The sequence below is a fragment of the Paenibacillus sp. cl6col genome (genome assembly GCF_900102125.1).
GTDB classification, from domain to species: Bacteria; Bacillota; Bacilli; order Paenibacillales; family Paenibacillaceae; genus Paenibacillus_B; species Paenibacillus_B suaedae.
Genome location: NZ_FNAZ01000002.1, coordinates 357,865 through 406,482, shown reverse-complemented (window position 1 = coordinate 406,482; position 48,618 = coordinate 357,865). Strand labels below are relative to the sequence as shown.

The following is a 48,618-nucleotide window of genomic DNA, read 5'->3' as shown; positions in this document are numbered from 1 at the left end:
TTCCTTCGACACCTGATTCACAGTTTGAATCGGTTGAACGATTTCCTTCGACACCTGATTCATAGTTTGAATCGGTTGAACAACTTCCTTCACTTCATTCGTTATCTGTTCCGGCTTTGCTTGTTTATAAGCTTGATTGAAAGCTTGATTGAAAGATTTATAGTAGTCTTCCAGATACCGTAAGTGCTCTTGTAGCTGCTCGACAAGTAAGCGATTCGTTAGCATCCATCTACCGAGCAGAAATTGTGTGCGATGCACGGAGTCGAGCACTTCCTTGATCCGATCCTCTTCCAATTGTTCAGAATGTGTATCGATTACCGTCTGCTTATATACCTGCACCCTTCGAAACGTACACAGGTGAAGCTCACGCAGCGTATCTACCATTGACAAGATTTGTATAACATGCAATTCTTTACTTTTCTGATCCCATCTCATATCCAATGCGTGGATGAGATGGAACACCGATAGCAGCATTTGAGACAAAGGTTGAAAGGTCTTAATCATCATCCACCTCGATCCATCTATTAATAATCGAATTCGTTTGAATCAGAATCCAGCTCTTCGCCTATATCATTCTGCTTTGTGATCAGGGCGCTGGTCTTGACAGCAGGATCTCTTGTTTGTGCTTGGAATTCCATATGTACGACCATATTCAGCTTCTTCAGCAGCAGCCACTCCGCCATTAGCATTGAATCCAGAATTTGTACAACAGAGGAGTTGTAATCCACAATTTCCTTAGGTGTCGGATGAGTTGGGAAGTTCTTATCCTTGCCAACGAACGCCTTTGCTTTCTCTGCCTCGGTAAGGAGCAGCTGTCCAAGGGCACCTTCTTCCAGAGAGAGCGATTGCAGTAGATGCGCAACTGCCTCATCAATTGATGGAATTTGATCATCATATTTTTGAATGCTCATGTTCTCCCTCCTCTCTCTCCGGATAATGGCGGAATGCTATTCTTCACAATCCTCAAAACAGTCATGCTGCTTCTCAAGTCGAATCACATCTTCCAGCTTAAAGTGCAACAGAATCTGATTTTTCACAACGTTTCTCAGCATGCGATCAACACTTTCATTAATTTGAAGCGCTTCGGACAAGCATACATCCCGATCTCTAAGTATGGCCTGAATTTTTTCGCCTTCCGCATTGATAATATGAGACAGTCCAATTTCCTCAAGGGCGATTGAGGTTAGCAGCAGGTTCACAACTTCTTTTCGTTTCAAAATAATTTCCGGTTTTATATCCGGAACATTTGGCATGGACATGATACATATCCTCCTTATTGAGGTGCTACTCACAGACATTTACAGTTCGATTCCTCATATTTTTATGCCATAGACAAATACATCATGCTGAGTTTCGAACTTTGTTTGTCCCTTGAACATGATCCTTTTGCAAAAAGAAAGTACATTCTCCTGTAGATCGTTCCACTCCACAGGAGAAATGTAAGCGCAACGAGATGCTTGACTGTTTAGATGACTATACCTGCAGGTAGTTTACAATCCAGGGAAGCTGCTAAGTATATTGTCTAACTTAAATTGAAGAAGCATTTCTTTCTTAATTACATCTTGCAATGTTTTTCTTACACTGTCGTCAATCGCCAGCAATTCCGCAACCGTTGCCGCTGGGGTAATGCCAGGTGCAAGTGTACCAACAACGAGTTGAATTTTCTCTGCCTCTGCATTCACGATGTGAGCAAGAGCCAGTTCTTCCAGAGCGATAGAAGCCAAAAGCAACGTTACGGTTTGGCCAAGGGTAATCGTAATAGTGGGAGTAATATTTGGAATATTAGCCTGTGACAAAACTGTTCACCTCTCTCTTTTCCTTTGCAAGCACCTCATTGCAACTTACGTTACTCATCCTATGTCTGAGGGTTTATCTCATATGCTAAATTCTGAATAACGTTTTTATTCCCCTTGTACCCGAATATCAATTTCAGGCATCGCATACAGTTACTTATCTTATACGAAGCCGAAGAGGAGTGAATGGATTGCAATCACCTACGTTATCCATCTGCATGATTGCACGGAATGAAGAGGATGTCATCGCTCGCTGCCTGCAGAGCATCAGGCCTATCGCAGATGAAATTATTGTTGTGGATACAGGATCAACGGATCGTACAATCGAAATATGCCAGGAGTTCGGCGCAACCGTGCTTAGACATGAATGGCAGGATCATTTTTCAATGGCACGCAATTATGGATTAGAGCAGGCAACAGGTGACTGGATTATGTGGATGGATGCTGATGAGGAAATGGATGTGGATGATCGTCAAACAATGAAGAAGCTGCTTCCTTCCTTAGACAAGGATATCTACTCGATTCATTTAATTAATTTCATTGGAGCAACTGTTCAAGCGAATGAATCATTTCATATTGCGCATGCTCGCCTCTTTCGTAATCACAAGGGATTTAAGTTCCAGTTCAGTATCCACGAGACATTAAATGTTCATGAAGTGCTGCCAGATCAAGATGAATCGCAAATCGCTACATTGCCAGTCAAAGTGTACCATTACGGTTATTTGAATGATGTAACTTATGCCAAGAACAAAAGCGAGCGCAATATAACGTTATTGCTCAAAGCAATCGAAGACAAAGAGCCAAATCCATGGCTGGAGTATCACCTAGCGAGTGAATATTCGCGTATGAAGAAATATGATTTTGCTTTTAAATACGTGAATTGGTCAATTGTTAGATTCCTATCCGAAGGACTCACGCCGCCATCGCTTGTGTATAAGCTGAAATATTCGATTCTACTGGAGACAGGAAGTATAGAGGGAGCTTGGCCAGCCATTGACAAGGTATTAGTGCTTTACCCCGATTATGTAGATCTTCATTTATACAAGGGTGTCATCCTGCATCAACTGGGCAAACACGAACAGGCACTCGAAACGTTCGACCATTGTATTGCATTAGGCGACAAACAGCTGAACCATTTAACCCTTCACGGCAGCGCTACCTTCCACGCCTATTATTATAAGGGACAATGTTATGAGCAATTAAATCAGCCACAAGATGCATGGTCAGCATATCGTTCAGCCCTGAACTTCTATCCTGAATATGAGCCTGCCAATCTTGCACTTCAACAGTTGCTCGTCTCTCATCCTGATTTGCACGAACAACCATCACCAATTTCTTAATTTATATAAAAAAAGCCTGAACCCTCCGTCAGTGTATCACTGGCAGTGAAGGTTCAGGCTTTTGACATTCAAGCTTTCAGACGAAGCTAGCAACTCGGATCTCACTCTTGATATGCTGCGTTGTATCGCCTTGTTTCGCATCATAATCCGTTAAACTGATCCCTTTCAGATTCGGCACCTGGACATTGCGGCGAATCAATCTTAATCGTTCTGCCCCAGTCTCATGCAGGCCATCCCGCTTAGCCTCTCCTACCATCCACACCGCATTCACTTCAGGATTTAGGGAGCGTTTGAGTGCCCGAAGCTGCCTGCGTTCAGGTGCAGGAAGATATTCTGACGCATCGATCAGAAAAATATAATCCTGTGTGGCCTGTTCTGATCCTTGTTGTATGATGTATGCTTCACCTGCATCCATATCTTCCGTTGCATCGATCCACCGAATGGGAACAGATGTCTCCAATTCAACGTCTTCCCGCTGTTCTCCGGTACAATTACATATGATAATTTCATTTGCCACTTCATGAATCGAAGCGATGCAAGCTTGCAACGGCTCAGTTCGTTCCCTCCAGCGAATGCAGAAGGTAATGGTTGACTCTGCTTTGTACAACAGGTCGAATATATCAGCCCCCCACTTCCGGCGTGCTTGCTCCCGATTCGTATGCAGCAGCATCATCAAGCTTGACTGCTCGAGCTGATTCGTCGTCACATGGCCCACATGATGAATGAAGGAATCATTCGCAATGAGCATACGATAACCCGCATTCGCTGTTCGCAAACATAGATCATCGTCCTCATAATTTCCTAATCCGTAGCGTTCATCGAACCCCCCTACCTCTTCGACAACACTGCGTTTCATCAGCATGCAAAATCCAACAAGTCGACGTACTTCTGTCACCGTTCCGGCAAATTTATGCTCATGCTCCTTTGCGAAATTGTTCAAGTCCCATAAATCGGTATACGTTACTGGAATTTGTTGATGAGCACTCGAATAATTCGTAAACGGCCCGACCATGCCTACATCTTCACTGGAGTGAAGCACGCGCAGCATATTGGTTAACCAATTTGGCGTGACGATGGTGTCATTATTCAAATAAAGAATATGATCCCCTGTCGCAAGAGCTGCTCCTTGATTGCATCCTTTTGAGAATCCTGCATTCACCGCATTTTCAATCAAGATTACATCCGACTGCAGTCTTAGATAGGGAAGCGTTAAGTCCGTCGAACCATTGTCAACGACAATTAACTCGTAAGGCTCTGGCGTATACTTACGAATGCTTTCCAGACATCGAATCGTATGAGCAAATTGATTCAACGTGAGTATCACAATACTGACCTTCAACACAATCCCCTCACTTCGCAATCACATACTTGGGAAATATGACTGTAACTAATGAAATGCCTCTACAATTTGATTCTCAACTGTTCGTATCGTTCCTCGCCAAGCTTCTCACGGAAATACTTCTGATTATGAAGCATACTTGGATGAGAGGGAAGGTAGCTGAGTGCAAACTCGTTATGATAGCAAGCCCTCTCGATGTCACCAAGACGATCATGACATACACATAGCTGCAAATGCGGTACCCACGTCCATGAGGATGGCTCTACCATAGACATTTGCGCTTCATCTGCTGGAAGCAGTGTAGCTTGCTCGAACCAGTACTTCGCTTGTAGAAAATGCCCCGAGTCCACCCACATGGCCCCAATCGCACAGCATATTTCCGCTCGCGGCTTATCATAGATGAAACTGCGGAACAGCGCCATAAACTGTTCGGTACGTTGACCCAACTTGCCATAACACTCCGCCATTTTTCTGCACGCCTGAATATTATCCTCTACCCACCCTTGCTCTGTATCGAGGAACTTCATATATCCGTGTGCTGCTTCTTCGAATCGGGAATGATCTCGCAATTCATTCGCAAAATAGTATAGATCGCGAGGCGTAAATTGCTCTCCCTCGGCAAGTCTCTTCTCGTAAATTCGCAAATTGCGATCGGTATATGCTTTATCCTTCTTATGTGTGACACACACATCACTATGAATAATATGTCCGCCTACTTCCAAATATTCGTGCACTGGCCCATACCATTTGAACCCACGATCACGCCTAACTAAGCGATTTCGCCGCAGACTAGACGTAACATTCCCCTTATCATCAACCATTAATACATAGTGCATGGTCACACTATCAACATCACGAGTGAGTGTCTTCTTCAGCTCTACTAGTAGGCGTTGATCCTTACTCTCTATCACATCGTCCGCATCGAGCCATAGAATATATTCTTGAGTAGCTTGACTGAAGGCATAATTCCGTGCAGCAGCAAAATCGTCAATCCATTCAAAATCAAATATACGGGCTTGATACTGTCCTGCAATCTCCTTCGTCCGATCTGTCGATCCCGTATCAACAATAATGATCTCATCAACAATGTTATGGACTGATGCAAGACATTGCGCTAGTGCAATCTCCTCATTACGTACAATCATACATAGACTAATCGTGATTGATGCAGACTGATCCATCGTCATTTCTGCCTCCTCAATATGTGAATCTAGCTGTACCTGATTAGACTGAGCTAGCAGCAGGTCAAGCGCTTCTCTGGCTTCTTTATGGCTGCGATCTACCTCTAGACAATTCTCATAGGCCTGTATCGCTTCTTCCCGATGATTAAGAAGTTCATGGCACTTCCCGACATAATACCAAGCGTGGAAGCTTCCAACTCCTCGCAGCGTAAGATGATAGATATTTTGTTCCCCCAGCTCAACACAGTACTGAAATACAGGCAATGCATGTTCAACCTTTTGTTTTAAATACAAGATGATCCCCTTGTAGAAATGGAGATCAACGTAATCTGGATATAACGCGATCGCCTTATCGATCGAAGGCCATGCCCCTTCATAACTGCCCATGATCAACATAAGCTCATATTTTAATTTATATAGAAGCGACGGTGGCAGCTTCCCCTGTTCTACAAACCGCATAACGGATGTATTTACAGACTCATAAGCTTCAGCATACTTTTTCAGCCGATACTGCTCACTTGCAATATGATAATCGACCCACGGGTTGTAGTCCGGCTTGTCTTTCTCCATCTGTAATAATCGCAAGTTCCGCTCCGACTTGTTCCGCAAATGAGTTACTGCTTCTAGGTAGCCATAGTGATGAAGTTGTACGGGCAAGATTTTAACATCGAATTGCTCGCCCAGAACCTCATGTACATTTACCTGTTCATGGATCGCTCCGACGAACTGAAAACCCATATGATTGCGAAGCAGCCGATGCTGACCAATTAAGTATGTTTTCTCACTGCTAGGTGTGTCTTCCCCAATGTAGTTCAACAGCTGAATTACACCGATGTGAGCTTGCTCTTCTTGCAATATATCTCGAATCAACATGGCTTGATCTGAATCCAGCCTCTCATCCGCATCCATCCATAATATCCAGTCGCCAGTTGCTTGCTTCAGGGCATAATTGCGAGCTTCGGCAAAGTTGTCATTCCACGGCATTTCATATATGTTCGCTCCATATGATTGGCATATTGGAATCGTCTGATCGGATGATCCCGTGTCGACAATAATGATTTCATCTACAACATTCTTGACGCTGTCCAGACAAATGCCGATAAATGTCTCCTCATCCTTAACGATCATGCATAATGATAGTCGCTTCTCCAACTTCCCATCCCCTTTTCACATCGCTACAAACGATATATGCCGCAAATAGCCCAGTCGTGCATGTCGGAAATGGGTTCCTTTGACTTCAACGCTATCATGTCGTCCAAATTCTACGATATTCATAGATTTTTTTGTTACATTTCGTAAATGTAACAACATTGTCTTCAGTTTTTAATGTTCATTTAATGTTCCTTTCGTATTATTTGTATTAACGGAAATAGATCAATAGAAGGAGGTCCGTTGCCAGATGAAAACAGTTTATATTGAATTCCAACAACGAAAAATACCCGTGTTTTGCACAAATATGTCCCACAAAAATACATTCTCACTACTTATGGATGCACTTAACCGCAAGATGAATACAGGCAAGCGAGCGATCAAGACCTGTCTTGAAACCTTGATCAGTATTGAAATTATCGGCTCAGAGGCAATCTTGCATTCAAGACGTGAAATGGACACTGTAGCATTGTCCTTATATTAATCATTCGTGCATTTGAATTCCGACAGAATTGTTTTGATAGATCATTGCAAAAGGCGTAATTCCTTTTTGGAATTACGCCTTTTGCAATCTTTACACGTTATTCTTTTGTAAAATCAAACTTGACACGATACACTTTGTATCATACATTACAAGTATGTGTAACGTAACTTATGAATCTGCGATCCTACTCTAGCATATTTATGACAAAGGAGTCCTGCTATGACCTTTGGAGAGCGCTTACGCAATTTACGAACGGCCCGCAACATGTCGCAAGAGCAAGTAGCTCGACATATTGGATTAACTCGTTCGGCATATAGCCATTACGAAATTAACAATCGGCAGCCCGTCTATACAACCCTTCTTAAGCTAGCTGTCTTATTTGATGTATCCGTGGATTACCTAATCAATGATAACTCCTTTCTGGAATCACACGAGACGAATCAGCTGCTGCAGCTATGGCATGGGCTTGATGCCGACTCAAGACAGCAGACACTCCAGCTCATGAGGCAATCACTCTACTCCAAGCGATAGGGTTTACGACCATCCCTATTTTACTTGAGCAGGCAATATAATGTAGAATGTCGTTCCATGTCCTTGCACACTCTCAACGCCGATTCTTCCTAAGTGCAATTCGACAATTTCTTTGGCAATTGCCAGCCCTATACCGCTGCCGCCTGTCATTGAATTTCGCGACTTATCATTTTTGTAGAAACGGTCGAATAGATAAGGCAAGTCTTCTTCTCCCACACCAATTCCGGTATCCGTAATTTGAATATGAACCGCTTGCTCCTGTTTCAGATAGTCCACTTCAATGGTAATCGAGCCGCCAATTGGCGTAAATTTGACCGCGTTATAAATAATGTTGTCAAATACCTGCATCATACGATCAATGTCCACTTCCAGCATAAGACTTACAGGCGGAGCATTGCGGTACGTCAAGTTGTAACATGCGAACATTAACCCTCTGCTTCGCAGTTCCAACTCGTAATGCTCTTCCAGATGTGAAATAAAATGTTCAAGAAGTACAGATTCTATCGATACAGGCACCCTTCTTGCTTCTAATTTGGACAACTCAAACAAATCGTCAATCAGATGATTCAAGCCATTAATTTTATTTAGCATGAGGCGGATATATTTCTTCTGCTGCTCTCTATCCTGAATTACCTCATCTTGGAGCGCCTCCAAGTAACCACGAATTAAGGTCATTGGTGTTCGCAAATCATGGGAAATATTCGTAAATAGATGCCTGCGGGAGGTCTCCATCCGCTCTAACTCATAATTTTTCATTTCTAAATTTGCGTTCATTTGAGTTAAGGCAGCTGTGCGCTCTTGGATCCGCGCTTCTAAGTTAGCATTCAACTCTCGTAACTCGATCGTTACAGATTCTACGTCGTACATCGCCTTGGAATATCTCATTGAGATCATAAGCGACTGCATGAAAACGCAAAATACAAGTCCACTTGGAGCCAAGTCTCGAATGGGAGCAAGCGAATGATAATATAAAATATCATTAAGAACCAATATATTGAAAACAGTAAAGCCGAATAATGCAATATGCGCTCCCATCCGATGATTATAGACAGCCTTCATATTCATTATGATTACATAGCAAGCCGCTGCTATCACATATAATTGATAAAGCAGAAGGTAAGAGGTGAACGTACGCACAGGCAGGAATACAATGGAGCCAATTAGCAATGCTCCTGCTACATTCATTATCGTATACGTCCTATAGCACGCGTCCTCATAAAATAAATATCTCACATATCCGCATCCTGCCATCGTCGCCACGATCATTAGCACATATTCCAGGCGAATAACGAAATACCACGATAAACCAGGAAACCAAGTAAGCAGAATGGCATCTCCCGATGTTAGGATTCGGATTGCCATTGCAATACAAAGAATCGCAAATAGAAACGTATACCAATCCTTGCGCCTCTCTATGAACAGACCAATATGATAGAGCCCCACCATTAATAAGCAGCCGAACAGCATACTATCCCTAACCAATTCCAATCTGCCCTTGCTTATAATTTTCTCCGATGAACCCAGGTATAGTGACTGCCATATTCCTCCACGATGATGCGAGAAATTCGTAACCTCGATAACGATATCTGCGGTGTTTCCAGGAGTACTCACCATAACCATGCGTTGCTTCATAGAAGGAACAGCATAGTCCTCAAACTCGGAGACTTGTCCTTCATGAATAATCGGCTTACCATTCACCCACATGCGATATGAACTATATATGCTGGGGAGCCATACACCCAACAGATTATCCTTCGCATTCTTCTTTATCGTAAGATAATACGTCGCGACTCCCGTACCCTTCTTGGAGAACCCCGGATTCGTTAACTGATTCCAAGAAGATGGCACCTTCACATCCGCCATCATTGAAGGGGAATCCGTTATTTTCTCCGTAGGAAGCAAGCTCCCCCATTTCATCTTCCACATTCCGTTCAATGGCACAATTCCATCTTTTTCAAAATTCCAGTTCCGCAAATCAAGTATTCCATTTTCCGCGCTCGGAGCACGCTTCGAATCAATAATCGCCCCTGCAACATGTAGAATAATTATAGTTACAATAATCATGGCCATCATAATATGAAAAGTTATTCGACGCATCGATGACGCCCTCCTCAACCCTTCCATTTTATAACATACTTTCTTATTTGACGATAGAAGAATCCAAGGAATTAAGGTTTCATGTCGCAATTAGGAATAGATTGCCATATCCTGACGATTTTCGCTATAATGAAAGAAGTGGCGGAGGTGATAACCTGCAGTGAACGAGAGCAAAATATTAATCGTAGATGATGAAATAGAGATTACCGAACTCATATCCTTATATTTGCGCAGGGAAGGCTACCGTGTATACGTTGCAGACAACGGATATACCGCCTTACAGATGATGAAGGAAATTGAACCAGACTTAATTATCTTGGACATCCTCCTCAAGTCGCTAGATGGTATTGAGGTATGCAAGGAAGTGCGCAAGACATCGAATGTTCCAATCCTCTTTATAAGCTGCAAGAGTGACGATGTAGACATTATATTAGGTCTTACAGTCGGTGGAGATGATTACATTACGAAGCCATTCAGCCCTAGTCAACTCGTTGCTAGGGTCAAGGCCCATTTGCGCCGCAACTCTCTGTCTGCTCAAGCACTGCAACGCTCGGCTCAACACAGACTGTCCTACGAAGAATTGGAGATGGATTTGCAGAGCCACACCGTGACCGTACAAGGCAGAGCTGTTGCACTATCTGCCAAAGAATTCGACTTACTCGCGTATTTGGCGCAATCGCCGAACAAAGTATTCAAGTTGGAACAATTGTATCAGCATATCTGGAATACCGAGAGCTTCGGTGATACACGAACACTCATGGTACATATTAGCAATCTACGCAAGAAGATTGAACCGGATCCTACACGCCCACGCTACATCGTAACCGTACGAGGCGTAGGGTACAAATTTCAAACCGAATAACCAGCTCTACACCAATACCCGCATGAATTCATCTCATGCGGGTATTGCTTTCGTAAACTTTCTGGAAGCTTGGGCTTGTTTATAGTACAATAACGCTTAGTGTTAAGGAAGTTTGAACAGAAGAAAGGAAGTCACATTACATGTACATGTCTACTGACTGGAAAGACTATGAATTAATTGATACAGGCGGCGGAGAGAAGCTTGAACGCTGGGGAGATGTTGTGCTTCGTCGTCCCGATCCACAAATCATATGGCCTCTTGAAAAGGAGACAGATATTTGGCGCAATGTACACGGCCATTATCATCGCAGTTCCTCCGGCGGCGGTCAATGGGATATGAAGAAGCCTATTCCAGAGCGTTGGACGATTGAATACAAGCATCTCAAGTTCTATATTAAGCCAACGAACTTTAAACACACAGGTCTGTTCCCTGAACAAGCAGTAAACTGGGACTGGATGATGAACAAAATTAAGAGTGCGAATCGTCCAATTAAAGTTCTTAACCTGTTCGCTTATACTGGCGGTGCAACAGTGGCCTGTGCATCTGCCGGCGCCGAAGTCTGCCATGTTGATGCTGCTAAGGGGATGGTGCAGTGGGCGAAGGAAAATGCCGCGTTGTCCGGTTTGGAATCTCACCCTATCCGTTTCATCACGGACGATGTATTCAAGTTCGTACAAAGAGAGCAGCGCAGAGGCAACAAATATGACGCCATCATTATGGATCCCCCTTCCTATGGTAGAGGACCTGGCGGTGAAACGTGGAAGCTGGAGCAAAGCTTGTATCCGTTTCTTGAGTTCTGTACGACAATTATGTCGGACAATCCACTTTTCCTGCAAATCAATTCATATACGACTGGGATCTCGCCTACCGTACTAAGCAATATGCTGAGTATGACAATGAAAAAGCGCTACGGCGGCAAGCTGTCCTCAGGTGAAATAGGCATCCCGATTACGAAGTCCGGTATGGTACTCCCTTGCGGTATATTGGGAAGATGGGAGGCATAACGATAGATGTTAGGCCAACCTGCAACTCCGCATATTGGCATCTTATACGAGGATAATCACGTAATCGTTGTCGAGAAGCCAGTTAATATCTTGTCACAAGCGGACGATACGCAGGATGCAGATATGGTGACCTTACTGAAGCAAGACTTGAAGGAGCGTTATGCGAAGCCTGGCAATGTCTATGTAGGTCTAGTCCACCGATTGGATCGTCCTGTCGGTGGAGCCATGGTGTTCGCGAAGACGAGCAAGGCTGCCTCACGCTTATCTGATGTCGTTCGCACACACAAGCTGGGCAAGACTTACATGGCTGTCGTTCACGGCCGTCCAGCTAAGACCAACGGGACACTAACTCACCATTTGCTGAAGGATGTCCGCACGAACACAGTCCGCGCTGTTGCTCCTGGAACTCCAGGAGCCAAGGAGGCACGCCTGTCTTATGAGGTAGCTGGCATAAGCGGCGACATGACGCTTGTGCGTATAGAGCTCCATACCGGACGACCGCACCAAATTCGCGTACAAATGAAAACGATTGGTTGTCCATTATATGGTGATCAGAAGTACGGCGCTGATCGCAATAAGCCTGGTCAGCAGATTGCTCTATGGTCTGTGCAGCTATCGTTCCCCCATCCGACTACGAAGGAAGTTATGGAGTTTAGATCTCAGCCGCCCATGGAATACCCATGGAATCTCTGGGATCCGGCAATCTATTCTTCCTGTTGATGTGTTCTCCATGTACATCAACAATCAAGCTGGGGCAATCTTACCGATTCGGTAAATAATCATTGCACGCAACACCGTGACTGTACGATCGCATTGCTGAGAAGCAGCCTTCTCTCGATGCGATTGTACACGATGAGTTCATTTGCAGACACAGTCATCATTCATTCATGCTCATTTAACGCATGGTGTTATTCGTGTATGAAAGGAGGAAAATAGGAAAATGAGTAACGGACGGTATGTACGAACAGGTTTGCTGGTCATTACAATTGTTCTCTTGATTTTATCCACTGCTTGCGCAATTGCCGCGCCATCACAGCTTGTCGATCAAGATGCATCTAGTTCGCAATCAACAACGGGCAGCGAACAGCAGACAAAGCCCCAACCGGCACATAAAGCAGCACTAGCTCAGCATAAGGACAGTTCACCTTCATCGACCGATGCCGATCATCTCAACTCTTCTACGAACATCCCGGCTAGTACGGCCACTACGCCACCTAACAACACGAAGGCAAAGCCATATACTCTTTCCGGCAAGCTTCTTGCGGTAGGAGATATTATGATGCACTCCCCTCAATTTCCTGCCTATTTCAATAAGAAGACAGGCACATACAATTTCAAGACCTATTTTACTAAGGTGAAGCCTATTCTCGAGACAGCAGATTGGTGCTGGGCGAATCTGGAGACTCCATTGCTAGGCGGCGAGAAGGTCTATACCGGATACCCCATGTTCAACGCACCACCAGAGCTTGCAGATGCCTTGAAGTTCGCAGGCTTCAATATTGTAACGGCGGCGAACAATCATTCATTAGATCGATATGAAGCCGGAGCCCTGCGCACATTAGAAGTGTTGAAGAAAAAAGGGCTGGTAACGAAGGGACTCTCCGCCTCATTATGGGAATCCAAGCAGCCAACATTAGTTGAGAAAAACGGAATACAACTAGGCATTCTCGCGTATACGTACGGAACAAATGGCATCCCGCTCCCGAAGCAGAAGCCTTATCTTGTTTCTCTCATTGATGAGAAGCGCATGATACAGGATATTCAGAATACGAAGAAGGCTGGAGCTGACGTTGTCGCAATTGCCATTCATTTCGGCACTGAATATGAGCACACGCCGAATCAAGAGCAAATTCGACTGGCGCGTTCGCTGATCCAAGCTGGAGCAGATATTATATTGGGCTCTCATCCACATGTCATTCAACCCTATGAGCGTATTACGGTAAGAGAGCCCGACGGCTCTAAGCGCGATGGGCTTATTATTTATTCAATGGGGAACTTTATATCCAATCAGACAGGCAATGGTACTGATATTGGAGTAATCTTCGGTGTAGAAATTAATAAGCATATGCCTGAAGGCACAATCGAACTAAAAAATGTGACAACGATTCCAACATGGGTGCATATTGAAGGTGCCCGTGACAAGCGCAAGTACCGTGTACTCCCACTGGAACAAACGATCAAATCACATTCTGACAATCGATTAAGCACACAGCAATATCAGGCAATGAAAAAGATGCTAACCAGCGCGACAAGCCATCTTGCCTCAAGATCGGCTGTACCGGTTATACTCAATGTTTCGCCTTCACCATAGATTATTGGCCTGCACGAACAGGCTCTGACGCTGCAGCCGTCTCTTTCTCAACAGTAGACGGTTGTGGCGGCTGAGTTAGCTTGCCAAGCAAAAGGATAAGCAGCTGCTGGTTATGCGTTGAGATCCGATGTAAAATTTCATTCCAGTAGTTCTCTCGAATAGCGACTCCACGGCGCATTTCCTGTTCTCCGAATTCGGTTGCCTGGATCCACACAATTCGACGATCATCCTGGTCTCGCTCTCGAATAATTAGAGCATTCTTCTCCATCCGATCCATCAATGTTGTAATCGCAGCAGGAGTCGTAGCTAAGTGAGGCAACAGATCAGAAGGCTTAACCTTCCCATATTCCGCAATTCGTTCTAATACGGTTAACTGGCTCTCTGTCAAGCTTGGCGCCAGGGACTCGTCCATCATTGACTTATAATCCTTGGATAACTTCGACCACAGCTTGGCAAATTCGGTTGCATGCATGCAAACGACTCCCCCTTTATTCCATGTCGATCTACAAACACCTAAATTATACCACAGCAAAGTGGATAGGACATCCCTAATCTTAGCATAATGCCATTTAATTACAAATTTATTGCCAAAGAAAGTTCAGGAACCAAGCAATCAACTAGCACATATACTGTTGTATAGGCATCTGTCACACCAACTTCTCACTAATTTGATGCTTTAACTGCGAGGAGGGGACACAATGGATCAGGACAAATCCAGTATTTTCCGTAAAGCAATGGAGATCGGGATCATAAAAGACCCACAATGGATAGAACGACTCGATGAGCCCGTACCATTGTGGGTCCTATTAGAGATTATCAATACCCTGCACGATGTGTTGAATCCACCGCATAAGCCATTCGATTAGACGGATGGTGGGGTAATAATCATCGTATTTACAATACTATCTTCCTTATCGATTGCAACCAAGCTTCGGCCTTGCGCTCTCTTATCCATGAGAGGGGCATGTTCAGTAATAAGCTGATGCAAGCGTCCCTGTTCCGTAATGATCGTAATCGGATACGACTCTTTACTGAAGTAAGCGCCAATTAACTTCTTCCCATTCGGCTTCACTCGCTTCCCTTCTTTGAACTCGAATGTAGCCATTCCTTTACCGCCGCGTCCCTGTGTTGGGTAATCCAGCAGCAACGAACGCTTGCCCCATCCAATATCCGTTAGAACAGTAATCTCGCCCTCTTCACCAGTGACCCGAAGAGCTGCTGTGATTGCATCGTCATCCTTAAGCTGCATTCCACGAACACCACCAGCTGCGCGTCCCATCGGATTCACTTCCGCTTCTGTAAATCGGATAGACATTCCTTGCTCGGTCACGAGAAGAAGATCTGCTGCCCCATCACTGAGCATGACAGCCAACAACGCATCTTGGTCTGCTACTTTACAAGCAGCGACTGCCCCTGTACGGTTGGTTTCGTATTCCTTGAGCATCGTACGCTTTACTTGGCCACGACGCGTAACGAACAAGAGCGAACTCAACTCGTCTGCGAATGACTTGACTGGAATAACAGCTACGATAGAGTCTTCCTTCGCAATCGGAATCACATTGACGATGGCTGTACCATTGTCCTTCCACTTGAATTCTGGAATCATATGGACAGGCAAGGAGAAATATTGTCCCCGCTGCGTAAAGATAAGCAGGCGATCCAAGGTGTTCACTTCATAAATTTGGCGGATGTAGTCGCCTTCCTTAACGCCAGATGCATCCCATTCTCCGCCAGATCGTGTGAAGGATAGCTGACTCGTCCGCTTGATGTATCCATCATTGGACAAGGTGACGAGAACATCCTCGGCATTTACGATGACCTCAAGGTTCACCTTGATTTCCTCGACTTCCCCCTGCACGACTGAACGGCGATCAATTCCATATCGATCACGAATATCCGTCAGTTCCTTCTTAATTACCTTCATCAGCTTCTTGCTGCTCTCCAGAATCGAACGAAGGTCGGCAACCTTCTTGCGAATATCCTCTAATTCCTTCATCAATGAAGTCAATTCCAGATTCGTCAAGCGGTACAGTTGCAATGTCAAGATCGCATCAGCTTGACGTTCGGAGAAGCCAAATTGTTCAATCAAGTTATGCTGTGCATCCTGACGATTTTTCGAAGCTTTGATAGTCGCGATAACCGCATCTAATATATCAAGCGCCTTGACCAAGCCCTCCAACACATGTGCGCGGTCTTCTGCCTTCGACAAGTCATATTGGGTACGATTCGTGACAACTTCCTTCTGGTGTTCAATGTAGGCTTGGAGCATAGGCAAAATACCCATTTGCATCGGAGCCTTGTTCACGATCGCTACCATGTTGAAGTTATAGGTCACTTGCAAGTCGGTCTTCTTGAACAAATAGTTCAAAATGCCGTTCGCATCCGCGTCCTTCTTCAGCTCAACGACGATACGCATCCCTTCGCGTCCACTTTCATCACGAACCTCTGCAATACCGTCTACTTTCTTCTCTAATCGGATGTTCTCCATTGCGGTCACGAGACGCGACTTCACGACCTGATACGGGATTTCGGTAACGACGATCTGCTGACGACCTCCGCGCATCTCCTCAATATCCGTCTTCGCGCGAATGTAAATGCGGCCCTTACCCGAACGATATGCATCGCGAATGCCTTCCGCACCCATGATGATTCCGCCTGTAGGGAAATCCGGACCTTGCACAATGCTAATAATCTCATCCAGATCAATCTCGGGCTTGTCGATCATGGCGATGCATGCCTCAATTACTTCCCGCAAATTATGTGTGGGAATTTCCGTTGCAAAGCCGGACGAAATCCCGCTAACACCATTTACGAGCAAGTTCGGGAAGCGCGAAGGCAATACAACAGGCTCTTCTTCCGTATTATCAAAATTTGGACGGAACGGAACGGTGTCTTTCTCAATATCCCGAAGCAGCTCCATTGCAATGGAGGACAATCTGGCTTCTGTATAACGCATTGCAGCTGCTGGATCATCATCGATTGACCCCCAGTTGCCGTGACCGTCAATCAGGACATGCCCCATCTTCCATGGCTGCGCCATGCGCACCATGCCGTCATATATTGAAGAATCCCCGTGCGGGTGGTAATTACCCATGACGTCCCCGACCGTTTTGGCCGACTTACGGTATGGCTTTTCCGGTGTGTTGCCGGATTCATACATTGCATACAAGATGCGTCGCTGTACCGGCTTGAGACCGTCCCTGACATCGGGTATCGCACGATCTTGAATGATATATTTGGAATAGCGCCCGAACCGGTCGCCAACCACGTCTTCCAAGAACGCGGGTTTGAATTGTTCCGATACGCTCATGTGTCTCTCACCTTTCTATTCCTCGAACTCCGCAAAGTCAACGTTCTCTACGATCCAGCGCTTACGCGGCTCCACCTTGTCGCCCATTAATGTCGTCACACGGCGCTCTGCCTTGGCAGCGTCATCGATCTGCACCTGCAGCAGTGTTCTCGTCTCCGGATCCATCGTCGTTTCCCACAGTTGATCGGGATTCATTTCGCCAAGACCCTTATAGCGTTGAATTTCAGCGCTTTGTCCGAACTGCTTCACGTAGCTGGCAAGCTGCTCATCCGTCCAAGCATAGCGAACCGTCGAGTGCTTGCCCTTCTTATGCGATATCTTATAGAGCGGAGGCTGTGCAATATATACCTTGCCCTTATCAATAAGCTGACGCATATAACGATAGAAGAACGTGAGCAGCAGCACCTGAATATGCGCACCGTCAGTATCGGCATCTGTCATAATAATGATCTTCGCGTAGTTGCTCTCATCCGCATCGAAGTCGGAGCCTACCCCTGCTCCGATTGCATGGATAATTGTCCGATATTCATCATTCTTCAAGATGTCGGCCAGCTTGGCCTTCTCCGGGTTCATCGGCTTCCCCTTCAGCGGCAGGATTGCCTGCGTCTTGGAATCGCGCCCTTGCTTCGCAGAACCGCCCGCCGAGTCCCCTTCGACGATAAAGAGCTCATTGCGTGTATAATCCTTAGACTGCGCTGGTGTCAGCTTGCCGTTAAGGTTTGAGCTCTCGCTGCGCTTCTTGCCTGAGCGCACATCCTCTCTCGCCTTACGTGCCGCTTCACGCGCCCTTGACGCCTGAATGGCCTTCTTGACTAACATCTGCGCAATTTGTGGGTTCTCCTCCAGGAAAATGCTCATATGCTCTGCTACGATTGTATCTACAGCGCCCCTAGCCATGGCACTACCGAGCTGATCCTTCGTCTGACCGACAAATTCCACATCGGACATCTTCACATTAATGACCGACATCATGCCTTCCCGTAGGTCGTTGCCGTCTAGGTTTTTATCCTTTTCCTTCAACAAGCTGTTCTTGCGCGCATATTCATTCATCACACGCGTGTAGGCTGTCTTGAAGCCTGTCTCATGCGTACCGCCGCCACGAGTTGGGATCGAGTTTACAAACGATACGATTGTCTCCGTATACCCATCGTTATATTGAAGTGCAATCTCAACCTCAACATCATCCTTCTCAGCAGTGAAATGAATCACTTCATGCAGCACGTTTTTATCTTCATTTAAAAAGCGTACAAACTCGCTTGCTCCGCCTTCATAAAGGAAAGTTTCTTCCTTCCCTGTCCGCTCATCTTTCAATGTGACCCGTAAGCCAGAGTTCAAAAATGCAATCTCCTGCAATCGTTCAGCAAGATTGTCATAATTCAAATGAATATTGCCATGGAATACCTTCACATCCGGCTTGAATGTTACCTTCGTGCCTGTGCGATTCGTATTACCGACAATCTCCAGCCCCGTTACCGGTTCGCCGACATGCTCTTTGCCTTTCTTATCCGTCCATGTCTCAAAGCGCATGCGATGAATCTTGCCGTCTCGACAAATCTCCACCTCAAGCCATTCCGATAACGCATTCGTGACTGAAGCGCCAACGCCGTGCAGACCGCCAGATTTCTTATAGCCTGCACCACCGAACTTACCACCCGCATGCAAGATCGTATAGACGACCTGCGGGGTCGGTACCCCTGTCTTATGCATACCTGTCGGAATTCCTCGTCCATTGTCTCGAACGGTGACCGACTGGTCCTTGTGAATTGTCACATCAATCTGAGAGCAAAATTTGGCGAGATGCTCGTCGACAGCGTTGTCTACGATTTCCCATACCAGATGATGCAGCCCCGAGGAGCTTGTACTGCCAATATACATCCCTGGCCGTTTGCGTACCGCGACAAGCCCTTCGAGCACTTGAATGTCGTCAGCCCCATACTCAGAATTGCGGTTGCCAGATGCCCCCCCATTCTCAGGCGACTGTCCGAACATATCGACTTGCTCGACCATTCATGCTCCTCCTTCAAAAATACATGTAGTGCATAATCAATAATCATGCGCGTTCCATACCATAATACGTGCTTCATACCAAATGCGTACTTCATAAATAAAATGCTACCTTATTAGCGTTCCAACCTTCGTTGGCAAAAGAAAATCTGCCGCTGCCGGACGAGAGGAACAACAAAATGCCCCATTACTTATATCGTCCGGATGCAAACAGATGTTTCGCATTCTTGTATATTTTAATTCAAGATGTCCTGTTTCGTAAAGACACGGAATGCAATGAATAGGGAAATAATGCCCCATACACTTAATACAGCAAGCGAGAACGGCAAGCTCATCCCTTCTACAGGGGCCGGAGTACCCGCCATATAGTCCGTCAATTTCAAGTTAATCATGAACAGATATTTGGCAGTCGGCCAAGAAGAGGCCATATTATACAAGATGGTACCTGCAATCAGGGTAGCCATTAAGGTTACAATACTTGCCGCTGTGCTCCGGACGAGCACGGATATCATAAACCCAAGTGCTGCGACTACGATGCTGGAGAACCAGATAAGGCCACATTGCATAAGCAAGTACAGCCATGAGGGAAGCGTATGTACGGCATTGAAATCCACGTTCGTGCCCGCTACCGAGAATCCGGTAAATATCGGAAAAGACCAACCTCCATACCCGAAGACCGCCCCTGAAATCAAATAAGCAAGCAGTGCTGTCATCACGACAATGATTCCGGTAAACATCATCAGGACAATCCATTTGCTCATTAACACCTTCCACCTGCGAACCGGTCTAGTCAGCAGCATCTTGATCGTGCCGGTAGACCGCTCCGATGAAACGATGTCCGAAGCAATCGCCATAACAAGCAGCGGAATGAACAGAGTTACTGCATTGTCCATAAAAGTACGGGTAAATGTCACCCCATTCGGCTCACTCGGATTGACATCATGGTCCAAATAATATTGCAGCTGCTGCAGCATAATGAGCCGATACTTCTTCCACTCCTCGGGTATTCGGTCGCTTCCGAGCGAATTTTGAATATCGGTGATGCGCTGCTGCAACTCCAGTCGCCAGTCCTCTTTGAACTTCTCCCTACTATTTTCTGCCATCTTCATTTGCGCATATGTGAAGACAGGAATTAACACGATCAATATGAGCATGATGACATAAAATCGTTTTTTCTTCAACACTTTTAATGTCTCATTGTGGATAAGCGGCAGCAAGCTACTCAATGCGTTCACCCTCCGTTAATTCTAGAAATAGCTGTTCTAGGGTAGGCATAATATGCTGGATTCCTTCGATTTGGATGCCGGCATGCATCATCTTGCGATTCAGTTCTGGAATGATATCCGGTGCAGTTTCCGTTACGATTGCGTAGTCAGGTATCCCGATCAAGGTAGACTCGTCAATCGGCGCTGTCTCTCGGCTATAAATTGTAACCCCGTCGTTTTCTGCTAACATCTCCATAGCCCGCTCCGCAGGCTGTGCCTGCCATACTACGAACTGATTGCGTCCCGTAAGCAGCTGTTCGACATCATCTACAGCAAGCACTTCACCATGGCTGATAATCGCAACGCGATCACACATTAGTTGAATTTCACTTAACAAGTGACTCGAGACGAACACAGCCATACCACTGTCAGCCAGCGTACGGATAAATGATCGCAGCTCCTTAATGCCGAGTGGATCCAATCCATTCGTGGGTTCATCCAGAATGAGCAGCTTCGGTTCAGCAAGCAATGCTTGCGCGATCCCAAGCCGTTGTCTCATCCCTAACGAATAGGTCTTCACTTTATCATGAATTCGATTCGACAACCCAACGATCTCGACAACTTCTTGAATGCGTTCTTGACCAATGCCGCTTACCATCCGCGCGAAATGTTCTAAATTTTCCCATCCTGTCAGAAAGTTATACATTTCCGGGTTCTCTACGATACAGCCAACATGCCGCAGGGCCCGCTCCGGATCTCGATTCACATCCAGACCACATACTTGAATCCGGCCTGAAGTGGGAGTAATCAAGTCCACCAGCATTCGAATAGTCGTTGTCTTGCCAGACCCATTCGGCCCGAGGAAGCCAAAAATTTCGCCTGCTCGAACCTCGAAAGTTACATCCTTGATAATCAGCTTAGAGCCTATTTTCTTCTTCACATGTTCTACAGATAATATAACTTCCTTCGCATGCTCCATCACTAAGCCACCTCCTGGCCGTCCTCTAGTGTCCTTCTATTATTGAATGCTCTGCACAATCCGCTTCGCAATGGCATCATATCCGTCTCCATTAGGATGAAAATGATCAGAAGATAAATATTTGCTGCTGTTCCGCTGGAACAAATCGTAGGTTGGAACCATCATCATATTCTTGTCCTTATTGATAAACGCATAAGCTGAATCGTTCCATTTCTGAACGACGGCATTTCCTATTTCACGCATCGCCTGCAGATCCGAGAATGGATTATACAGTCCTACATAGATGATAAGCGCATCCGGGTTCCATTTACGCAGTTGAGTCAGCACCTGTTTCAAGTGGACAATGCCAGCATCCACCTTGGCTACGAGTGTATCGAGCTGCATTTCCTTGGCGCTCATCTGTTCCGATTGAGCACCTTGGAATAAGTCATTGCCGCCAATCGTTAGTAGGATGACATTCGCTTGCTTCAATACATAACCCGCACTATCCTTCTCTATTCGTTCCACAAGCTGATCTGCACGAAGCCCGTTCACTGCCAGATTGTTCAGAAGCGTAACCGGCTTCTCCTTGCTCTTCTCAAGCGTACTCAACACACGTCGTACATATCCTTGTCCCGTCCCGTCGCCAGTACCTCTTGTCAAAGAATCCCCAAGAGCAGCAATCCGTATCTCTTGCTCCGAGTGAGTGGCGGTATCTGTTGTCGGTGAAGTCTTCACCCCAGGCGCATCCGCAAACGGAACAGAAGCAGGATAGATAATATCCGCAATTCCAAGTCCGAAGCCAACGAGCAAGAGCAGCGTACATCCCACGCCGCATGAAGCAATCCATAACCATTGCCGCGATGCCGTTTTACGACTCATCCTAGTCCTCCTGTCTCAATCCCTGAACTCTGTTCTCCCTTTACATTACCTGTTCAGGTTCCTATTTGCAAACTGAGTCAGCTGTTACCACGTTCCCTGGTAACAAGGGAGGCGACCGATCAATTCGGCCGCCTCTTTCATCAATCTCCTATACGATTGTACAAAACACAGAAGCAATTACAAGCAGCAGAATCGCTCTATCGCTACACGCGGTGCGACTACATGTACTTATACTGAGCCGCTACTAGATTGTAATAAGTGCCACGCAGATTCATCAATTGATCATGCGTGCCTTGTTCCTGAATAACCCCATGGTCAAGCACAACGATATTGTCACAATTGCGAATCGTAGACAACCTGTGCGCAATAATGAAGGAGGTTCTACCCTGCAGCAACGTCTTCAATGCTTCTTGAATCTTTAATTCGGTCTCGGTATCAATACTTGCAGTCGCTTCATCAAGAATTAATATTCTAGGGTTTGCAAGCAAGGCACGTGCGAACGAGATAAGCTGACGCTGACCCATGGACAGCACATTCCCGCGTTCCTCGACCTCAGTGTCATAGCCATCTTTCATACTTGCAATGAAGTCATGCGCATACACGGCCCGTGCTGCCGCTTCTACCTCCGCATCTGTTGCGTCGAGACGGCCGAAGCGAATATTATCTCGTATCGTACCTGAGAAGATGAAGGTATCTTGCAATACAATACCAACCTGCGACCTCAGACTTTCAATTGTAACTTGCTTAATATCATGACCGTCAATGGTGACACGACCTTCTGTCGTATCGTAGAAACGGCACAACAAATTGATAATCGTACTCTTACCGGAACCTGTGTGTCCGACTAACGCGATGGACTCGCCTGCCTTGGCTGATAATGAAATGCCTTTCAACGCGGGACGTCCCTTCTCGTATTCGAACATTATGTTCTCGAATTCCACATCGCCATGGATTGGTGGAAGCACTTTTGATTTCGCTGTATCCTCAATAGATGGCTGTTCATCCATAAATTCAAAGATGCGTTCCGAAGAAGCCATGGCAATTAGCATTTGCGAATACATTTGCCCCAAGCGATTAATAGGTTCCCAGAAGTTCCCGATGTATTGGGCAAATGCGAATAGTACCCCAACCGTAATCACATGGCTCTGGATCAAATAGGAGCCGTACATGAATAGAATAAATGCACCTACAGCACTTGTTATCTCGATAACAGGGCCGAACGATTGGTTCATGGCAGAAGCGCGATCCCAAGACTTCTTATTCACATTGTTCATATGATCGAAGAATTCCATGTTCTGCTTTTCTTGTGTATACGCTTGAGTGACACGAACGCCTTGGATCGCCTCGTTCAAGTGAGAATTAATCCGCGATTGCTTCATACGGACGTCCTGCCAAGCGAAGCGGATCTTCTTCCGCAGCTTCGTCGACACTAAGAACATGATTGGAACCGTAATCATAACTGCCAGTGCAAGCTGAACATTCAAGAACAAGAGGATAATGATAATACCTGCCAGCTGCATGCAATCAATTAGAGTGTTGACAGCACCGTTCGTGAACAGTTCCTGCAAGGAGTTGACGTCGTTCGTCACGCGCACTAGCACGGAACCAGCTGGACGTTTGTCATAGAAATGGAATGACAGCTTCTGAATGTGCTTGAACAGATCCCCTCGCAAATCATGAATAATGCGCTGGCCGATCACATTCATAAATTTGATGCGGAACGCATTGGCGCCCCACTGCACAATATAAAGTCCAAACACCGTTCCCGCGATCATATACAGCATACGCAGCGATGGATTTCCGTCAGCGGGCTGTATCGCATGGTCAATGGCATAGCTGATGAGAAATGGGATTGCCAGTTTCGTAAGCGTACCCAGAACCATCATTACCAACAATACCGGCAGCAGTTGGCGTTTATACGGCTTCATGTACACCAGCAGGCGGCGCATCTGAGCCCAGTTGAACGGCTTTTCTATTGCTTCATCATCTTGATAGACGAATCGGGAACGCTTACGTTCTGCGTTCTCCGCAGCTGTGTTCTCGTCTTCATGCGCCGGGCTCGCCGCCGTGGATGCTGCTGTGAATCGTGCTCCACTCATACTCTCACCTGCTCTCTGTTCGACGTTCCATCGGTTGTAGAATCCATGTGATCTTCTGACTCAAACTTATCAGCATACTGAATACGATATACATCTTGATAGGTACCCGGCACCTCAATCAATTGCTCATGAGTACCTCTCTGTGCGATGCTCCCTTGATCCAATACCAGAATCTCATCTGCATGCCGCAGCGACGAGATACGGTGTGCGATTATAAATACCGTACGTCCACGCATAACCTCTTGGAAGCCAGCCTGAATCGCGTGTTCAGTATCCATGTCAACGGCACTTGTTGCGTCATCCAAAATCAAAATCTTCGGATCTTTCAGCAGCGCGCGGGCAATCGCAATCCGCTGCTTCTGACCGCCTGAGAGTCCCATACCGCGTTCGCCCACAATCGTATCATAGCCAAGCGGCAGCTCCATAATGAAGTCGTGTGCTTGCGCAAGCTTGGCTGCTCGCACCACTTCTTCTTCGGTCACATCATCTCGTCCGTAAGCAATGTTGTTATAGATCGAAGATGAGAACAGGAACGTCTCTTGGAATACGGTAGCCATCTGACTGCGGAGACTCTTCACATCCAAGTCTCGAATATCATGACCATCCAGCATAATGCTACCTGACTTCACATCATACGCGCGCATGAGCAGTTGAATAATCGTTGACTTGCCCGCTCCTGTACCGCCAAGCAATCCAATCACCTTCCCAGGTGTTGCGTCTAGCGTAATGTGGCTAAGAGCGTTTACATCACCTTCATAGCGGAAGGTAACATCTTTGAATTGAACATGTCCCTTAACTTCTTCATCATTCAATACAACCGCACGATCATTGTTCGCGATGTCAATTGGGGTATCCAGCAGTTCCAGCACACGCTCTCCAGATGCCTTCGATTGCGTATAGTTATTGATATGGAAGCCAATTCCCCACATCGGGCCAATAATGTACCAGATCATACTGAAGAAGGCAACTAATTCACCAAGCGACAGCTCCTTGTTAATGACCTTCGTACCGCCAAGCGCAAGCAGCATGACCACACAGCAGCAAGCAAGAAGTTCCATCACAGGGAAGTATCGTCCCCATAGTGTCGCAGCATGAATTTGATTTTCCTTATACGCTTCAGACCGTACAGAGAATTTATCAACTTCATGGCTTTCACGCGCGAAAGATTTGACCGTACGAACGCCCGTAATATTCTCCTGTACTGCCGTTGTCAGGCGGCTGAAGGCGACGCGCATTTCGCGGAAGGCCGGATGTATCTTAGATTCAAACCGAAGCGCGACTAGAATTAACAGCGGTATCGGGATAAGCGTTGTTAGCGTTAACTTCCAATCAATTGAGAACATCATTCCCGCGCCAAATAGAACCATCAGCACCATATTCAAAATTTGTGCGAAGCCGAACCCAACAAAGTTGCGTATCCCTTCAAGATCTGCAGTCAAGCGGGACATCAAATCCCCTGTTCTTGCCTTGTCATAGTAGCGGAATGAAAGGAATTGCAGCTTGCGATAGCAGGCATTTCTCATTTCGTAGGCAACATAGTTGCCTAGACGACCGCCAAAATAGCCGTGTAAAAATGTGAGGGTGCCTTTGATGCTGACAACGACGACCACCGTCAATGACAGCCAAGGCACCCAATCGAATCGTTCTTTTGCTATGACGTCGTCAATCAAGATGCGCAGCATATTGGGATACACCAATCCGAGCGCTGTTGCCGCCATCAAGCAAAGTATAGATACGAATAGGTAGCCTTTTTTCGGCCAGTAAAAAGTGCTTAGCCGCTTGAAGACGTTCATGATTTCTCCTCCCCTTTTCTACGTTCTCGTGAGATGTAATGCAGTTTATCATCATGAAAACACAACAGCAAAACGCCAATTTCATCATAATGCCGTTTGTGCCCGATTTTTCCGAGCTTTGCAGTAACATATCCATTCATTTCTTTTAAATCGTCTGATTTACTGACTTGTCGTTCATTATTCAACAAAGAACGCTTACCAAGCATATGCCCAGTAAGCGTTTGAACGGAATTTATACGGTTTTGATATCGATTCCGCGTGAATTCATCTCTTCACTTGGATGCTTTTATGAATCTGTCGAAATAACCTCTTCCAAAGCACTTATCACAGCTTGAAGCAACTCTTCATCCACATTTGCATACAGCGCATTGTTCAATCTTTCCATATACAGATCCAATGCGTCTGACAGCTCCTTGTAGGACTTTTGAATGACCTTATTATAGTGAGTGAGGATATGTTCGATAAATTGTTCCCGATGAGCTTCTGTTACCCGCTTAACCGCCTGCATCGCCTGCAGCTCCAGCGCCTGTCTAAGTTCGCTGCGACCGCTGCCTTCGAAAAAGGCCTTACTATTGCGGAAATAACCACGAATCCACCGCGTTGTTACATTCGGCAAGTCCAGCTCACCTGATACCTCTGGCGTTGGCCAAGCCCCCATATCCACATCAGCCGGTGAGTATCCGGGCAGCTGCTCCGTTATGGCTTGCTGCAGGCGATTGTGATAGCTCATCACCATCTTCTTGGCCCCTTGCTCCATCCGCAATGAGGTCGCATACAGTTCATTCGCAAGCTCTTTGCTAAATAGGCGAATCCATTCTACATAACAACGCTGCAGCGAACTATCTATATCCCGATCATCTCTGCGCAGGGAAGCCGGATTGAAGGCGTGAGAGAACATATCACCGAAGCGAAATTGCAATCGTTGACCCACATGGTAAAGCAATTCATCTGCTTCCTGCTGGAATAGGCTTGATTCATCACGCTCCAGCCACTCCGTACAGCTGCGACGCGCTTGTTCGGCCAATGCTTGATAACGAATGACTTCCCGTTCACGCTCTGCTGCATCGGCATGTGAGGCATCCCACATCGCCTTCAGCTGTCTTGCTGCCCTATCCAGACTTTTGTGAGCCGAATGAATACTGAGCTGAGTCAGCTCATTGCCTGCGAACTCTAGGAATGACTGCTCAAACTCACCTATACCCGACGTTCTAATCTTGTCCTTCTGCGCTTGCTGCTTACCCTCCAATGCCTGCAAGCTCGAAATCGGAAATAGCCGCGGACTGCGCACACCGAATTCGCGTAGACGATCCTCCACATAATCCAGTACACTTGACAGCTCTTCAGGTGAGGCAGCAAGGTCAGATGCATTGACCACAAAGAACATTTTATCAAGCTCAAAGGCATCCTTCACCCGACCCAGCTGCGTAAGGAATTGTCGATCAGCTTGGGAGAAGGCATGGTTATAATACGTCACGAACAATATAATATCCGCCTGCTTCATGTATTCAAATGCAACGCCCGTGTGCCTTGCGTTAATGGAATCCGCACCCGGAGTATCTACGAATACGAAGCCTTGTCTCGTAAGCTCACTGTCTATGAACAAATCAATGCGCTCTACGAACGCTGATCTTGATTCATCACTTACAAATAAGCGATACTGTGCCTCATCAACCATTAGCTCCTGACCTAATAGGCCTCGAGCCTCATCTATCCCACGATCCACAGCCTGAATGAATCGATAATATGGCCGCCCAGACGGATGAATTGTCTCTGGACGAATTCGCGCAAGCGAATGGAGCACTTCATCCATATCCATGGTAGATGCATTAGGCTCGCCCAAGGTCTCTAGTGCATAGCGAAGGTCATCAAGCAGCTTCGCTTGGCGCTTCATTGTTACGCGAGCCGTGCCATGCGGATGCTTATCTGTCGCTGCCTCGATTGTATTAATTGCGGCTGTTGTCGGGTTGGGTGATACTGGCAGTGCATCTTGCCCGATAAGGGCGTTCGCGAACGATGATTTGCCTGCACTGAACGCACCGAACAAGGCAACCGTAAAGCGATTCTCGTCGAGCCGCTTCGCCTTCTCCCGCATCTCTGCTGCAAGCATCTTCATCGATTCCAGCCGTTCAAGCACGTCTGCTGCTTGCTCCAGCTTCTGAGCTGTATGGACCAGCTTGCCCCGAACTTGGCTAGGAGCAGCAGCCTCTGACCGCTGTTCTGTTCCACTAGGAGTTGACCCATGAGCAATAAGATTGCGCTCAGAGTCTTTTACAAAAGATTGATCTTGGGCATGTCTATCCAGATCGCCGCTTGTCCCGAGCCCATCAGCCTCTGTAGACAACTCCAACCATGATTCAACGATTGCCTGCTTATCTGAACGTCTCTGCTGTACGTGATCAATTATGCCATTACCGGCCGGAGCATTGTGAACGCGTTCCTGGTTCCTGGCCTCTGCAGCATGCTGCTGGTCTACTACCTTCTCCTTGCTGTTTGCTTCCTGCTTCAAGCTGTGAATATCGGGAAGAAGACCGATCCAGCCACATTCCAGCTTATCAGCAGGCAGCCATAATTGTATGGCTCGAACCAATTCCGATTCGATCCCTGTAGTAGCTTGTAGGCGATTCTCCACTTCCGAGAACTCGAGGGAGAGCTCGCTCATGGAAGCAAGCTTAGATTTTGCCCGCGTAAGCTCTTCACGATATTGACGGAGCTTGATCTCTAGTAATGGCTCTGCCACTGTCAAAGCGGCTCTACGCAGCATCGCGCGTGCTTCATCAGCTATTGATCTGCAATAATTCAAGGTATACTCAGCTGAACCGCTCGCTCCCTCTGACACCGAATCAGCAAGCCAGGAATCACCTAGATCAGGCATGGCTTGCTCCATCGCAGCCGATGCCTCCTGCTCGTTTGCTCCTACCTCTTCAGCCAGCGAGCGAATCATTTGGATGAGATGAACCTCAACATTTGCCCGCAACCCTTCCTTCCAGATGGATGTGAAGGACTGCAGTCGTTGCGTGCGTTCATTGTCTGTCTTCGCACTGGAGAATAAGAAACCGACCTTGAAGCCAGGCTTGCGGGATTCTAAATATGACTGCGCCTGTTCACGCATTACTGCAGGCGTAACATTCGCATTACTAAGCAGATGTTGCACTTGCTTCTGGAACGATGCATTTACTTCCTGCTCCTGAGCTGTAAGCTCTGCAATGCGCTGCTCCGTAAGATGCAGCTGTTCCTTCCAAGCAGCCAAGGAGGCTTCGTCGCCTATACGTTCCACTAGCTGTTCACGTTTACTTACAAACGGCTCCTTTAAAACCTTTGCATGGGCAGACACGAGCTCACGTGCCGCACGTAAGATACCATATCGAACGAGCGGCAGCCGTTCTCTCGCCGTCTGACGAACAAAGGCTTCTAATGCATTCCATTCATTCAATGGATGTTCTGGCTGCCTTACAGAGATGTAGAATACGCCTTCGGGCTTCAACTGCCATGCATCAAGTGCACTTCGGACATCGCTCTGATACGATTCGAAGGTAAGCTCCTGCTCCCTGTGCTTGTCGATTTGATTCACAATCCAGATAAGCGGCTTACCTGCATCTGCAACCTCCTTCGCGAATGCGAAGTTCGTCTCCGACTGGACGTGATTATAGTCCGTCACATAGAACACAATGTCAGCCAGATGCATGGCTTCCTCCGTAGCTGCTCGATGTGCCGCATCTGTAGAATCTACTCCGGGTGTATCCAGCAGAGCAACGCCTTGCTTCAACCAATCAATTTCATCAAAGAGAACGACACGTTCTATACCAGCACCATCACGGCACACATCATCCAGCTGCTCGAATTGCACAGGCTCTTCAAGAACCGTTCCATCTTGTTCAGATCTGCGTAGAACCCGCGCCTGACGCTCTCCGTAGCGGAGCGTAACCACGTTCGCACTCGTTGGAATCGGACTCGACGGAAGCAGCTGCTTGCCGCATAATGCATTAATTACACTTGATTTGCCTGCCGAAAAGTGTCCACAAAACGTGACCATCACAATCGCTTCTTGCCACTTCTTCGCAAGCTCAATCATCTTCTCGGCGTGCTGCACATCTCCCCTATGCCGCATCTGATCCGCTGTATGCTTCAGCCATTTTCCGAGTTCATCGCTATCTCTTTCCACAATGGCCGAATTGGTGTGCAACCTCGCATTCATCTTCTCCATTCACGTCTCCCTCACCGCTTTTATCCTAACGGAACACGAATTGTCGTTTTTGCGCATAGAAAAAACCGAGTAATCGGCTTCCTCTTTTTGCCTTATACTCGGTTTCTAGTGTACCATATTTTGCTGTTCGGGGAGAATGATTTCGAATTGTTCTCCGCGCTGTAAAATAGTAATGCCTGAATCTTTCACGCGCATTACGACAACATCACGTTTTTGACGCATACGTTCTACATACTGATCAGGAACTTGTCCAGCTGCATATACCGTAACACCGTCAATCTCACGTTCTTCATCCTCTTGCATAGGTGTTTGCATAATCTTTTCATAAATATTAGAGAATTGTTCAAAATCATTCGTGTATACCGAAATACATTTCATCACGACCGACTCCCATCCACGTTCTTATAGTTTCCAGTCTTTCTAGGTTTGGTCGCTTTCATACGTATTTTACCCTCTCGACAGCTATCTAACATCGGACAAATGTCACATTTGGGGGATTGCGCTTTGCAATGATAACGTCCAAAAAAGATTAACCGGTGATGCGTATCTGTCCATTCCTCACGGGGAATTTTACGCATCAGCTTTTTCTCCACTTCCAACACACTATCGTCTTCGTTGGCAAGTCGCAAGCGCTTGGAGACGCGCTCGACATGTGTGTCCACTGCCATTGCAGGAACACCGAAGGCGTTGGATACGACCACATTGGCCGTCTTTCTGCCGACACCTGGAAGCTCTGTTAGCTGAGCATGCTCCCTTGGCACTTCACCCTCATATTTATCTATGAGCATGCGGCATAGTTTTTGAATATTTTTGGCCTTGTTGCGGAATAAGCCAATGCGCCGAATATCTGACTCCAGCTCTTCAAGCGGAACTGCTAGATAGTCTTCCGGTGTTTTATATTTCTGGAACAGCGTAGCTGTTACTTTGTTCACCGTCTCGTCCGTGCACTGCGCTGACAACAGGACTGCAATTGTCAATTCGAACGGATTGGCGTGAGTCAACTCGCAATGCGCGTCAGGGTACATCTGACCAATCGTATCGAGAATATGTCGGACGCGGGCACTTGTTGCCATCTGGAAGTCACCTCACCTTTCTATCCATTCTGCTTGACTATTCACATCTAAAAACCGTCTCACCCGCTAAGGTGAGACGGTTCGAAGTGAACCTAATCGTAGTTTAAGACACTTTCTCGATTTCAACAACCTGATCCTTAATGATATACAACATAATATCGGTATCTTCTTTGATGGAAGACAGGCTGATTTTCTCGCCCTTCGAATGAATAGATGCATTCGGATGAACTTTGAATATATAATTGTTTTCAGCCATCGTGCGCTTTACATACAATTCATTTGTATTTGAATTATAGCGCCAGAAGCTGCGCTTCATTCCGCTGACCAGCTTCACAGCTGAAAGATCGCTTGTGTCCTTGCGCACCTCTACGCGGTCTCCTTCTTTCAATGCGCTCAAATTCGAAGTAGAAGAAGAATTATCAACCTGAATTTGCGCGTTCTTGCCTACTTGGTGCACAGATAAGGAGCCAGCATTGTCGCGTACTCGAATTGTTCCGTTGTTTGTATCCACAGACTCTACTCGGCCATAAGTAACTTGAACTTGACGCACTTCCACGATAGAACGTCCGTCCATTACAACGTTGACATAGTCATTATCCTTCAAGTCTGCAATCTTGATCTCTTTATTATTCAGATCATAGATCTTGGCATTTCCCACATAAAAGTCCTCAACCTTCGAGTCGCTCGAGCGCAGACGAAGGCGATACCCCGACGCATCCCGATACGCGATATCGAATTGTAGCGTTTGCCGAACAGCGAGAGACGATAGTGTGGATTGATCATCCGTGAAGTAGGCAACTATTGTATCACCATTATTCACATCATTCAAGGTCACATTGTTTTTCCCATACTTTTCTACGCTTAGCTCAGTCCCCTTATAAGGCAGTGTTACCGTTTGTCCGTTCGCAAGCTTCATCGTCACTGTCTTCGCGGTAGAGCTTGCATAGACAAATGTTCCTTCGAATTTGTTGACGAGCTGCACCAGAAGCGCGTTTTTGGCCGTATGTTGCACATTCACCTTGCGTTTGCCATCCTTAAGCTGATTTGCGATATCCTCAAGTCCAACCTTGGAGCCGTTATTCTCATAGCGAGTCTCATATGTGAGCTTAAAGACGTGAGGTTCTTTGCGCTCGTCAGTTACCATTAATAGTTTGTTCGTTTTATCAAAATCTACAACTGTAGCTCCAATTATCATTTCCGCCTTGCGGTTCATTACTTTGATGTTGGCAACCTGATCCTCATTGTTCATGGCCAGTTCGACGCGATCTCCGTATTCTCCTGCGACAATATCGTCGAACGTAGGATTGTTCATTCCATCAATTTCAATCTTTACATCACGAGCAAGCAGCTTCGCTACGAGTTCATTGTTTTCTTTTCGGATCGTGATGCTCGTTTTCGTCGCACCTTTTTCGTACAGCGTACCAGAAATCGTAACTTGTTGGGCATTTGTCAATTCGATTTCCGTTACGGCGCTATTCTTCACCGTATAATTGACGGTGTCATTTTCCTTGATACTGCTAAGGCCTGACAACAATTGATCCTTATACCGAACGTAAGCTCCCTCCACAACCGTGTAGGTTTCGCTCTCACCTTGTTCGTTCTTGATCGTCACGGAACGGCTTCTCACATCAATAGAAGTAATAGTACCTTTGGCCGATTTGTTGACAGGCCCAGACTTTACTTGAACCTCAATAATTTTGCGTTCATTCGTAAACGTCTCACGCTTGATGACAAGCTCACTGTCCGCCATCAGCTTAGAAGGATCGATCGTGTTGCCGCTGGCATCCTTGAATACAGTCGCGCTGTTGTCGTACACAATATCAGACAATGCATCAGAGCCATCCTTCGTGAAATACAGCTTCTTCTCTGATGGCGCAACATATCTCAGCTTAACCGTTGAAGTTTCCACCTTCGGTTCAGCGTCTAATAATTCAACATATGCCGCGCTTCCCGATTGTCCAGCGACACGGATTTTCATGTATAGGCCAATATCGGAGGCATTGATCGCCTGCTCGCTGTCATTTTTGTAGTACATCGTGTTTTTATCGCGGCGGAAGGTTGCTGTCTTGCCCTCTTCCGTATACAAGCGAATCTCTTGATCCGTTAGGCTCATCACATAACCGAATGATTCGAATGCGTGCTTTACCTTAGATACTTTTTCTCCGCGACTGAAGAATGTTGCAAGCTGCGCGCGCGTTACTTTGCCTTGCGGCTCGAATTTGTTGCCGCTCATTCCCGTAGTCAATTCCAGATCAACAGCAGTGTTGACATATCCTAATGCAGACGCGCTAATCTTGCTATTATCGGCAAATGTCGTCTTCTTGTTCTTTGCACGCTCTGCATCTGCTTGTTTTCCTACAGCACGAACCAAAATTTTCGTCACCCATTCACGGGTTGCCTTTTGATCGCCCCATGCTTGCTTCGGATCCGGCTTCGCCATCTCTTCTTCTTTTTCCAACAGCCCTTTTTGGAATGCCAGAACAATATACGGCTTGAAGAAATTTCCGACCTTAAAATCAGCAGGTAGTGCTACGGAATCTGCAGCATTCAATTCACCCTCTAGTCCCATATAGCGAATTGCCATTGTGATGGCTTCCTGCTGCGTTACATCGTCACCAGGACGGAACTTGCCGTTATTCCCCTTTAAAATATCCAATGCTGCAAGCTTATGTATATGTTTCTCTGCCCAATAACCAAGCTTAACATCGCTGAATATCGGACTTGTACTCGAAGTTGATGTAACTTGATTTGTCTTTGTAGCGGTATTTGATTCAGCTGCCATCGCAAATTGCATAGATGTCAGCATCATGGATACGGCCAAGATCGCACTTGTCAATGCACGCGCTTTGCGTGCACGCGGTTTAGAATTTATTTGCATGATGCATCCCCTTCCACATATATTTCTTCGTAAGATGTTCTTTTTCGACAAGAACAGGGGCAATTCCTGCCCCTGTTCTTGAATAATTGTTGGTATTATTTTGTTCAATTACATGATTCGTGCAGATCTCTATGGACGCTTGATTGGATGTTTCAACGTAACATGGCCCATCAAGCTTTCATCTGACTTTCCATCTACCAGAATATCAATTGCCTTTACTTCATCGAATTGGAACAGCGTTTTAGTAAGAGCATCTAATGCAAAAGCCTCTCCGCCCGCTCCAAGATGACCCTCTTCCGGAATATGAATGTCAATGACTAGCGTTCCCTTATCCATTTTCACAGATTTGAAGTCGATCTTTTCCCACAACGGAATATCTTTATCATTGTCAGATGTCTTCAACGCTGAAAGTGCAGCTTCATATTTCTCGTCATCATTAGAGAACTGGATCGTCTTCTTATACGACTTCAATTCCATCAGCTGATCATCAGAGACAAATACGTCAAGCGACTTTTCTTGCTTGTCAGACTTCGTTTCTTGACCTTTGTCAGTTGTTGGCTGCTCAGGCTTCGTTGTCTCGTCTGACGGCTTTTCCTCGTTCGGCTGCTCTGTTGTCGGCTGCTCCGTCGTAGGTTGTTCAGCTGTTGGCTGCTCAGGTTGAGCAGCTCCATTTGTTGTCGGCTTAGCACCGCATGCACTTATAATTGTAATGGATAGAACTGCGGCAGCAAGTGCCCACCATTTTCGTGTCTTCATAAAGCACGACCTCCTTTACATCGTTCATAACGCAACAGATCGTCAAAGGTTGCATTTTTTATGGAATCAGGATACGCCCAAATATTCTTTAATCCCTTTGACAATGTTCTCCGCAACGCGCCATTGGAACTGGTCGTCATACATTTTTGGTTCGTCATTCGTGCTCGTCAAGAAGCCTATTTCGAGCAGAGCCGACGGCATCTTTGTTTCTCGAACAACATGGAGATCTCCAAATTTGATACCCCGATCCTTCAGTTGCGTTCCATTCAATAAATTTTTGTGCAACGTCTTGGCAAATGCTTCGCTGCTCTTGTGATAATAGAACGTCTCCGTACCTGTTACGGAAGGGCTATTTTTCGCGCTGTTTCCATGTATCGATACGAATATATCCGCACCAATTTTGTTCGCAAGCGATGAACGATCCGATAATTCAGGGAATGAGTCGTCTTCGCGCGTCATAACAAGATTGATCTTATCTTCTTTACGAAGCAGTTCTCCGACTTTCAAGGAAAGTGACAAAGTAAAGTCCTTTTCCGTCTTCTTCGTCAAACTAAGCGCACCGGAGTCCTTGCCTCCATGGCCTGCATCAATCACAACGGTATAAGTACCATTTGGTTTGTTTGGCGTTACAGGTGGTTTCGTTGTTCCGCCATTGCCGTTTCCATCGTCATTTCCACTCTTTTGATTCAGCGAAATGGTCGTCAAACCTTGATCATTCAGTGTGACTTCACCATTCAACGGGTAGTTCAAATCAAGAACGAAGCGCGCTGTATTCGGCTTATCGCTGAACATTGCAAAGCGAATGCGCTGAACATCTGGGTAATCTGATACTACATATTCCCCTTGCCCATCTTTATTGAAACTATATTTTTCATAGAACTCGTCCGAGAACACTGCATTCGGCAAATCAATAACTACCCGGTTAGGGCTGTCCATCGTCATAATGCTCGGTCTTACATTATGATCTAAAGCAATATGTAATTGATTATTGTCAAAAGAAAAGTTCGTAACGACTGAAGTATTGTTATCTGGCTTTGTTTGGTCTCCACCATTACTGCCATTATCTCCATTGCCGTTGTCCGGCTTTGTCGGCTTGTCCTCATTGCCTTTATCAGGTGTTGGGGGCGTTACTTCGTCAGAAGTGAACATGTACACGGATTTGGTTGAGTTGTCCCAATCCACTTTCAACCCCATATTCTCCCCGATAAAACGAAGTGGGACTAGTGTAGTCTCGCCTTTAATAACCGGTGGTGCAACAAGTGTAACACTCTTGTTGTCAACTGTCGCCGTCTTCTGATTGACGGTGAGATTCATGCTTCTGCTATTATCATTTATAGCTACCGTCTTCGCCTTCTGATTCCAATCAACCTTATAACCCAACTCTTCAGAAACGACGCGAATCGGGACCATGACCGAATTGTTCAGCATCAAAATGTTCTCTGGCATCGCCAAAGAATTTCCATTCAAGTACAAGCTCGTATTAGGTGCAGCTTGTCCCAGCGTAGGAAACACTAAACACAACAGCATTAATAGCAATCCAACCGCAAATTTTTGTTTTTTCTGCATCTTCACCTCTACATCCTTTCGTCATGTTCCGCACTATTCTATTTGTCTATTAAGAACGGACGTATTATTAGACGTATAAAAAGTACAAAAGTTGCGTAGTTTCTACATTTTTTGGCTAAAATAAACCTGCTAAAATATCCCTTGTTTTCACTGTAAATCACCTACTCCCACATGGCAAGACAAAAATTGCACATTTGAACATAAATATTGACAGGATACGTAACAACAACAAAAAGACCGTTCTCTATTTCGCACCTGATCATACAAAAAGTGCAAATAGAAAATGGTCTACCCTCGCTAAAAATATCAACTTCTAGTAGCAGAAATAATCAAGAACATGGGTCTGCGCAGTTCATCAGTCATCCCGGGTATTTCTCGCAGCATTTTCTCAGATGGAGTCGGCTCATTCACTGCACGTATCGTAAATCCCGCATCAATCAAGTTACTCATATACGTAGCAAACGTTCGATGATACTTAACGACATCCTCCGTTAAGAAGGCCGTTTCACGCTTCCCTTCATCCTGATAGCCATCCACTGCCCAATAGAGGATATTCCCTTGCTCATCGTACACCCAATCTTGTTCATTGCGCGAAGTGAAGATCGGATGCTCCACCGAGAACAGAAACACGCCCCCTGGTTTTAAGCTGTGATAGACTTTGTCACAAATCGTATCGAACGACTCAATATAATGAAAGGCTAACGAACTAATCACCACATCAAATTGCTCATCTGCAAACTGAATGTCTTCAATTGGCATTTGCAAATAGGAGATTGACGAATCATTTGTCAATTCACGTGCTTTCTCCAGCATTTTCTCTGAAATATCAACCCCTATTACAGAGTCGGCATGCTGTTCTCGGGCATATCTACAATGCCAGCCGAAGCCGCAGCCCAGATCTAGCACACTCTTGTAGCGCAAATCTGGAATTAGTGACTGTAAAACATGCCATTCTCCCGCTCCTTCTAGCCCATGGATAGAACGGGACATATTCTCATATGCGGCAAAGAAATTCGCATCATCGTATTTGTTTTGCTTCAGTTATTATTCATCTCCCATATCCATGCGTTGTCATGGACGAAATCCGGAATCCATTTTCTTTTTAATTTTAAATATGTATTTTTTCTCAAATAGGAAAAAGTCCGTTATGTGCCGCATGCTACTTACTAATCTTAATCAGCTACTCGACGCTTATACAACAAAATCCCTGGAACGCCGAAGCGAATCCAGGGATTGTAATACCTTCTATTGTCAACGGTGCTTATACGACTGGGTAAGCGACACGCCCCGCATTCGCAGCTTCGTATGCAGTAATTGCATCTTCATGCTTCAGCGTCAATCCGATATCATCGAGACCTTGCAGCAAAAATTGGCGACGGTGCTCATCCAGATCGAAAGTGTAGTTCAATCCGTACTCATCCGTAATTGTCTTCTCTTCCAAATTCACGTCCAGACGATAGCCGTCCTTATCCGCTGCACGACGGAATAGTTCATCAACTTGCTCTTCTGACAGCTTAATAGGAAGAATACCATTCTTGAAGCAGTTATTGTAGAAAATATCTGCGAATGATGGAGCGATAACACAGCGGAAGCCATAATCAAGAATCGCCCATGGTGCATGCTCACGTGAAGAACCGCAACCGAAATTCGCACGGGACAGTAATACGGAAGCTCCTTCATATTGCGGCTGGTTTAAGGTGAAGGAAGGAATAACGTTGCCCGCCTCGTCGAATCTCCACTCGTAGAACAAGAACTGGCCGAATCCGCTCCGTTCAATACGCTTCAAAAATTGCTTAGGAATGATTGCATCTGTATCCACGTTGACCCGATCAACTGGGGCAACAAGACCGTTCAATGATGTAAATGGTTGCATGATTCGTTCCTCCCTTAGTTCAATACTTCCGCTTTGATTTCCCAGTTGCGCACATCAACGAAATGCCCCTTGATTGCCGCTGCTGCTGCCATTGCTGGCGATACCAAATGCGTACGTCCACCGCGGCCTTGACGTCCTTCGAAGTTACGGTTGGAAGTCGAAGCACATCGTTGTCCTGGCTGGAGCACATCCGGGTTCATGGCAAGGCACATACTGCATCCAGCATCACGCCATTCGAAGCCCGCTTCCACGAATACTTGATCCAAGCCTTCTTTCTCCGCCTGAAGCTTAACCCGACCAGAGCCTGGAACAACGATAGCCGTTACCTTATCGCTCACCTTGTAGCCTCTAGCTATCTCTGACGCTGCACGCAAATCCTCGATACGGCCATTTGTACATGAGCCGATAAATACATAGTCGACAGCAATTTCAGTCATCGGCGTACCAGGTGTCAGATCCATATATTCAAGTGCTTTCTCAGCAGCTTTACGTTCATTTTCGGTTGTAAAATCAGCAGGGTTCGGTACGTTCGACGTAATATCGGTACCCATACCTGGGCTCGTTCCCCAAGTCACCTGTGGAATAAGCTGATCCATATCCACTTCAACAACAACATCATAAGCAGCGCCCTCATCGGTTACATAGCTCTTCCACTCTGCAACAGCAGCATCGAAAGCTCCGCCTTGAGGCACATACTGACGATCACGCAAGTATTGGAATGTTGTCTCGTCTGGTGCGATTAGACCAGCACGTGCACCCGCTTCAATGGACATATTGCATACAGTCATTCTCTCTTCCATCGTCAATTGGCGGATTGATTCGCCTGTGTATTCAATGACATACCCAGTTGCAAAATCAGTGCCGTTCTGCGCAATGAAGCCCAAGATCATATCCTTCGCAGTAACGCCTGGCTTGCGCTTGCCAACGAAGCGCACTTCCATCGTCTTCGACTTCGCTTGCTGCAAGCATTGTGTAGCCATGACATGCTCAACTTCGCTTGTGCCAATTCCGAATGCAAGGGCGCCGAATGCACCATGCGTCGACGTATGGCTGTCCCCACAGACAATCGTCTTCCCTGGATGAGTAAGACCAAGCTCAGGCCCCATAACGTGCACCACGCCTTGATCAATGCTGTCCAGGTCGAACAGCGTAACACCAAAGTCTGCACAGTTCTGTGACAATGTATCGATCTGCTGCTTCGAGATTGGATCTGTTATGTTGAACCGATCCTTCGTCGGTACATTATGATCCATTGTTGCAAATGTAAGATCCGGACGTCTTACCTTGCGGCCGCTCAAGCGCAATCCTTCAAAAGCTTGCGGGGATGTTACCTCGTGCACCAAATGCAAATCAATGTATAAAATGCTTGGTTTGCCTTCTTCTTGCACGATGACGTGCCGATCCCAAATCTTCTCGTACATGGTCTTCTTTATCGTCATTTCCTTCACCTCTCCGCGATTTTACGCTTCTCTCTCTATTTCTCTTGCCACCAAATATAGCATTTCTTTCTTCATTGATCCAAGATATAATATCTATAATTACAATAGGTTTAACCTATAAGCTATCCAGAGGAAGGATGAACGGACATGGAATTTAGACAGCTGCTCTATGCCGTCCAAATTGCACAGGAGAGGAACTTCTCCCGGGCTGCTGAGAAGCTGCACATCGCACAGCCTTCATTAAGCCAGCAGTTGTCGAAGCTAGAGAAGGAAATTGGCGTCCTCTTATTTCAACGGACGACCAATTCAGTGGAACTCACACATGCAGGAGAGATATTCGTCGACCGCGCGCAGAAGATGCTCGATGCGATGGAACAGTTGAAGAATGAAATGGCTGATATCAGCCAAACGAAGAGGGGAAAGGTGGTTATCGGGACAATGCCGATTACGGGATCCCATATCCTCCCCCATGTCCTTCCTCAATTCCATGAACGCTATCCAGCCATCGATCTGGTACTCGTAGAGGATACTTCGACGTCCAACCTGGAGCGAATGACGGCCCAAGGCAAGAATGATCTATGCCTGCTATCTCTGCCCTTAACGGATGATTCTCTTACCTATCGACCTGTCGTGGAAGAGGAGATTCTGCTGGCAATCCCCCCTCAGCATTCTCTTGCCAAGCAGCATTGCGAATGTTCTGAGCCAAGTCCGGTGTCCTTATCAGACCTCCGAGACGAGCCCTTCATTCTCTTGAAGCGTGGTCAAGGATTCCGGCAAATTACCGTACAATTGTGCCAGGAAGCCGGTTTTACCCCGAATGTCGTATTCGAGAGCACGAACATTGAGACCGTCCAGTCTCTCGTTGCAGCTGGTATGGGGGTTGCCTTAGTTCCTTCATTTATTGCGACTGCTCCTCGAAGCGAATTTGTTCCGTTATATCTTCCGCTGACAGGAAGACCTTCCCGTACGCTTGTTATCGCGTATCGTGAAGGCCGCTATATGTCCCATGCGGCAGAAGCCTTCATGCAGACACTGCAAGATACGATCACAGCCCGCTTCGGCTCGCGAGTTCGCGCCGGAGGAATGATGAATCAACCTAAGAAGTCTGAATGAGTTCGTATCTCTATGTACGAATCAGCTCATCGATTCGCATTATGGCAATCCTGCAACCGCAACAGGGAATTGACCTAATGCAGCTGCGCGTCCAAGCAATACTTGTGCTGCAGCCCGCACATTGCTATCCGTCAGCCCATAAATCGCATAGCCGATTGGTATGTTAGCCAAAGCCTGAGCATCATAGGGAAGTCCTGCTGCAACGACTGCAACAGGCTTCTTTATTTGTTCAAGCTGAGCTACCAACTTTTCAAGCAGTTTGATTCTACGAGGCTGTCGGTATACATCGTTCGTCACGATAACGACGGCGTCTGCGGCTCTGATTGCATCGGTCAATCCTGTATCTTCAAGCTTACTCACTCGAACGTCTGTCTCAGCCGAACGCACCTTGTTGCGATTAGCTGCTGCATGAGCTTCCTTCTCCTCCGCCCCAACATCTCGTCTTCCCTTCACCTCAGCTACTAATGCACGCTGCATCGCTTCCAAGCTGGCACTATCATGACCGACCAGAAGTACTTGGTTCATACTGGATGTAATCAGCTCACTGGGCTGATTAGCAATAGAATATGTCCCCCAACGTGTAACAGCCTGTTCCGCTATGCGCTTCATTAATCCCTGCGCCTGATTGGAAGCAATAAATGATTGGGCTTTCCCAATCGCTTGTTCCACATTTAATTGAGAAGCCTGCTTTGCATTCGTCACCTTATACTTCAACTTTAAGTGCAAGATGCGACGCACACTCTCATCAATGCGCTGCTCGGTCAATGTCCCCTCTTCTATCGCTTTATGAATCGCAGCTATTGCCTGATGCGGCTTAGGGGGCATCAAGAGCACATCTGCACCTGCTTGGATCGACATTACAGCAGCTTCATCCGAACCAAAATGATCCGCAATCGCCTTCATATTCAATGCATCCGTAATAATGGCCCCCTGAAAATGCAATTGATCACGCAAAATATCTGTAAGGACACGGGAAGATAGTGTAGCTGGAATCGTGATGAGTGAGCCATCTTTTTGAGAGGAGGTTGTCTTCGGCTCAAGTTGAGGAACCTGAATGTGAGCGGACATAATCATATCCACTCCTTCTTCAATGGCTGCCTTGAAGGGCAACCATTCTACTTGCTCGAACCGCTTCAAGTCATGAGTCAACTGAGGTAGTCCCACATGCGAATCAGTACGTGTTGAGCCGTGCCCAGGGAAGTGTTTCACAATGGCGGGCATGCCGCTATAATGTGCTCCCTGTACATAGGCGCGTACGTACGCAGACACCTGTTTAGGCTCAGAGCCAAATGAGCGAAGTCCGATGACGGGATTGTACGGATCATTATTTACATCAGCAACAGGGGCAAAATTTAGGTTGAAGGAGAGCAGCTGCATGAGGCTGCTCGTTTCAATAGCCGTTTCCTTCGCAAGCTGGGGTTGTCCAGTCGCAGCAATCGCCATATTTCCATTCCAATCGCCAGTGAACAGGATACGATTTACTACTCCCCCCTCCTGATCTACGCCAATCCAGAGTGGGATACGGGATGATCGGAGCATTTGGACGTTGTCTTCAACCGTTTGCCCCACAGTCTTGATGTCGTCTTTGAATAAAATAACGCCTCCAGGAGCCAGTTCATGAAGGATATTCGACAGCGCTTGGTTAGGCTTCTCAGCAGTAAGCGCAGATAAGTGAACCAAAAACATTTGGCCAATTTTCTCGTCTAAGGTGAGTGCTTGCAGCCATTTTTCCACTTGTATGTTGTCTTCTGCAGAGCCGTTTACAATTTTCTGGTCAAATGAAGAATCCGAACCCTTCGATTGGATCGCATCCGAACCGTTTTGATGAAGGACTCTACCATCACCATCTATACCCAGTACCCAATCTACCACATGAGCGCCATATCCAGACCAGACTAGAAGGAGCACACCTATTGTACATCCAATAATGAGAAAAAGAAGAGGTGCTTGACGACGTTTACGAGATGTGCCTGCCCGCTTATGCCGCTCTTTTCTCGACATCATACACGATCAAGTAAGGGTGCAGAACCATAGGAAGCCGTAGCAGATTGATAAAGCGATTCTCTACGATCAGCGAACACAGGAATTCGACCCCGCACCTCCTGTACGAGCGACAGAGAGATTGGCGCCTGCACAAATGCTTCTTGTTCCCCTGATGAAGCAAGTGTGTCTCCCCATGGATCAATAATTGCCGAATGTCCGAAGAAAGCTGTCTCCTGTCCGGAAGCTCCCTTGCTCGTACCGACTCGATTGCAGGCTACCACATACATTTGATTTTCAATGGCTCTCGCAGTCAACAGCGTCTTCCAATGATGAAGCCGTGGATGCGGCCACTCAGCTGGAACAAAAAGAACTTCTGTACCTTGGAGCGCCATTGTTCGGGTCCATTCCGGGAAACGGAGATCATAACAAATAATAACTCCACACTTCACACCATCTAGGGTAAACGTCCCGAGCGCATTTCCGGAAGATAAATAAACATGTTCATCCATCAACTGGAACAAATGAACCTTGTCATAGGCGCCAACAATGTCGCCGTTACGATTTGCTGCATACACCCGGTTGTAGATCTGGTCGCCTTCACGAACCGATACGGAACCACCTACAATGTTTACACCATATCGTGCAGCAAGCATCGTGAGCATTTGCTTCGTCTGCTGTCCATTTACATCTGCTATTTCGTGAATCCGCTCAAGTGCATAACCTGTATTCCACATTTCTGGAAGCACAATGACGTCCGGCTTCGAATCTCTCTCCATTGCTTTGCCGATCCATTGAATAACGTTCTCCATATTTTTGTCCGGTTCGCCGATTGCAACATCCATTTGAATCGCACACACATTCCATAATAACTCCATCGTATACACTCCTTTTCTCGGCTTTCAGCAAGCATTTGTTCTTCGGTAGCACTTTCTACCATCCATCATACCTTTTCATGGATTGGAGTCAAGATGGGTACGTTAAGGAAGCAAGCGGAATCAAAAATAAACAACGAATAATCACCCACCGCGGTCTCGAAAGGATGAAAAGTAGCATGCGCAATCGTTGTATGGTCAAATGGGTCGTAGCTATTGCTCTCTTACTTGTATGCAGCACAAGTACACTGATGACGAATTCAGTATCCGCATGGGCACCGAGTGAAGGCAGCGATTCGGCTGCAAGTCCTCCGATCCAACTGTTCGATATTAAGGCACAACGGATTGTGAAGACGTTCCCTAACAGCAAGGAGTTCCAAGCCGTCGCTGCTTCTTGGCTCAAGTCGATAACCGGACTGTCCCCTCAGCTCACGATTGGGCATCAATGTGGATATATCGTACGTATCCCATTAACATCAGTGGCTGATGTGGTTCTTCCAAGAGAGACGGTGCAGATAAAAGACGTATTTCTTATCTATTGCCCAGATAAAGATCCGCTGCTGCTCGTATTCTCGAAGGAACGCAAGCCCTATTTGCTGCGAATAAATTTAGATGTCAAACCATTTATGCAGCAGCTATTGACAACAGAACCGACAGGAAAGGCTGAAAAATCGAGCGGATAAGTTGTATTTAAAGAAAAACCGTATGTAAGCTACGGAAATCGATGAAAAAAAAGGGTATACACTTCAGTGGAAACATGCTAAATTATCGTTATTATTTTGATAACCGATAACGAATCCGGTTGCTGGAGTGGATGAGACATGTTAGAAGAAACATACCGTTCTATCTCGATCAAGCCGGCCGCACGCATGAACCGGCTTCCGAAGCAATTCTTTGCCCAGCTTGTGCAGCGGACGAACGCTCGCATCGCTGACGGTCATGATGTCATCAATCTTGGTCAGGGCAATCCTGACTTGCCAACTGCTCCTCATATTGTGACTGCGCTGCAGGAAGCAGCAACTGACCCAATCAATCATAAATACCCTCCATTCAGTGGACATCGCTACTTGAAGGAAGCGATAGCCAAGCGGTATAAGGAAGACTATAATGTGGATCTCGATCCCGATACAGAAGTAGCCGTATTGTTCGGAGGCAAGACGGGACTCGTTGAAATCAGTCAAATTCTGCTTAACGCAGGCGACGTCTGCCTCGTTCCAGATCCAGGCTATCCTGATTATTGGTCTGGCGTTGCCCTTGCTGGTGCTGACATGGTTATGATGCCATTGTTGGAAGAAAATCAATTCCTTCCTGATTATGAACGGATTACGAAGCAGCAGCTAGAACGGGCTAAGCTGATGTTCCTGAACTATCCGAACAATCCAACGGCGGCGACTGCAAGTTCTGATTTCTATGCGGACACCGTACAATTTGCAGCGAATCATAATATCGTCGTTGCCAGTGATTTCGCATATGGATCGATTGGATTTGACGGAAAACGGCCTGTGAGCTTCTTACAGACGCCTGGTGCGAAGGAAGTCGGTATCGAATTCTACACGATGTCCAAGACTTACAACATGGCCGGGTGGCGAGTTGCATTTGCTGTTGGCAATAAAGAACTTATCCGCCTTATCAATCTGATGCAGGATCACATGTATGTTAGCCTGTTCGGTGCTGTTCAGGCTGCCGCTGCCGCCGCATTGACCGGTTCGCAGCAACCAGTTCATGAACTGTGTGCGACATATGAACAGCGCAGGAATGTATTCTTCAAGGAGCTTCATCGCATTGGCTGGGAAGCCGTTCCATCGGCAGGATCCTTCTTCGCTTGGCTCCCAGTGCCTAAGAATTTCACCTCTGCCCAATTCGCAGACTTGCTTCTGGAGCGTTCCAATGTTGTAACCGCGCCAGGCATCGGATTTGGCGAGCATGGAGAGGGCTACGTCCGGGTCGGACTGCTCGCGCCAGAGGAGCGATTATGCGAAGCTGCCGAGCGAATTGGAAGACTATCGCTATTCTAAGCTAGATCAGTGCAATGATGCTGTCTCGGTTTATAATCGGGCTTATCAACAATTTCATTGTGTTTCTAACTAAAGGAATCTTCTGTCACCTGCCTTTATACAGGATTCGCCTTCTTTACTCCATTGGAATCACATGGTATTCTATTCGTAATACACTCATTGCTCTCATGGAGCAGCGGGTGCCAGAGTGAATACCCTTATCGTGATGACAGGACCAGTACGTAATGAAGGTCGCGTTCAGAGAGCGGAATGCCATAGGCTGCAAGCATCCGCCGCAGAGCCATTACAGAACCTATCCTTGAGCGGTCAGCATAAGCGTTACGCGTGAAGCTGAACGGCTGCCTCCGTTATAGGCGATCAAGTGGGATGGTTTCTGCATGATCATGAATCTGCGATCAACGCAGTTCAGGTATATGCTCTAGGAACCCTCAATGAAGGTGGTACCGCGGAAGTGTGACTTTCGTCCTTTAGAGGACGAGGGTCTTTTTTTATACCCATAATCCGTTTTCCCGACATCACTGTTCGGCATTCCCTTGATCCATTCACATCATCGTATTACAATCTGGCACCGGCAATCGTGAGATGTATGATACTTATACTCATGAGAGTCAAAGAATCAGGAAGTGAATGAATGATGGAACAGTGTCAACGAATTGTAGTGAAAATTGGAAGCAGCTCGCTTACCTCTGAGCATGGCGGCTTAAATCGAGAACATATTGAATTCTACGTACGCGAGCTCGTCTCTCTTATGAAACGTGGTGCACATGTCGTGCTCGTCACCTCAGGTGCCGTTGCAGCCGGATTTCGACATATTGGATATATGACTCGTCCGAAGCTTCTCCATGAGAAGCAGGCTGCTGCTGCAGTCGGTCAGGCGCTGTTAATGCAGGCCTACCAAGAACAATTCCAGAAGTACAGCATTCCTTCAGCACAGCTGCTGTTAACTCGGCCAGACTTCGCCAATCGCAAGCGCGGCCATAATGCCCAGATGACAATGGAGGAACTGCTGAAGCAGCGTGTCGTCCCTATCATTAATGAAAATGACACCGTATCCGTTGAGGAACTCAAGTTTGGTGATAACGATACGCTCTCAGCACTGGTTGCGAATCTTGTTCATGCTGATCGGCTAGTGATTATTACGGATACGGACGGGTTGTATACTGCCGATCCCCGTTCCAATCCGAATGCGAAGAGATTCGACAGAGTCGAGGAAATTAACGAGGAAATCTACGCATATGCTGGAGGAGCTGGCTCATCTGTCGGTACGGGCGGCATGCGTTCGAAGCTAGATGCAGCACGTATCGCCATGCGTGGCGGTGTACCTGCCTTTGTTGGCCGGGTCAATGAGCCAGGTGATTTGCTCCTTGCTGTGGACGGTATTGGCAAGGGTACCTATTTCGATACTCACCTGCACGCATTGCCGATGAAGAAGCAATGGCTTGGCTTCCACTCTACCCCACATGGACAAATTATTGTCGATGAAGGCGCTGAACGGGCATTGATATCACGAGGATCAAGTCTGCTGCCTGCTGGTATTCGAGGAGTCGAAGGCGACTTCCACCCTGGAGATGTGGTTGAGGTGTCTGGTGCGGACGGACGTGTGATTGGCAGAGGCATCGTCAATTACGAAGCCGATCAATTAAAGATTGCAGCGGGCTGGTCTACGGATGAGGTTCTCAATCGCATCGAGGTTCCGCGCATTGAAGTGATACATCGAGATGAATGGGTCACACTACGATCATAGATGGAGGCATGTACGATGAGTGAAGTACTTTCCAAGGCTACGTTAGCGAAAGAAGCAGCCGCAGTCATGAACCGACTGACAACCGATCAGAAGAATGAAGCATTATTGAGAATGGCGGATCTGCTTGTCCAACATGCAGATTCGATTATTGAAGCAAACGCAAAAGATCTAGAACGAGGGAAGCAGCAGGGAACATCAGATTCTCTATTGGATCGCCTTGCACTAAATGAGGCAAGAATTGAAGATATGGCAGAAGGATTGCGCCAGATCTCCGAACTGACAGATCCTGTTGGAGATGTTCTTGAGAAAATTGACCGTCCCAACGGCTTGCATATTGAGAAAATCCGTGTGCCACTAGGTGTAATTGGCATGATCTATGAAGCGCGTCCGAATGTCACCGTGGATGCGGCTGGCCTGTGTCTTAAGACAGGCAACGCGGTCGTACTGCGCGGAGGCTCTTCTGCGCTGGAATCTAACAAGCGCATTGTCGCTGTGCTGCATGAAGCGTTGAAGCTCACTTCTGTTCCGGTTGAAGCCTTGCAGCTAATCGAAGATGCGGATCGTGCTTCTGTTGACGAGATGTTGAAATGTAACGGCTTGCTGGATGTCGTCATTCCGCGCGGTGGCGCATCGCTCATTCAGAATGTCGTTCAAAATGCAACTGTACCCGTTATCGAGACCGGGGCAGGAATTTGTCACACCTATATTGACCAGTCCGCTGATCCGGAGATGGCCGAAGCAATTGCATTCAACGCGAAAGTGC

The 48,618-nt window shown here is 46.6% G+C and carries 39 protein-coding genes and 1 pseudogene (1 of these 40 only partly in view); 13 read left to right on the top strand and 27 right to left on the bottom strand.

Translation table 11 applies throughout. The annotated features are described in order from the left end of the window. The 4 genes from BLS15_RS28890 to BLS15_RS05990 form a co-directional block, all read right to left on the bottom strand. Positions 1–507, bottom strand: a 507-nt coding sequence (locus BLS15_RS28890; RefSeq protein WP_175460724.1) for a hypothetical protein, incomplete at its 3' end; no start/stop codon positions are given. A gap of 17 nt (positions 508–524) precedes the next feature. Beyond that, on the bottom strand, positions 525–911 hold the full coding sequence (locus BLS15_RS06000) for an alpha-helical endospore appendage domain-containing protein (RefSeq protein WP_021254598.1): 387 nt from the start codon (positions 909–911) through the stop codon (positions 525–527). Positions 912–947: 36 nt separating this feature from the next. Next, entirely contained in the window at positions 948–1,259 is a 312-nt protein-coding gene (locus BLS15_RS05995) for an alpha-helical endospore appendage domain-containing protein (protein WP_021254599.1), read from the bottom strand. A 231-nt stretch (positions 1,260–1,490) separates the two neighbouring features. Beyond that, positions 1,491–1,796 carry an alpha-helical endospore appendage domain-containing protein gene (locus tag BLS15_RS05990; protein WP_021254600.1) on the bottom strand — a complete coding sequence of 102 codons (306 nt, stop codon included), beginning with the start codon at positions 1,794–1,796 and terminating at the stop codon, positions 1,491–1,493. 188 nt (positions 1,797–1,984) lie between these two features. Here BLS15_RS05990 and BLS15_RS05985 point away from each other — a divergent pair, with 188 nt between their 5' ends. After that, entirely contained in the window at positions 1,985–3,133 is a 1,149-nt protein-coding gene (locus tag BLS15_RS05985) for a glycosyltransferase family 2 protein (protein WP_254777291.1), read from the top strand. A gap of 76 nt (positions 3,134–3,209) precedes the next feature. Here BLS15_RS05985 and BLS15_RS05980 read toward each other — a convergent pair whose 3' ends face one another. From BLS15_RS05980 to BLS15_RS29930, 3 genes and pseudogenes are all read right to left on the bottom strand, one after another. Further along, complete coding sequence (locus tag BLS15_RS05980; RefSeq protein ID WP_175460723.1) at positions 3,210–4,472, bottom strand: glycosyltransferase family 2 protein; 1,263 nt, start codon at positions 4,470–4,472, stop codon at positions 3,210–3,212. A gap of 62 nt (positions 4,473–4,534) precedes the next feature. After that, entirely contained in the window at positions 4,535–5,653 is a 1,119-nt protein-coding gene (locus BLS15_RS05975) for a glycosyltransferase family 2 protein (protein ID WP_090510946.1), read from the bottom strand. A gap of 99 nt (positions 5,654–5,752) precedes the next feature. Further along, positions 5,753–6,781, bottom strand: a pseudogene (locus BLS15_RS29930) (glycosyltransferase); the annotation flags it as partial. A 271-nt stretch (positions 6,782–7,052) separates the two neighbouring features. Between BLS15_RS29930 and BLS15_RS05965 the strand changes: the two are divergent. Next, positions 7,053–7,286 carry a hypothetical protein gene (locus tag BLS15_RS05965; RefSeq protein WP_021254604.1) on the top strand — a complete coding sequence of 78 codons (234 nt, stop codon included), beginning with the start codon at positions 7,053–7,055 and terminating at the stop codon, positions 7,284–7,286. A gap of 219 nt (positions 7,287–7,505) precedes the next feature. Beyond that, positions 7,506–7,817, top strand: coding sequence for a helix-turn-helix domain-containing protein (locus BLS15_RS05960; protein ID WP_090510466.1), 312 nt, complete (start codon positions 7,506–7,508; stop codon positions 7,815–7,817). Positions 7,818–7,832: 15 nt separating this feature from the next. On the opposite strand, the gene BLS15_RS05955 is transcribed toward BLS15_RS05960, so the two are convergent. After that, positions 7,833–9,914 carry a sensor histidine kinase gene (locus tag BLS15_RS05955; protein ID WP_090510463.1) on the bottom strand — a complete coding sequence of 694 codons (2,082 nt, stop codon included), beginning with the start codon at positions 9,912–9,914 and terminating at the stop codon, positions 7,833–7,835. Positions 9,915–10,074: 160 nt separating this feature from the next. Here BLS15_RS05955 and BLS15_RS05950 point away from each other — a divergent pair, with 160 nt between their 5' ends. The 4 genes from BLS15_RS05950 to BLS15_RS05935 all read left to right on the top strand — a co-directional run bounded on the left by BLS15_RS05950 (position 10,075) and on the right by BLS15_RS05935 (position 14,091). Further along, the gene (locus BLS15_RS05950) at positions 10,075–10,776 is read left to right on the top strand and encodes a response regulator transcription factor (protein ID WP_021254607.1); all 702 of its coding nucleotides are present in this window, start codon (positions 10,075–10,077) and stop codon (positions 10,774–10,776) included. A gap of 140 nt (positions 10,777–10,916) precedes the next feature. Next, positions 10,917–11,780, top strand: coding sequence for a class I SAM-dependent methyltransferase (locus BLS15_RS05945; RefSeq protein ID WP_028533072.1), 864 nt, complete (start codon positions 10,917–10,919; stop codon positions 11,778–11,780). Positions 11,781–11,786: 6 nt separating this feature from the next. Then, entirely contained in the window at positions 11,787–12,500 is a 714-nt protein-coding gene (locus tag BLS15_RS05940) for an RluA family pseudouridine synthase (protein ID WP_021254609.1), read from the top strand. A gap of 220 nt (positions 12,501–12,720) precedes the next feature. Further along, entirely contained in the window at positions 12,721–14,091 is a 1,371-nt protein-coding gene (locus BLS15_RS05935) for a CapA family protein (protein WP_021254610.1), read from the top strand. 1 nt (position 14,092) lies between these two features. Here the strand turns inward: BLS15_RS05935 and BLS15_RS05930 are convergent, their stop codons facing one another. Further along, positions 14,093–14,563 carry a MarR family winged helix-turn-helix transcriptional regulator gene (locus BLS15_RS05930; protein ID WP_021254611.1) on the bottom strand — a complete coding sequence of 157 codons (471 nt, stop codon included), beginning with the start codon at positions 14,561–14,563 and terminating at the stop codon, positions 14,093–14,095. Positions 14,564–14,789: 226 nt separating this feature from the next. Between BLS15_RS05930 and BLS15_RS28885 the strand changes: the two genes are divergently transcribed. After that, the gene (locus tag BLS15_RS28885; protein WP_175460722.1) at positions 14,790–14,957 is read left to right on the top strand and encodes a hypothetical protein; all 168 of its coding nucleotides are present in this window, start codon (positions 14,790–14,792) and stop codon (positions 14,955–14,957) included. Here the strand turns inward: BLS15_RS28885 and gyrA are convergent. The 16 genes from gyrA to leuC all read right to left on the bottom strand — a co-directional run bounded on the left by gyrA (position 14,954) and on the right by leuC (position 40,128). After that, positions 14,954–17,401 (bottom strand): DNA gyrase subunit A, encoded by a 2,448-nt coding sequence (gene gyrA, locus BLS15_RS05925; RefSeq protein WP_021254613.1) that lies wholly within the window; start codon positions 17,399–17,401, stop codon positions 14,954–14,956. The two genes, BLS15_RS28885 and gyrA, sit on opposite strands and share 4 nt — an antisense overlap. Positions 17,402–17,416: 15 nt before the next feature. Then, a complete protein-coding gene (parE, locus tag BLS15_RS05920; RefSeq protein ID WP_021254614.1) occupies positions 17,417–19,408 on the bottom strand; it encodes a DNA topoisomerase IV subunit B in 1,992 nt (663 codons plus the stop codon). A gap of 233 nt (positions 19,409–19,641) precedes the next feature. After that, complete coding sequence (locus BLS15_RS05915; protein WP_021254615.1) at positions 19,642–20,631, bottom strand: ABC transporter permease; 990 nt, start codon at positions 20,629–20,631, stop codon at positions 19,642–19,644. After that, positions 20,624–21,589 (bottom strand): ABC transporter ATP-binding protein, encoded by a 966-nt coding sequence (locus BLS15_RS05910; protein ID WP_028533073.1) that lies wholly within the window; start codon positions 21,587–21,589, stop codon positions 20,624–20,626. Before BLS15_RS05910 ends, BLS15_RS05915 begins: the two co-directional genes overlap by 8 nt. 39 nt (positions 21,590–21,628) lie before the next feature. Beyond that, positions 21,629–22,450, bottom strand: a complete 822-nt coding sequence (locus tag BLS15_RS05905) for a GDSL-type esterase/lipase family protein (protein WP_021254617.1) — start codon at positions 22,448–22,450, stop codon at positions 21,629–21,631. Positions 22,451–22,668: 218 nt separating this feature from the next. Beyond that, the gene (locus BLS15_RS05900) at positions 22,669–24,549 is read right to left on the bottom strand and encodes an ABC transporter ATP-binding protein (protein ID WP_028533074.1); all 1,881 of its coding nucleotides are present in this window, start codon (positions 24,547–24,549) and stop codon (positions 22,669–22,671) included. Then, complete coding sequence (locus BLS15_RS05895) at positions 24,546–26,342, bottom strand: ABC transporter ATP-binding protein (protein ID WP_021254619.1); 1,797 nt, start codon at positions 26,340–26,342, stop codon at positions 24,546–24,548. The genes BLS15_RS05900 and BLS15_RS05895 overlap by 4 nt, the downstream gene beginning before the upstream one ends. Positions 26,343–26,628: 286 nt before the next feature. After that, positions 26,629–30,543, bottom strand: a complete 3,915-nt coding sequence (locus BLS15_RS05890) for a dynamin family protein (RefSeq protein ID WP_090510454.1) — start codon at positions 30,541–30,543, stop codon at positions 26,629–26,631. A gap of 105 nt (positions 30,544–30,648) precedes the next feature. Next, a complete protein-coding gene (locus tag BLS15_RS05885; RefSeq protein ID WP_021254621.1) occupies positions 30,649–30,921 on the bottom strand; it encodes a hypothetical protein in 273 nt (90 codons plus the stop codon). Further along, on the bottom strand, positions 30,921–31,616 hold the full coding sequence (gene nth / locus BLS15_RS05880; protein ID WP_090510450.1) for an endonuclease III: 696 nt from the start codon (positions 31,614–31,616) through the stop codon (positions 30,921–30,923). The genes BLS15_RS05885 and nth overlap by 1 nt, the downstream gene beginning before the upstream one ends. 103 nt (positions 31,617–31,719) lie before the next feature. After that, the gene (locus BLS15_RS05875; protein WP_028533076.1) at positions 31,720–34,494 is read right to left on the bottom strand and encodes an S-layer homology domain-containing protein; all 2,775 of its coding nucleotides are present in this window, start codon (positions 34,492–34,494) and stop codon (positions 31,720–31,722) included. A 129-nt stretch (positions 34,495–34,623) separates the two neighbouring features. Next, the gene (locus BLS15_RS05870; protein WP_028533077.1) at positions 34,624–35,250 is read right to left on the bottom strand and encodes a GerMN domain-containing protein; all 627 of its coding nucleotides are present in this window, start codon (positions 35,248–35,250) and stop codon (positions 34,624–34,626) included. 66 nt (positions 35,251–35,316) lie between these two features. Then, positions 35,317–36,816, bottom strand: a complete 1,500-nt coding sequence (locus BLS15_RS05865; protein ID WP_028533078.1) for an N-acetylmuramoyl-L-alanine amidase family protein — start codon at positions 36,814–36,816, stop codon at positions 35,317–35,319. Between the two features lie 306 nt (positions 36,817–37,122). Continuing rightward, positions 37,123–37,857, bottom strand: coding sequence for a class I SAM-dependent methyltransferase (locus BLS15_RS05860; protein WP_028533079.1), 735 nt, complete (start codon positions 37,855–37,857; stop codon positions 37,123–37,125). Between the two features lie 220 nt (positions 37,858–38,077). Then, entirely contained in the window at positions 38,078–38,689 is a 612-nt protein-coding gene (gene leuD / locus BLS15_RS05855; protein ID WP_021254627.1) for a 3-isopropylmalate dehydratase small subunit, read from the bottom strand. Positions 38,690–38,703: 14 nt separating this feature from the next. Then, complete coding sequence (gene leuC / locus BLS15_RS05850; RefSeq protein ID WP_028533080.1) at positions 38,704–40,128, bottom strand: 3-isopropylmalate dehydratase large subunit; 1,425 nt, start codon at positions 40,126–40,128, stop codon at positions 38,704–38,706. A 147-nt stretch (positions 40,129–40,275) separates the two neighbouring features. Here leuC and BLS15_RS05845 point away from each other — a divergent pair, with 147 nt between their 5' ends. Next, on the top strand, positions 40,276–41,241 hold the full coding sequence (locus BLS15_RS05845) for a LysR family transcriptional regulator (RefSeq protein ID WP_021254629.1): 966 nt from the start codon (positions 40,276–40,278) through the stop codon (positions 41,239–41,241). Positions 41,242–41,280: 39 nt separating this feature from the next. Here the strand turns inward: BLS15_RS05845 and BLS15_RS05840 are convergent, their stop codons facing one another. Then, positions 41,281–43,149, bottom strand: coding sequence for a glycoside hydrolase family 3 protein (locus BLS15_RS05840; protein WP_175460721.1), 1,869 nt, complete (start codon positions 43,147–43,149; stop codon positions 41,281–41,283). 92 nt (positions 43,150–43,241) lie between these two features. Further along, positions 43,242–44,099, bottom strand: a complete 858-nt coding sequence (locus BLS15_RS05835) for a carbon-nitrogen family hydrolase (protein WP_021254631.1) — start codon at positions 44,097–44,099, stop codon at positions 43,242–43,244. Positions 44,100–44,275: 176 nt separating this feature from the next. On the opposite strand from BLS15_RS05835, the gene BLS15_RS05830 reads away from it, so the two are divergent. The 4 genes from BLS15_RS05830 to BLS15_RS05815 all read left to right on the top strand — a co-directional run. Then, positions 44,276–44,779, top strand: a complete 504-nt coding sequence (locus BLS15_RS05830; RefSeq protein ID WP_021254632.1) for a hypothetical protein — start codon at positions 44,276–44,278, stop codon at positions 44,777–44,779. 138 nt (positions 44,780–44,917) lie between these two features. After that, the gene (locus BLS15_RS05825) at positions 44,918–46,111 is read left to right on the top strand and encodes a pyridoxal phosphate-dependent aminotransferase (protein WP_021254633.1); all 1,194 of its coding nucleotides are present in this window, start codon (positions 44,918–44,920) and stop codon (positions 46,109–46,111) included. 634 nt (positions 46,112–46,745) lie between these two features. Beyond that, on the top strand, positions 46,746–47,855 hold the full coding sequence (gene proB / locus BLS15_RS05820) for a glutamate 5-kinase (RefSeq protein WP_021254634.1): 1,110 nt from the start codon (positions 46,746–46,748) through the stop codon (positions 47,853–47,855). A gap of 15 nt (positions 47,856–47,870) precedes the next feature. Then, positions 47,871–48,618, top strand: partial view of a glutamate-5-semialdehyde dehydrogenase gene (locus tag BLS15_RS05815; protein WP_021254635.1) — the 5' portion only. Its footprint extends 500 nt past the window's final position; 748 of the gene's 1,248 nt are visible here — the first part of the coding sequence; it begins with the start codon at positions 47,871–47,873; the stop codon falls past the right edge of the window.

What these genes read in the sequence shown, in the direction of transcription:
- BLS15_RS06000 (WP_021254598.1), bottom strand. Translation starts at nt 911, where the DNA reads ATGAGCATTCAAAAATATGATGATCAAATTCCATCAATTGATGAGGCA.
- BLS15_RS05995 (WP_021254599.1), bottom strand. Translation starts at nt 1,259, where the DNA reads ATGTCCATGCCAAATGTTCCGGATATAAAACCGGAAATTATTTTGAAA.
- BLS15_RS05975 (WP_090510946.1), bottom strand. Translation starts at nt 5,653, where the DNA reads ATGGATCAGTCTGCATCAATCACGATTAGTCTATGTATGATTGTACGT.
- BLS15_RS05965 (WP_021254604.1), top strand. Translation starts at nt 7,053, where the DNA reads ATGAAAACAGTTTATATTGAATTCCAACAACGAAAAATACCCGTGTTT.
- BLS15_RS05960 (WP_090510466.1), top strand. Translation starts at nt 7,506, where the DNA reads ATGACCTTTGGAGAGCGCTTACGCAATTTACGAACGGCCCGCAACATG.
- BLS15_RS05955 (WP_090510463.1), bottom strand. Translation starts at nt 9,914, where the DNA reads ATGCGTCGAATAACTTTTCATATTATGATGGCCATGATTATTGTAACT.
- BLS15_RS05945 (WP_028533072.1), top strand. Translation starts at nt 10,917, where the DNA reads ATGTACATGTCTACTGACTGGAAAGACTATGAATTAATTGATACAGGC.
- BLS15_RS05940 (WP_021254609.1), top strand. Translation starts at nt 11,787, where the DNA reads ATGTTAGGCCAACCTGCAACTCCGCATATTGGCATCTTATACGAGGAT.
- BLS15_RS05935 (WP_021254610.1), top strand. Translation starts at nt 12,721, where the DNA reads ATGAGTAACGGACGGTATGTACGAACAGGTTTGCTGGTCATTACAATT.
- BLS15_RS05930 (WP_021254611.1), bottom strand. Translation starts at nt 14,563, where the DNA reads ATGCATGCAACCGAATTTGCCAAGCTGTGGTCGAAGTTATCCAAGGAT.
- BLS15_RS28885 (WP_175460722.1), top strand. Translation starts at nt 14,790, where the DNA reads ATGGATCAGGACAAATCCAGTATTTTCCGTAAAGCAATGGAGATCGGG.
- gyrA (WP_021254613.1), bottom strand. Translation starts at nt 17,401, where the DNA reads ATGAGCGTATCGGAACAATTCAAACCCGCGTTCTTGGAAGACGTGGTT.
- parE (WP_021254614.1), bottom strand. Translation starts at nt 19,408, where the DNA reads ATGGTCGAGCAAGTCGATATGTTCGGACAGTCGCCTGAGAATGGGGGG.
- BLS15_RS05910 (WP_028533073.1), bottom strand. Translation starts at nt 21,589, where the DNA reads ATGGAGCATGCGAAGGAAGTTATATTATCTGTAGAACATGTGAAGAAG.
- BLS15_RS05905 (WP_021254617.1), bottom strand. Translation starts at nt 22,450, where the DNA reads ATGAGTCGTAAAACGGCATCGCGGCAATGGTTATGGATTGCTTCATGC.
- BLS15_RS05900 (WP_028533074.1), bottom strand. Translation starts at nt 24,549, where the DNA reads ATGAGTGGAGCACGATTCACAGCAGCATCCACGGCGGCGAGCCCGGCG.
- BLS15_RS05895 (WP_021254619.1), bottom strand. Translation starts at nt 26,342, where the DNA reads ATGAACGTCTTCAAGCGGCTAAGCACTTTTTACTGGCCGAAAAAAGGC.
- BLS15_RS05890 (WP_090510454.1), bottom strand. Translation starts at nt 30,543, where the DNA reads ATGGAGAAGATGAATGCGAGGTTGCACACCAATTCGGCCATTGTGGAA.
- BLS15_RS05885 (WP_021254621.1), bottom strand. Translation starts at nt 30,921, where the DNA reads ATGAAATGTATTTCGGTATACACGAATGATTTTGAACAATTCTCTAAT.
- nth (WP_090510450.1), bottom strand. Translation starts at nt 31,616, where the DNA reads ATGGCAACAAGTGCCCGCGTCCGACATATTCTCGATACGATTGGTCAG.
- BLS15_RS05875 (WP_028533076.1), bottom strand. Translation starts at nt 34,494, where the DNA reads ATGCAAATAAATTCTAAACCGCGTGCACGCAAAGCGCGTGCATTGACA.
- BLS15_RS05870 (WP_028533077.1), bottom strand. Translation starts at nt 35,250, where the DNA reads ATGAAGACACGAAAATGGTGGGCACTTGCTGCCGCAGTTCTATCCATT.
- BLS15_RS05865 (WP_028533078.1), bottom strand. Translation starts at nt 36,816, where the DNA reads ATGCAGAAAAAACAAAAATTTGCGGTTGGATTGCTATTAATGCTGTTG.
- leuD (WP_021254627.1), bottom strand. Translation starts at nt 38,689, where the DNA reads ATGCAACCATTTACATCATTGAACGGTCTTGTTGCCCCAGTTGATCGG.
- leuC (WP_028533080.1), bottom strand. Translation starts at nt 40,128, where the DNA reads ATGACGATAAAGAAGACCATGTACGAGAAGATTTGGGATCGGCACGTC.
- BLS15_RS05845 (WP_021254629.1), top strand. Translation starts at nt 40,276, where the DNA reads ATGGAATTTAGACAGCTGCTCTATGCCGTCCAAATTGCACAGGAGAGG.
- BLS15_RS05835 (WP_021254631.1), bottom strand. Translation starts at nt 44,099, where the DNA reads ATGGAGTTATTATGGAATGTGTGTGCGATTCAAATGGATGTTGCAATC.
- BLS15_RS05830 (WP_021254632.1), top strand. Translation starts at nt 44,276, where the DNA reads ATGCGCAATCGTTGTATGGTCAAATGGGTCGTAGCTATTGCTCTCTTA.
- BLS15_RS05825 (WP_021254633.1), top strand. Translation starts at nt 44,918, where the DNA reads ATGTTAGAAGAAACATACCGTTCTATCTCGATCAAGCCGGCCGCACGC.
- proB (WP_021254634.1), top strand. Translation starts at nt 46,746, where the DNA reads ATGGAACAGTGTCAACGAATTGTAGTGAAAATTGGAAGCAGCTCGCTT.